Source organism: Pseudomonas sp. PsB (genome assembly GCF_043658375.1).
In the GTDB taxonomy this organism is placed as follows: domain Bacteria; phylum Pseudomonadota; class Gammaproteobacteria; order Pseudomonadales; family Pseudomonadaceae; genus Aquipseudomonas; species Aquipseudomonas putida_Z.
Genome location: NZ_JBIGLU010000034.1, coordinates 1 through 44,765, shown reverse-complemented (window position 1 = coordinate 44,765; position 44,765 = coordinate 1). Strand labels below are relative to the sequence as shown.

At 59.3% G+C, this 44,765-nt stretch carries 32 protein-coding genes; 23 read left to right on the top strand and 9 right to left on the bottom strand.

What is annotated here, in order from left to right:
- Nucleotides 1–219 precede the first annotated feature (219 nt).
- Nucleotides 220–1,545 carry an MFS transporter gene (locus ACGLHT_RS25615; RefSeq protein WP_137164316.1) on the bottom strand — a complete coding sequence of 442 codons (1,326 nt, stop codon included), beginning with the start codon at nucleotides 1,543–1,545 and terminating at the stop codon, nucleotides 220–222.
- Nucleotides 1,546–2,340: 795 nt separating this feature from the next.
- Here ACGLHT_RS25615 and tssB point away from each other — a divergent pair.
- The 19 genes from tssB (at nucleotide 2,341) to ACGLHT_RS25520 (ending at nucleotide 28,708) form a co-directional block, all read left to right on the top strand.
- On the top strand, nucleotides 2,341–2,844 hold the full coding sequence (gene tssB, locus ACGLHT_RS25610; RefSeq protein WP_137164315.1) for a type VI secretion system contractile sheath small subunit: 504 nt from the start codon (nucleotides 2,341–2,343) through the stop codon (nucleotides 2,842–2,844).
- A 34-nt stretch (nucleotides 2,845–2,878) separates the two neighbouring features.
- Nucleotides 2,879–4,417, top strand: coding sequence for a type VI secretion system contractile sheath large subunit (gene tssC / locus ACGLHT_RS25605; protein WP_274120991.1), 1,539 nt, complete (start codon nucleotides 2,879–2,881; stop codon nucleotides 4,415–4,417).
- A gap of 23 nt (nucleotides 4,418–4,440) precedes the next feature.
- Nucleotides 4,441–5,796 (top strand): type VI secretion system baseplate subunit TssK, encoded by a 1,356-nt coding sequence (gene tssK, locus ACGLHT_RS25600; RefSeq protein WP_274120992.1) that lies wholly within the window; start codon nucleotides 4,441–4,443, stop codon nucleotides 5,794–5,796.
- Entirely contained in the window at nucleotides 5,793–6,473 is a 681-nt protein-coding gene (tssL, locus tag ACGLHT_RS25595; protein WP_274120994.1) for a type VI secretion system protein TssL, short form, read from the top strand. The genes tssK and tssL overlap by 4 nt, the downstream gene beginning before the upstream one ends.
- A 5-nt stretch (nucleotides 6,474–6,478) precedes the next feature.
- On the top strand, nucleotides 6,479–8,209 hold the full coding sequence (locus tag ACGLHT_RS25590; protein ID WP_274079771.1) for an OmpA family protein: 1,731 nt from the start codon (nucleotides 6,479–6,481) through the stop codon (nucleotides 8,207–8,209).
- Nucleotides 8,210–8,225: 16 nt separating this feature from the next.
- Nucleotides 8,226–8,729 carry an Hcp family type VI secretion system effector gene (locus ACGLHT_RS25585; RefSeq protein ID WP_274079770.1) on the top strand — a complete coding sequence of 168 codons (504 nt, stop codon included), beginning with the start codon at nucleotides 8,226–8,228 and terminating at the stop codon, nucleotides 8,727–8,729.
- 149 nt (nucleotides 8,730–8,878) lie between these two features.
- The gene (gene tssH / locus ACGLHT_RS25580; RefSeq protein WP_274120995.1) at nucleotides 8,879–11,533 is read left to right on the top strand and encodes a type VI secretion system ATPase TssH; all 2,655 of its coding nucleotides are present in this window, start codon (nucleotides 8,879–8,881) and stop codon (nucleotides 11,531–11,533) included.
- Nucleotides 11,534–11,535: 2 nt separating this feature from the next.
- The gene (locus tag ACGLHT_RS25575; protein ID WP_274120996.1) at nucleotides 11,536–13,899 is read left to right on the top strand and encodes a type VI secretion system Vgr family protein; all 2,364 of its coding nucleotides are present in this window, start codon (nucleotides 11,536–11,538) and stop codon (nucleotides 13,897–13,899) included.
- A 30-nt stretch (nucleotides 13,900–13,929) separates the two neighbouring features.
- Entirely contained in the window at nucleotides 13,930–16,587 is a 2,658-nt protein-coding gene (locus tag ACGLHT_RS25570) for an N-acetylmuramidase family protein (RefSeq protein WP_274120997.1), read from the top strand.
- Nucleotides 16,568–17,086: a hypothetical protein gene (locus tag ACGLHT_RS25565; protein WP_274120998.1), complete on the top strand. Its 519-nt coding sequence runs from the start codon at nucleotides 16,568–16,570 to the stop codon at nucleotides 17,084–17,086. Before ACGLHT_RS25570 ends, ACGLHT_RS25565 begins: the two co-directional genes overlap by 20 nt.
- 188 nt (nucleotides 17,087–17,274) lie before the next feature.
- Nucleotides 17,275–17,538, top strand: coding sequence for a PAAR domain-containing protein (locus ACGLHT_RS25560; RefSeq protein WP_274120999.1), 264 nt, complete (start codon nucleotides 17,275–17,277; stop codon nucleotides 17,536–17,538).
- A gap of 80 nt (nucleotides 17,539–17,618) precedes the next feature.
- Nucleotides 17,619–18,773 carry a hypothetical protein gene (locus tag ACGLHT_RS25555; RefSeq protein ID WP_394520605.1) on the top strand — a complete coding sequence of 385 codons (1,155 nt, stop codon included), beginning with the start codon at nucleotides 17,619–17,621 and terminating at the stop codon, nucleotides 18,771–18,773.
- A 9-nt stretch (nucleotides 18,774–18,782) separates the two neighbouring features.
- Nucleotides 18,783–22,121 (top strand): ImcF-related family protein, encoded by a 3,339-nt coding sequence (locus ACGLHT_RS25550; RefSeq protein WP_274121002.1) that lies wholly within the window; start codon nucleotides 18,783–18,785, stop codon nucleotides 22,119–22,121.
- Nucleotides 22,118–23,704 carry a type VI secretion system protein TssA gene (gene tssA, locus ACGLHT_RS25545; protein ID WP_274121004.1) on the top strand — a complete coding sequence of 529 codons (1,587 nt, stop codon included), beginning with the start codon at nucleotides 22,118–22,120 and terminating at the stop codon, nucleotides 23,702–23,704. The genes ACGLHT_RS25550 and tssA overlap by 4 nt, the downstream gene beginning before the upstream one ends.
- Before the next feature lie 23 nt (nucleotides 23,705–23,727).
- Nucleotides 23,728–25,497 carry a type VI secretion system baseplate subunit TssF gene (tssF, locus tag ACGLHT_RS25540; protein ID WP_274121005.1) on the top strand — a complete coding sequence of 590 codons (1,770 nt, stop codon included), beginning with the start codon at nucleotides 23,728–23,730 and terminating at the stop codon, nucleotides 25,495–25,497.
- Nucleotides 25,461–26,558 carry a type VI secretion system baseplate subunit TssG gene (tssG, locus tag ACGLHT_RS25535; RefSeq protein WP_274121007.1) on the top strand — a complete coding sequence of 366 codons (1,098 nt, stop codon included), beginning with the start codon at nucleotides 25,461–25,463 and terminating at the stop codon, nucleotides 26,556–26,558. Before tssF ends, tssG begins: the two co-directional genes overlap by 37 nt.
- The gene (tssJ, locus tag ACGLHT_RS25530; RefSeq protein WP_274121008.1) at nucleotides 26,539–27,075 is read left to right on the top strand and encodes a type VI secretion system lipoprotein TssJ; all 537 of its coding nucleotides are present in this window, start codon (nucleotides 26,539–26,541) and stop codon (nucleotides 27,073–27,075) included. The genes tssG and tssJ overlap by 20 nt, the downstream gene beginning before the upstream one ends.
- Before the next feature lie 4 nt (nucleotides 27,076–27,079).
- Complete coding sequence (gene tssE / locus ACGLHT_RS25525; RefSeq protein WP_137164309.1) at nucleotides 27,080–27,520, top strand: type VI secretion system baseplate subunit TssE; 441 nt, start codon at nucleotides 27,080–27,082, stop codon at nucleotides 27,518–27,520.
- 21 nt (nucleotides 27,521–27,541) lie between these two features.
- Nucleotides 27,542–28,708 carry an OmpA family protein gene (locus ACGLHT_RS25520; protein ID WP_274121009.1) on the top strand — a complete coding sequence of 389 codons (1,167 nt, stop codon included), beginning with the start codon at nucleotides 27,542–27,544 and terminating at the stop codon, nucleotides 28,706–28,708.
- A gap of 68 nt (nucleotides 28,709–28,776) precedes the next feature.
- On the opposite strand, the gene ACGLHT_RS25515 is transcribed toward ACGLHT_RS25520, so the two are convergent.
- From ACGLHT_RS25515 to ACGLHT_RS25500, 4 genes are read right to left on the bottom strand one after another with little or no spacing between them, the layout of a single operon-like run.
- Nucleotides 28,777–30,450 carry an FAD-dependent oxidoreductase gene (locus tag ACGLHT_RS25515; RefSeq protein WP_274121010.1) on the bottom strand — a complete coding sequence of 558 codons (1,674 nt, stop codon included), beginning with the start codon at nucleotides 30,448–30,450 and terminating at the stop codon, nucleotides 28,777–28,779.
- Nucleotides 30,451–30,483: 33 nt separating this feature from the next.
- Nucleotides 30,484–30,804 (bottom strand): NIPSNAP family protein, encoded by a 321-nt coding sequence (locus ACGLHT_RS25510; protein ID WP_025339629.1) that lies wholly within the window; start codon nucleotides 30,802–30,804, stop codon nucleotides 30,484–30,486.
- Nucleotides 30,789–32,522 carry an FAD-dependent oxidoreductase gene (locus tag ACGLHT_RS25505; RefSeq protein WP_274121011.1) on the bottom strand — a complete coding sequence of 578 codons (1,734 nt, stop codon included), beginning with the start codon at nucleotides 32,520–32,522 and terminating at the stop codon, nucleotides 30,789–30,791. The genes ACGLHT_RS25510 and ACGLHT_RS25505 overlap by 16 nt, the downstream gene beginning before the upstream one ends.
- A gap of 4 nt (nucleotides 32,523–32,526) precedes the next feature.
- Nucleotides 32,527–33,336: a shikimate dehydrogenase gene (locus tag ACGLHT_RS25500; RefSeq protein ID WP_085706405.1), complete on the bottom strand. Its 810-nt coding sequence runs from the start codon at nucleotides 33,334–33,336 to the stop codon at nucleotides 32,527–32,529.
- A 154-nt stretch (nucleotides 33,337–33,490) separates the two neighbouring features.
- Here ACGLHT_RS25500 and ACGLHT_RS25495 point away from each other — a divergent pair, with 154 nt between their 5' ends.
- Entirely contained in the window at nucleotides 33,491–34,261 is a 771-nt protein-coding gene (locus ACGLHT_RS25495; protein ID WP_025339626.1) for an IclR family transcriptional regulator, read from the top strand.
- Between the two features lie 175 nt (nucleotides 34,262–34,436).
- Here ACGLHT_RS25495 and ACGLHT_RS25490 read toward each other — a convergent pair whose 3' ends face one another.
- Nucleotides 34,437–36,290, bottom strand: a complete 1,854-nt coding sequence (locus ACGLHT_RS25490; protein WP_274121012.1) for an ABC transporter ATP-binding protein — start codon at nucleotides 36,288–36,290, stop codon at nucleotides 34,437–34,439.
- A gap of 220 nt (nucleotides 36,291–36,510) precedes the next feature.
- On the opposite strand from ACGLHT_RS25490, the gene ACGLHT_RS25485 reads away from it, so the two are divergent.
- From ACGLHT_RS25485 to ACGLHT_RS25475, 3 genes are all read left to right on the top strand, one after another.
- Nucleotides 36,511–37,404, top strand: coding sequence for a dihydrodipicolinate synthase family protein (locus ACGLHT_RS25485; protein ID WP_085693359.1), 894 nt, complete (start codon nucleotides 36,511–36,513; stop codon nucleotides 37,402–37,404).
- 19 nt (nucleotides 37,405–37,423) lie between these two features.
- Nucleotides 37,424–38,749 carry an FAD-binding oxidoreductase gene (locus ACGLHT_RS25480; RefSeq protein WP_274121013.1) on the top strand — a complete coding sequence of 442 codons (1,326 nt, stop codon included), beginning with the start codon at nucleotides 37,424–37,426 and terminating at the stop codon, nucleotides 38,747–38,749.
- Between the two features lie 110 nt (nucleotides 38,750–38,859).
- Complete coding sequence (locus ACGLHT_RS25475) at nucleotides 38,860–39,810, top strand: LysR family transcriptional regulator (protein WP_137164303.1); 951 nt, start codon at nucleotides 38,860–38,862, stop codon at nucleotides 39,808–39,810.
- 211 nt (nucleotides 39,811–40,021) lie between these two features.
- On the opposite strand, the gene ACGLHT_RS25470 is transcribed toward ACGLHT_RS25475, so the two are convergent.
- From ACGLHT_RS25470 to ACGLHT_RS25460, 3 genes are all read right to left on the bottom strand, one after another.
- Nucleotides 40,022–41,512 (bottom strand): aldehyde dehydrogenase, encoded by a 1,491-nt coding sequence (locus tag ACGLHT_RS25470; protein WP_137164302.1) that lies wholly within the window; start codon nucleotides 41,510–41,512, stop codon nucleotides 40,022–40,024.
- 31 nt (nucleotides 41,513–41,543) lie between these two features.
- Entirely contained in the window at nucleotides 41,544–42,872 is a 1,329-nt protein-coding gene (locus tag ACGLHT_RS25465) for an MFS transporter (RefSeq protein WP_025339613.1), read from the bottom strand.
- Nucleotides 42,873–43,172: 300 nt separating this feature from the next.
- Nucleotides 43,173–44,405: an SRPBCC family protein gene (locus tag ACGLHT_RS25460; RefSeq protein ID WP_137164301.1), complete on the bottom strand. Its 1,233-nt coding sequence runs from the start codon at nucleotides 44,403–44,405 to the stop codon at nucleotides 43,173–43,175.
- Nucleotides 44,406–44,765 lie beyond the last annotated feature (360 nt).

The following is a 44,765-nucleotide window of genomic DNA, read 5'->3' as shown; positions in this document are numbered from 1 at the left end:
CCAGGATTGATGCGCAACAGTTGAAATTGCTGGGGCTGCTTTGCAGCCCTTTCGCGACACAAGGCCGCTCCCACAGGTACAGCGACAAACTCGAGAGCAACGCTGTACCTGTGGGAGCTGGCTTGCCGGCGATGAGGCCGGGCAGGCAAGAATTACTGATTGCTGACTGGCCAAAAAAAGGGCCCGCAAGGGCCCCGTAGAGGTAAGTGGCTAGCGCGTTCAGGCGCTCTCGATCTTGCGTGGCGCCATGAAGTACATCCACACAAGCGCCAGGAAGTACATCGCCGGGATCATGGTGAACAACACGGCATAGTTGTTATTGGTAGCGGTCAGCACGCTACCGACGATCTGCGTCATGAACATCCCGCCAATCGCAGCGCACATGCTGCCGAAACCGAACACGGTACTCACCAGGTGCTTGGGCGTGTAGTCCATCACCAGGCTCCAGATATTCGCCGTCCATGCCTGGTGTGCGCCCACCGCCAGCGAGATGGCCGCCACCGCGACCCACAGGCCACTGGCGTTGGCGGCAAAGATGACGCTGACCATCGTGCAGGCGAAGATCAGCATCGACACCAGCCGCGCCGTGGTAGCGCGCACGCCACGGCCGATCAGCCAGGAAGACAGGATGCCGCCGCCGATGCTGCCGAAGTCTGCCGTCAGCCAGATGATGATCAGCGGGATACCCATCTGGGTCACGTTGATGCCCAGGCTGTATTGCTGGTTGAGGAACGGTGGCAGCCAGTACAGGTAGAACCAGAACACCGGTGCGGTAATCGCGTAGGCCACCGCGAAGGCCCAGGTGCCACGCAGGCGCAGGATGCGGCTGAACGGCACGCGGGTTGGCTCGGGCTCGTCATCCTGCTGGATGTACTCCACCTCGCTCTGGCGCACGCGCGGGTGATCTTCAGGGTTGTAGTACTTCAGCACCCACAGCACCACCCACACCAGGCCCAGGCTGCCCATGGCGATGAATGCGGCCTGCCAGCCCCACACGGCCAGAATCAGCGGCAGCAGGGCCGGCGTGACCATGGCGCCGACGTTGGTGCCGGCGTTGAACAGGCCGGTGGCGATGGCCCGCTCGCCAGCCGGGAACCACAGGCGTACGGTCTTCACGCAGGCCGGGTAGTTGGCGGCCTCGGTCAGGCCGAGGATGAAGCGGCAGACCATGAAACCAGCGGCAGAGGTGGCCAGGCCGTGAGCGCCGGTAGCCAGGCTCCACAGCAGCACGGCGAAGAAGAACGCGCGTTTTACCCCGACCTTGTCGATCAGCCGGCCCTGCAGCAGGAAGCCGACCGCATAACCGACCTGGAACCAGAAGTTGATGTTGGCGTAGTCCATCGCCGTCCAGCTCATTTCCTTGGCCAGGACGGGCTGCATGATGCCGAGCGCAGCACGGTCGATGTAGTTCAGGGTGGTGGCGAAGAACACCAGGGCGAGCATGCCCCAACGGGTCTTGCCGACGCCGAAGGCGCCGCGAAGCTTGTCGCCGATCGAACCCTGGGGCATCCGGGGGGCGGCGGGGGTGATCTTGGAGTGGTTCATAAACTGCTCGATTCTTGAAATTGTATTCAGCTGCGGTGCTACGAGTACGTGACCGATTCCCAGGCAGGGGGACACGCAAGGCCGGTGCATGGTGAGCAGTGAAGGCAGCAGCGTCAATTCAAGGGAAGGGCTAGTGTTCGGTTACCGAACGGTTGCGTTGGGCCTGCGGGCGAGGCAAGGGGCAACGCATATTCAGGGTAGACGGCGTTGCCCTTCGTTGCTCGCTACCGCAGGCCGGTGAGGTGCTGGAGGGAAGCGTGGTGTTGCGCGCTGGGCATGAACTGTCTCTGGAGCAACCAGAATCATACAGTTGCCCAGCGTTCGACCTCCGCGCGGCAGCATTGCTGAATCCACATTGGAAGGGTTTTGTGCAGGTTGCTTTTCGCTTCTACCATCTCGCCGATGTACACGTTCATGTAGTTCTTGTTTTTGCGAACTGTGCACGTCCTGCCTTTGCAGCATTTGTTTGGCTTTCAGTGCATTTTGTAAGTCATGTCCTACGCGAAAGTTACATTGAAATAAACACCGAGTGTATTCATGCATTTTTTGTCGGCGGGATCGATGTCCCAAGGAGCAAAGAGCACCTGAATAATGTATCGAGTTGAAAGAACATGTAGGACGTTTCCTAGTTCTCGATGAGGGGTGGCGAAAGATAACGATGTGCGTCATTGTTGATGGGCACGCACGGAAAGGGCGCTCAGCTTAATGCATGTGTGCAGCCGGTTCCAACCTCCGGCAATGTGGGTCTACGTTACGGGGCGAGTATTGCTCGGTACTCTTGTTTCAGGAGGGATCATGGCGTCAAACAGTTTTCAGAATGAAGTGCCTAAGGCGAGGGTCAATATCAAGCTCGACTTGCATACAGGCGGTGCTCAACGCAAGGTGGAGCTTCCGCTCAAACTCATGTTGATGGGCGACTACAGCAATGGCAAGGAGCAGCGTCCACTATCAGAGCGGCCGAAGGTAAATATCAACAAGAATAATTTTGACAGTGTGTTGGCTGATCTCTCTCCGAGTATCAAGCTTATTGTTGAAGATACGCTGTCGGGCGAGGGTGGTGAGACGCCTGTCGAGCTGAGTATTCAGCGCATGAAGGACTTCGAGCCAGAACAAGTTGCACGGCAGATACCGCAACTGCGCGCTTTGCTGGCGATGCGAAATCTACTGCGTGAGTTGAAGGCCAATCTTTTGGATAACGCAACGTTCCGCGCTGAATTGGAGCGGATACTCAAAGACGAGGCTCTGAGTGACGAGTTGCGTAAGGAACTGGCGGCCCTTGCACCTCAACACGAGCGCTAGAAAACCATCTTCTCGACTTACAGGAAACTAACCAATGCCCGAAGAGCTATCTTCTGCGCAATCGCGTGGCGCCACCGTGCCGGTGGAAGAAAATCAAAGTGTCTACCACGCGCTATTTGAAAGAATTGACCTCGAGCCGCTTGACCGCATGGGAGGCATTGAGGCATTCCAAAGTGTGGATGCTTTGTCAGAAGCAACGGCTAATGAGCGTGTTACTGCGTCGGTGAGCGTTTTCCTGGACAGGCTCAAGCAAGTCTCCCCGAAGGTGGAGCGGCTGGACAGGGCGTTGCTGGATGAACACATTGCCTCGATTGACGCCCAGATCAGCAGTCAGTTGGACGCGGTAATGCATCATCCGGATTTTCAGCGGGTCGAGTCGATCTGGCGCGGCGCCAAATCGTTGATTGACCAGACGGATTTTCGTCAGAACGTCCGAATCGAACTGCTGGATATCAGTAAGGAGCATCTGGCGCAGGACTTTGAAGACGCACCGGAGATCTCTCAAAGCGGTATGTATCTGCATACCTATACCCAGGAGTACGACACGCCTGGCGGTGAGCCCATCGCGGCGGTGGTTTCGAATTACGAGTTTGGGCGAGGGCCGCAAGATATAGCGCTGTTGCGGAATATTTCGAAGGTGGCTGCCGCAGCCCATATGCCCTTCTTGTGCTCAGTGGGTCCTGCATTCTTCGGGAAGAACACCATGGAGGAAGTGGCTGCTATCAAGGATATCGGCAACTACATGGATCGTGCGGAGTACATCAAATGGCACGCTTTTGCTCAGAGCGATGACGCTCGTTACGTGGGCGCAACGACGCCCTGTACCCTGGGTCGTTTACCTTACGGGCCCGACACCAACCCGGTTCGGTTGTTTAATTATGTAGAGCGAGTCAAGGGGCCGGACCATAGCAAGTATTTGTGGGTAAGCTCGACATTCGCGTTCGCGGCGAACATGGTTAAAAGCTTTATCGCCAATGGCTGGTGTGTGCAAATTCGAGGCCCGCAGTCGGGAGGAGCTGTTACTAACCTGCCGATCCATTTGTACGACATGGGGACAGGTAGTCAAGTCAAAATTCCTTCGGAAGTGATGATTCCAGAAACTCGCGAATTTGAGTTCGCCAATTTGGGCTTGATTCCGCTCTCCTACTATAAGAATCGTGACTACGCTTGCTTCTTCTCGGCCAACTCGGCCCACAAGCCTGCTATTTATGATACAGCAGAGGCAACGGCGAATAGTCGCATCAACGCGCGGTTGCCCTATGTGTTCCTGCTTTCTCGCATTGCGCACTATTTGAAGCTGATCCAGCGGGAGAATATCGGTACAACCAAAGACCGTCGCCTGTTGGAGTTGGAGCTCAATAGGTGGATAAGCGGCCTGGTCACCGAAATGACCGATCCAGGAGATGACCTGCAGGCCTCTCATCCATTGAGGGAAGCAAAAGTGGTTGTCGAAGACATTGACGACAATCCAGGCTTCTTCAGGGTCAAATTGTTTGCTGTGCCTCATTTCCAGGTTGAGGGTATGGACATCAACTTGTCATTGGTTTCGCAGATGCCAAAAGCGAAATCTTAAGTGCGGTCACAGGAGTACATGACGTGAAAATCGACCGGCCTTTGTGGGCGCACGGCGTGGTGTTATCTGCTCAGCAGTTTCAGCAGCAGGCCCGCTTCGAGTCCTGGACTAATCAAAGTATCGCCTCTCGGGTCTTGGTCCATCCCTGGGGTATCCAGCATGTAGCGTTTGATGCGGATGCACTGCAGTTGGGCAAACTTGTGGCCACCCGGCTTCAGTTGTGCCTGCCCGATAGTACTTTGATTGACACAGATCGGTTGGATCGACTTCCTGGTGCTCTTGAGCTGTCTCGGGTATTGCCCGGTGATATCCAGACTGCCACGGTCGTGCTCGCTTTGCCGCTGGAACAGGCCAATGGTAACAACTGCCTGTTCGAAGACGGCAGAGCTGAGCGCCCCGTCAGGTACCGCCAAGTCTGGCGGGATACCCAAGATCTCTACTCAGACGAAATGCAGTCAATCAGCGTACTCGAACATGCGTTGAGCCTGCGTCTGGATGAAGACGATAACTCAGATTACCTCACGTGCCCGGTGGCTCGCTTGGTACGCGCCGGCGCAGATGGGTGGGAGATTGATGATAGCTACATCCCGCCGCTGCTGAGCTTTGATGCGCATGCAGGTTTATTGCTTCAACTCGACAACTTGCTGACTCAGCTGTCAGCCAAACGTGAGCGGTTGATGGGGATGCGCCGAGAGAGCAACCAGCGCATGGCAGACTTTGCTGTGGCAGATGTCACGTTGTTTTGGCTGCTCCATGCATTGAATACCTACCAGCCTGTGTTGGCTGATCTTAAAGCTCATCCTGCGCGGCATCCGGAGCAGGTATATCAGCAGTTGGTGAAGCTCGCAGGTGGCCTGCTCACCTTCTCGTTGGACCATGGCATCGAGGGTATCCCTGCCTACCAGCATGAAGACCTGGAGGCCGTTTTCCCTCCGTTGATGCGCACCCTTTCCACGTTGCTGGAGGCAAGCCTGCCGTCGCGCGTTCTGGCGCTGGTGCTGGAGGCGCGTAGTGCCAACCGTTGGCAGGTTTCCCTAAGTGATCCACGCCTGCTCGAACCTGAAGGAGCTGATTTCTACCTTTCTGTTCGCTGCCGGCTTCCAGCAGTCCAGGTGCAAAGCCAGTTCCCGCGACTGTGCAAGATTGGTTCCCCCGACGATGTGGACCATCTTGTAAATGCGGCACTCGATGGCGTTCCTCTGAAGCCTCTGGGTCACGTCCCGGCAGCGATACCGCTACGCCTGGAGAATCAGTACTTTGCCCTCGACCTCAGTCATGAAAAGGGCCGTGGCATGTTGGCTGGCGGGGTCTGTGCGCTTTATGTCCCGAGTGTGTTTCAGGAGGTCAAGCTTGAACTATTCGCGGTGCTTCGCTCATGAGTCGTACGGCACAGAAGAGCGCCCCAGCCAAGGTGGATATCGATGCGTTGCTGCAGGACACCTATCTGCTGGTCGTCGAACTGCGACACGGTACCGAGGCGCACAGTAGTCCGGAACTCTGGTCACGTTGCGTTGCTGATGTCGAGCATGTACGCGCCACGCTTCATGAGGATGGTCTGGATGGTCGTAGCATCGACCTGATCAGTCATGCGCAATGTGCGTTGCTGGATGAAACGGTTCTCGCTTGCGCCGAAGGTCGGGCTCATGAGGACTGGGCGATGGAAACACTGCAGGCAAAGTTTTTCAGTAGCCATCAAGCAGGTGAGTCGCTCTACGAAGATATGCGCACTGTGCTGCGTGAAGCCTCCGTGCACCCTTACGTGCTCACTGTCTTTCAGCGGGTGCTGATGCTTGGCTTCCTGGGGCGCTACCGAGAGGTCAATCACCCGGAGCGGCAGCAGTTGTTGGCTGCAATATCCGCACAGGTGGCGCCTCTCGATACAAGCCAGTCGCTGGTCATCCAGGTAGGCAATGGTCCACGGATACCGATGTGGGGTTGGTTGCAGTCGCCTTTGCTCCACGTCGTGATGGCGGCAGTCCTGTTGGGGGGGGCCTGGTGGTGGCTAGATCACGCGTTAGGTCAGGCAGTGGCCTCACTCTTGCCGGTGCAGGAGTGAGCGTCGTGCCGCAGATACAGAAGCAAGGGCTTTGGCTATGGGCCGGTGCTTTGTCCTTGCTGCTGATTGCCACGTTGCCGTTGGCTATCGAGGGGCAGGCAGTGGCTGTTCTGGTAGTTATTGCCGTGATGGTGATGCATTGGCGCCGCAGCCAGCATGCTGGCGATAAAAGTACAGAGATGCAGCGGGTTAGTGGCGTCACCCTCCCTGTCGCGTCCTACCGTCATCCCGTTGTTCTGGTGGTCGGCGATTGCCTGGCTGAGCTGTTTGACACCTCGCCTACTGAGCCATTGATGCTTCGGGTAACAGCGCAGGGGTGCTATGTACCAGTACCCGACCTTCTGAAGTTGCCCGCAACGGTCGCTGATCTGTTGTTGGAGCGTCCAGAGTGGGACGGGCAGCTTAGTGTGATGTGGGTTGTAAACCCGAGAGCCCATACTGATCGCGCAGTGCTTGCGAACCAGCTACACAGCGTATGCAACCAGATTGCGATGTTGGGAAGGCGAGGCACACCGCTGTCGCTGCTGATTGTGGGCTATTTCCAGAGCGCAACCGGAGCTTCCCCCTGGTTTAGTTGGGAGCCTGATGAGTCGGGTGTGCGAGTGCGAGATTCGGGGGAGTGCCTGGTTCTCTCCGAATGGCAGCGAAGGAACACAGATCAGGGGGAAGAAGCCGCGCGGATGCGAGCGACGGTGCAGTTGAATGCTGCTGTGGGTTGGCTGAATGAAGTGTGCTCGCCGGAAATGAGCGTACGCGTTCCCCGTCAGAGGATGGTAACGGCTGTCGCCGTTGCGGTTGCGCTCATACCTGAGGCAGGGCGATCTCGAGAAGGCAACCTGTGGCGCCGTTGGTTGCAGGAGCATACCGGGCTCTCCTTCATTTGTAGTGGGGCTGATCGTGCAAACGCGCCGTTACCGTTTCCGGACCCTTTGCTCAACTTGCTGCCCGGTAGGGCTCTGAACAGTCCGCGAAGCAGGGCAGTGCTGATTGGGATCTGGTTGTTTGCATTGACGGCCTCCATCGCCCTGATCAGCTCTGCCAGGCAGAACACACTGCTGATACGTCAGGTTACCGACGACTTGCGACGCTATAGCACTGCTTCGCTCAGTACTGAGGCACACAACATATCGCAGCGCGAGGAGGCATTGGTTGTGCTTCGCCAGGATGCGCAGCGTTTGGATTACTACTATCGCCAAGGTGAGCCGTGGTCGCTGGGTATCGGGCTGTATCAGGGCGAAAGACTACGACTGCCACTGTTGGCTGCGATCAACGGCCACCGCATCCCGACGATGCCCCGGGGTGTACCGGACAAGCCTCGCACGATTCGCCTGGACAGCCTGTCGCTCTTCAGCAGCGGCAGCGCGCAGTTGAAACCAGCGTCGACCAAGTTCCTGGTAAATGCGTTGGCGGGCATCAAGGCCCAGCCGGGCTGGTTGATCGTGATTACGGGCCATACGGATGCGACAGGTAGCGACGAACAGAACCTGCGCTTGTCGCGAGCGCGCGCTTCCGCGGTGCACGACTGGATTCGCCACATGGGTGACATCCCCGACAACTGCTTCGCAGTGCAGGGCTTGGGGGCAAGCCAGCCCATCGCGAGCAATGATACGGAACAAGGACGGTCGGCCAATCGCCGAGTTGAAATTCGCCTGGTACCGGAGGTGGGGGCTTGTCAGCCCTCGGCTACGGCCTCGGGTCTGCAACCCCTGTCGCACTCCGCGACGCCCAATACTTGAAATGAGGAACTTCTACATGGCTATTCCTGTTTATCTGTGGCTGAAAGACGATGGTGGTGCTGATATCAAAGGTTCGGTGGACGTGAAGGATCGTGAGGGCAGTATTGAAGTTGTCGGTCAGGACCACGATCTGTATATCCCTACCGATAACAATACTGGAAAGTTAACCGGCACGCGCATTCATACGCCTTTTGTTTTCACTAAGGAGATAGACGCTTCGTCCCCCTATCTCTACAAGGCCGTGACCACCGGGCAGACGCTTAAAGTGGCCGAGTTCAAATGGTACAAAATCAACGATGCCGGGCAGGAAGTTGAGTATTTCAACACAAAGTTGGAAAACGTCAAGGTCGTGAAAGTCGCACCAAAAATGCACGACGTCAAAGACCCAGCGAAAGAAAAACACAACCATCTGGAATTGGTCGAGCTGCGATACGAAAAGATTACTTGGGCATTCAAGGACGGAAACATCATTCATTCGGATTCCTGGAATGAACGACCTAGTGCTGCCGCCGCTGGATGAAATTTGGTTGTCAGCCTTGGTGGGTTGACGGCCTCCAGTGTCTTGGGTTGAGCGTCCGTGCGCGGGCGTTCAGCCAAATACACCTCATATATTCAGGTACGGTCGAATGCGTGGCGACACGTTGACCATTGACGACAAGGATGCCCTGTATGGCACACGATCCTACTCGCTTGCTTCGCCGCCTCAACTCATATTGCGCTCAGGCACTCACGGCGGCGGCATCTCTTTGCCAGGCACGTGGGCATAGTCATGTCACTATTGAACATTGGTTGTTGAAGCTTTTTGAGCAGGGACAAGGTGATCTGGCGGTTATCGCCCGCCGATACGATTGGGATATGGACGCCATATGGCAAGGGTTGCTTGAGCACTTCGATTTGTTGCCGCGCAGCGTAGTCAGCAAACCTCAGTTGAGCGGTGAGGTGCAACAGCTGATTACCAATGCCTGGTTGCTAGCGTCGCTGGATCGCGACTGTGAGCAATTGCGATCCCTTCACTTGCTGGGGGCGTTATTTGAAACGCCAAACTTGCTCAGGTGTTCAGCCGCTTGGCCTCTATCGAGCATCGGCCCAACGCAATTAAGGCAAATGGAAGCGCTGCTTGAATTCGATTCGGAAGAACGTCAACCGGAGCATTCATCACTGTTCAAGCCACAAGTGTCAGGAGAGGCCAAGGCAGCAGTCGCCTTGAGGGATGACGAAGCGTTGGTCGCTGTCTTGGACCAGTTTAGCCATGACGTTACCGCCAAGGCAGCAGCGGGGCAGATTGACCCGGTGTTCGGCCGTGACGATGAAATCCGCCAGGTGGTCGATGTACTGAGCCGTCGGCGCAAGAACAACCCTATTCTGGTGGGCGACCCAGGCGTTGGAAAAACAGCCTTGGTCGAAGGGCTTGCTCTGCGCATCGCCAACGGAGACGTCCCTGACAGTTTGAAACCGGTGAGCATCCGTACGCTGGATTTGGGGTTGCTGCAGGCGGGTGCAGGGGTCAAAGGCGAGTTCGAGCAACGGCTGAAAAACGTCATCGATGCCGTCCAGCGGTCAGAGACACCGGTGCTGTTGTTCATTGACGAAGCACATACCTTGATCGGCGCTGGCAACCAGGCAGGGGGGGCAGATGCCGCGAATCTGTTGAAGCCCGCCTTGGCGCGTGGGGAACTGCGCACCATCGCTGCCACTACCTGGAGTGAATACAAGCAGTACTTCGAGCGCGATGCGGCGCTCGAACGGCGCTTCCAGATGATCAAGGTCGATGAGCCGGATGATGCGACTGCATGCTTGATGCTCCGAGGGCTCAAGGCCCGCTATGCCAGCTACCACGGTGTTCACGTTCAGGACGCCGCAGTGCAGGCAGCCGTCAGCTTGTCCAGGCGGTTTCTGACCGGGCGCCGTTTGCCCGATAAAGCTGTAGATCTGATCGACACTGCCTGTGCGCGTGTTCGCATGAGTTTGGATTGCGAGCCTCATGCTCTGGTCCTTCTGAAGTCTCAGAAGGCGGCGCTGACCGCAGAGCGAACGGCGCTCGAAGAGGATGCCCAGCTTACCGGCGACGCGTGCGAGCCTCGCCTTGCGAAAATCAAGGCCCAACTGGTTCAACTTGAAAGTCAGCAGTCCGCGTTGGAGCTGCAGTACCAGCAAGAGCTCGACCTCACCCACCAGTTGCTCAATGCTCGTCAGGCCGAGCAGGTCGATACAGCCGCCTGCACTCAGCTTCAACAAGACCTCAGCTACGTGCAGGGGAGTCGACCACTGCTGTCGCTCGACGTATGTACCCGCAGTGTGGCCGAAGTGATCGCAGACTGGACGGGCGTGCCTCTCGGCAATTTGCTGAAGGACGAACATGCAAGCTTGTTGAACCTGGAGGACCAGTTGGCCGCGCGTGTTGTCGGGCAAGAGCCAGCCCTGCTTGCACTTGCCCAACGGCTACGTGCCGCTCGAACGGGCCTCACTGACGACAAGGCACCGATGGGCGTCTTCCTGTTGGTGGGCACCAGTGGCATCGGCAAGACGGAGACGGCGCATGCATTGGCCCACAGCCTGTTTGGTGGCGAAAAGTCGTTGATCACGCTCAACATGTCTGAGTACCAGGAGGCGCATACCGTCAGCCAACTCAAGGGCTCGCCGCCTGGCTATGTGGGTTACGGCCAGGGGGGTGTACTCACCGAGGCCGTGCGTCAACGCCCCTATAGCGTCGTGTTGCTGGATGAAGTCGAGAAGGCCCACTGTGATGTGGTCAACCTGTTTTATCAGGTGTTCGACCGCGGCTTCATGCGCGATGGCGAAGGCAGGGAGATCGATTTTCGCAACACCGTCATCCTGATGACTTCCAACCTGGGCAGTGACCTGCTGCAAGGTTGTATCGAGCAGCAGCCAGACGCTTCGGAAGCGACACTGCATGAACTATTGCGCCCGGTATTACGCGAGCATTTCCAGCCTGCGTTGCTGGCGCGTTTCCAGACATTGATCTTCCGGCCACTGGGAGCTGATGCGCTTAAGCGCATTGTTGCGATCAAGCTCGATCAAGTGGCCAGACGCCTGTTACGGCATTACGGCCTGCAATGTGAAATTGAGGACTCGCTTTATGACGCGCTGGTCGCCGCCTGCCTTTTGCCGGATACCGGTGCCCGCAACATCGATAGCTTGCTGAACCAGCAGATTCTGCCGGTGCTCAGCCAGCAGTTGCTGAAGCGTCAGGCCCTTTGCCAGCCGACTCAATCCGTGACGCTTGGGTATTGCGAAGATGCTGGGATCAGCTTGAGCTTTTCGGATGAACACGATCCAGCGCTGCTGGCTGTCGAGAGGGCCTGAGCATGGCATCTCCGATAGTTGGCTCCATCCACAATCATTACCAGCTTGAAGTCGAGGGGCTTGCCGTTGAACTCGACGTGCTTTCGTTCAAAGGCGAGGAGTGGCTGAGCCAGCCGTTCAAGTACACCGTTGCGTTTACCTCCACGGAGCAGGATATCGACGCTGCGCAGATCCTCGGGAAGGATGCCAGCTTCCATCTGGGCGCTTCACGACTGACTGCGCAGCTTCCGATCTCGGAGGGGGGAGCACGCACACTGCATGGCGTCATTACGGGGCTCAAGCGCGTGTCCGGCTCCAGGGATGAAGCCCGCTACGAGGTAACGCTCGAAGCGCGGCTGGCATTGCTCGGGCGTGGCAAGCAGTACCGGATCTACCAACATCAGTCGGTACCGGAAATCGTCGAAAGCATCTTGCGTAGTCGCCACCAGTTCGAAGGGCAGCACTTCTTGTTTGAACTGTTGCGCGAATACCCCAAGCGCGAGCAGGTCATGCAGTACGGTGAGAGCGATCTCGCCTTCATCAGCCGTCTGCTGGCGGAGGTCGGGATCTGGTATCGCTTCACCCACGATGATCGCCTTTCCCTTGATGTGGTCGAGTTTCATGACCATCAACGTCATTACCAGTTCGGCGTAAAGCTGCCGCATCGTCCCCTGTCGGGATTGACCAGTAACGGGCAGGAAGGCGTATGGGCATTGCAGGTTCAGCATCAAGTGGTGGAGCAACATATCAACGTGCGTGCCTACCACCACCGGGATGCGGCTGCCTTTCTGGATGGCGAGGTGGATCACAGCCGGGGGGCAACCACCACTTACGGCGAAGGCTATCACTACGGCGAACCCTATACCGCGCTGGGTGACGCAATTGACCAGGACGAGGACCTGCTCAGCGAAAGTGGCTACTTCTTCGCACGCTTGAATCATGAACGCTTTCTCAATGACCAGACCCGTTGCAACGGTGCCAGCAGCAGCGTGACGCTGGCCCCAGGCCAAGTGCTGACGGTCACTGACGGGGCGCCGCAGGTCTTCGAGCCCGGGGTGGTCATCACCCATTTGACCGTCGAGGCAGCACGCGACCGTAGCCTGGAAGCCAGGTTCGAGGCGATTCCCTACTCGGAGTCAGTAGGTTTTCGGCCAAGATTGCTGGGCAAGCCACAGATCGCCGGTACGGTGCCGGCGCGGGTCACCAGTACGCAAAAGAACGATCCTTACGGCCATATAGACATGGAGGGGCGCTACCGGGTCAATTTCCTGTTCGACCGGGACACCTGGCGAGCAGGCGAGGAGAGCGTCTGGCTACGACTGGCACGCCCCTATGCGGGTGACACCCATGGTCTGCATCTGCCGCTGATCTGCGGTACTGAAGTGGCGGTAGCATTCGAACAAGGCGACCCGGACCGTCCTTACATCGCCCATGCCTTACACGACAGTGAACATCGCGACCACGTGACCCTGCGCAACTACAAACGCAATGTGCTGCGGACCCCGGCTAACAACAAGTTGCGCATGGACGATACGCGTGGTCAGGAGCACATCAAGCTCAGTACCGAGCACAGCGGCAAGAGCCAGCTCAATCTGGGGCATGTAGTCGACGCGGAGCGCAATCGCCGAGGAGAGGGGGCAGAGCTGCGCAGTGATGGACATGTCTCCATACGCGGTGGCAGCGGCATCTTCATCAGCGCCGATGCGCAGCCCGGGGCCAAGGGAAGCATGCTCGAAATGGCTGCGGCCCTGGAGCGACTTGACCAAGCCAACGAGCAATTGGAAGGGTTGTCGGATGATGCCCAAGCGTGCAAGGCGGATCCTGCGGATGTCCAAGCCCAACTGGACCTGCTTAAGCAAGACTTGGAGCAACTCAAATCCTCGGTACTGCTGCTCAGCGCACCTCAGGGGATCTCACTGACCAGTGGTAGTCATCTCCAGCTGGCTGCCGAGAAGAACCTAATGCTCAACGCTGGTGGTGAGGCGGATGTGAGTGTGGTCAAGCGCTTGTTTGTTGGGATAGGGCAGGGACTGAGTCTATTCGTGCGCAAATTGGGCATCGAGCTCATTGTCAACCAAGGGCCAGTCAGTATCCAGGCGCAAAACGATACCTTGTCGCTAATCGCACGGCATGGTCTAGAAATTTCTAGTACCGAAGATGAAATCCGGATCACGGCGAAGAAGAAGATTACGCTCAATGCGGGTGGCAGCTACATCGCCATAGATGCCTGCAGTATTGAATCTGGCACTGAGGGAGACTACCTCGTCAAGTCTGCATGCTTCGAACATGTAGAAGAGCCCACCAAACACGCTGTGGAAGCTTCTTCCCTTCCGCCACTGGCTGACCATGATCCCGAAAGGTTGTCACTTACGGTTTTCTCGGGTTAAACCCTCTGCACAACCAGGAGTAAATAGGCCATGGCAGTTAGTGCTTTCAAAAGATTAATTGATATGTTCAAAGAATCGGAAGAGCCGGAAGCGGCGAAGCCCCGGGAGGCATTCTATCCAACACCTGATGGGAAGCCTATCAGTGCCGCATCTGATGAAAATCTGCCTGTAGTGGATATTCAAGGGCTTCAGCCTGTTAAGAACTGGAGTCACCCATTCAGGGTAAAGGAGAAGAGCAATCCATTGCTGCAACTCACGAGTTTGGCCAATGCCACCGCGGGATTTTTCCCGTTGGGCGCAGGTGGCCTTTGGCATGGTGGAGTTCACTTCGACAGCGGCACCGCTGGAGTTCTCGAACAGACAAGCGTGCATTGTCTGGCCGACGGTGAAGTGGTGGCTTATCGAACTGATAAACACTCAGCGAAAACCGTCTATCGCGTCAATAAAGTTCCGGTAATGAAACCTTTCTCCCGAAATTTCGTGTTGGTCCGCCATCGTTTGGAACCACCGAGGATTGAGGGTAGTGAGAAAAAGCCGCCTTCGTTAGTATTCTATAGCCTCTACATGCACTTGCAGGATGGCTCGGCTTATGAGGAAAAGCCCACCGTGGAGCGTCCGCCTTTCTGGCAACAGAAGGCTACCTATGTTGTTCCAATGACTGCAAAAGATAAAAACACCGTATCGCCAGAGGCAATTGGTCTGAATGTGCGTCACCAAGTGAAGAAAGGCGAAGTCATGGGCCTTTTGCCACGAGGAACGGCAGTTGTGGTGAGTGGCGAGGGTGACTATCGCAGGTTGGAGAACATTCCGGGCCCTTTCCATCTACTCAGCGATACTAGGACACTGCTTGGCTACGTCCGAATGGATCAACTGGAGCTGGCAGAAGACCATTACCGAGCTAAGGTCAGTCTAAGTATTTATGCCGAAGCAGTTGCGACAAGCAAGACGCTGGGGCCAAAGCTACCGAAGGGGACGCAGGTAAAAGTCAGCGGTGAGGGTGAATTCCGTAAGCTGGAGTTTGTTGCGCAATTTGTTCATTTTAAATCGTTGCAAGCTCTGCGCGAACCTCAGGTGTTTGATGAAGTGGTTGTTCTCGAAAAGCCGGAGTCTATCCGGGCCGGTGATTTGATTGGGCATATTGGAAAGTACCAAGACTACACTGCGGAACACCCAGAGGAGAAGCTCCATCTGGAGATTTTCAGTGGCGAAGATGTGGAAGCTTTCATTGCGGAATGTCGAGCCTGGGAGCGGGAGCTCCCGAGCAAAGAAAGAACATGGCTGAAGTTGGTCAAAGGCACTGTGGTTGTGTCACATCAGGATCGCTTTAGTGATAAGCACCCGCCTACAGCGAGCAGCGCGCATGCGTTAAGTGATGCAAATTTATTGGTTCCAAAAGTCGTTCTCGATGGCTTACCGCCTACGCACAAAATTGTAGTGCCTGCGAGTGATGGGGACAAAGCATGTAACTGGTACCGCCTTGACGTGCTGCTCAATGATGCAGCCAATAATCTGTTGAATGGCTGGATAAAGGAAGAAGTCGGTGTTACGCCGTGGGTTAGCCCTTGGGCCTGGGACGGTTACGAAGTCATTACGGATTACACGTCACCGCCAGAGTTCATGGCTTCATTCCTGCGGTCTCTTAAGCGTCTCACGGACGAGCAATTGGAGCACTACAGTCCAATGGCGGATGTCGGTGACAAGGGGCCGGTTAAGGCACGCCTGCTCGATATTGTCGATCGCGATGGTGATAATAAAATCACCGCAGAGGAACTGCGAGCTGTAATCCGAGTTCCCGCTCTTGCGCAAGCAATGTCTCAGTTGATTGTTTGCTATGAGAGTGAATGGCTTTACAAACCACAAAAGTGGGACGGTCTAGACGGAATTTTTGGTCATGGTGGTTCGACGCCGCATCTTAATTGGTTGGCGGAGAAAGAGCGGATCAAGCAGTTGAGTTGGTGGGCTGAAGTGGCTGGCAAGGTGGGGTTGCCTAAGGATGGCAAGGTCCATCATCTGCATCCGATAGGACTTGTAGGGAAGTTCAACTATTTAAAGAAGCATCCGGAAATATTTATAGATGGGGTAAAAATAGAGCTTGGGTTCTTGGATTTGTATGATGGAACAGTAATTGAGGAAAGTGACTATGTTGCCGCGGCGGATGTGCTTGGGTGTGAGGTTGAGGCAATAAAAGCTGTCGCAATAACAGAAACTGGGTCCATTGGTAGTTATTTTGCGCGGGCGGGTGATGATAAGGTTGCGGCTATATTGTTTGAGCGACACTACTTCCATCAGTTGACAGGTGGGCGATTCGATGGTTCAAATCCTGATATATCATCCCCCGTAAGGGGAGGGTATGGAGTCCACTCGGCACAATACAGAAAAATGGTTAAGGCCTATCGTTTAAGTGCTAGTGACGCTCTGAAGTCGGCGTCATGGGGAAGGTTTCAAATTATGGGGAGATATTTTTCCAATGCTGGGTACTCCTCTGTTGAAGATTTTGTACGGGATATTAACCGCTCTGAGAAAAATCATCTAAAGGCGTTTGTGAGTTTTATAAGGGCTGACTCAGTTTTGTCTTCGGCAATCGTGAAGAAAGACTGGCTAAGGTTTGCTCTTAGGTATAATGGCCCTGCTCAAGATGGTTGTGATGAAAAGATGAGGTTGAACTATAATGAGCTTAAGGGTATCTGAATTTAGTATTGTGGGTGCGGTCTGTTCCTTTGTGGTGTTCTGGGCTGGTCCGATTGAATCAGCGCCAGGGCGAATTTGCGGCGGTGAGCACACACTGTTTCAGTGTAGTGTCCGAGGGGGGGAGGTGGCGCTATGCTCAAACTATATTGACGGGGAGTTGAGCGGGGTTCAATTCCGTTTTGTTCGGGAAGGAGGTGAGGGATTTATGTTTCCCGATTCTGGTTTTTCTTTTGATGGCTTCAAGTCGAATCATTTTTTTAGATATCAGGTTGATTATAAGCTCGTCAAGTTTTCTGTTGGTTCACATATTTACAGTCTTTACAGTAATTATGATGGAGGTGATGGTGAAGGGGGGCAGAAAAATGCAGGGGTGCTGATTTCTGACTCGTCTGGGAAGGCAGTTGATGAAATGCCTTGTTTGCAAATAGTTGCAGATAATCTTGGGGAGGCGATTCTCCGTATGAAGTGCGATATGGATGATGCATTGGGTTGTAAATAGGTAGGTGCGGCGCTAATTGTTGAGACTTCTGGCTTGGCAGAGACGTCGGCGGTATTGAAAGCCGTAAGTGATGTTGGTGAATAGTGCTTTAACCGGCGCTGTCGTGTGAGGTATTGCGTTATTGGCGAGGGGGCGAATTCTGTGGTTCGCGAAATTGATGTAAGGGGCAGGCTGATGAGGTACGTGAGATGAAGTGCGTTATCCGTATTGGCGATAGAACGACAGGGGGCGGTACCGTTCTTTCAGGCTCCACCGCCATGTACTTCGACGGTATTGGAGTGGCTCGTGAGGGTGATCCCGTAGATTGCCCCGTCTTGGGACATGGGCGCACCGTCATCGCCGAAGGACACGCGGCCTTCAAGGACAATGGTGTGCCCGTCGCGTTCGATGGGCACCGCTGTGCGTGCGGATGTGCGTTAATTTCGTCGATGCCCAGTGCGGGCGTGAACTAATCATGGCCGTAGACCTTGATCAAGTCCCTTCTCTGGCGGAGCGACCGAAGCCTCCTAGGATATGGCTTTGGCTCTGTCTGATGTTGCTCTCCCCACTCCTGGGCCTGTTTGCGCTACTCGTGTTTTCCAGTGAGCCGTTACGCCACCAACCGACGGAAATTTTGGGCGCAACGTTGGTGGTGCCGCTTCTCGGCTTGTGCATAGTGTGCGTTGTACGGGGGCTGCACTACGTTGGCCAACAACACACCGCTGACGGTTGGGATGACGCGCGCGCGAATGACCTCGCTCACAGAATTCGCCGAGGCCAACGTTATCAGCAACTGTTGGCAATCGGTCTCTATACAGGGCTGCGCACAGATCAAGCGGGCGCGGAGGCTCAGTTAGATGCCATTTTGAACGGTACTAAAGTACTGAAGGCGCAACCGTCTAGATTGGGAAAATCAACGGTGCGCCATAGTCGATTGTCTGGCGATGTGAATGAAGACCCCGAGCGTGCACTTCTGTGTGTCATGAAACGAGTGCTGATGGACTTGGCATGTCCGCTCTCGCAAGTCTCCGATGATGTGCCACTCGCATTGTTGTTGGAGTTCGATAGTCAGCTGCAAAGTAACCAACTGCATCGGGTTTGGCAGAGGGCATGGCTTGAGTCCGGGATCCGGCAACCCTTGGTACCCATCGCCTGGAGTGGGCTTGATGCAGTGGATCAGTGGCTCGATCAGCGCAGTGACGATCAGGCTCTGCTCTTGGTTGTCGCAGTTCAGTTTGCACCGGAGCGGCCTGAGGGTACAGCGGAAGCGGCTGTAGGACTGTTGCTGGGCAATCCGGTAACTCAAACCTCGTTGCCGTTGATCGCTAACCTGCATAGACCTGAGCAAGTGCGTGGCGATACTGCGGACGCGGTGCTCCATGCTGTCCGTCAGGCACTGAATTGGGTTCCTCTAGAAGCGAATGCTGTGGAGCATGTCTGGCAGGTAGGCATTGGGCAAAAGCATAAGATGGCGGTCACCAGTGTTTTGAATGACCCCATGCTGCAATTGGATGGTAGTAGGCAGCTTCACAATCTAGACGGTTTGCTGGGACACCCTTGCAGGGCGGCGGCGTGGGTAGCTATTGCCGCCGCGGCGCAGACGATCCAACACGGCGCCGGCCCGCAGTTCATTTTTAGCGGTGAAAGCTCCGCCAAAGCAGCGCTTTGGGGCACGGTGTTGACGCCTGTGTCAGTCACTTCGAAGTAGGGTTTTCGAATGCAGTTTAGACGGACGTTGGTGCTGGGTGTTTTGGCTGCGTTTTTGTTGCTTGCAGCTTTGTTGATCGGTGTACTGGTTTGGCGTCATCCCCAGATGCTCAGTGTACGTCTCGGTAGTGAATTGCAGACTGATCTACTGATGGCGTTGAGTGTTTTTGCTGCCCTAACGGTTCTGGTAGGGGGCGGCTACGTGCTGTTTGCCCGTCGCTTCGGCAATTTGGCGTATCGCCGTTTGAATACGGATAGTTCGACTCAACCGTCTAACGCATTCGAGGCCAGTTCCCGCAGTGACGTTACCGGGAAAGGCGCGAGCTCCGTTCGCGCGCTCCTTCGCCAGCAGTACGGTTGGTTGTGGCGGCGTAAGGTAAGGCTGTTGTTGATGGTTGGAGAATCCGCCCAGATCAAGGCTATCGCACCAAAGTTGAACGATCAGCACTGGTTGGAGCGGTCTGAGGCGGTGTTGCTGTACGGCGGTAGCGTAAAAGTCGTACGGGATACGGTGCTGCCCGCTGAATGGCAGCGGCTGATTCGTTGGCGTGGGCTTGATGGTGTCGTATGGGTGCTGAGTGAACGCGAGAGCGTTGATACCGCCTCGATGGGAGTGGGTGTTCACCGATTACGGAAAATGAGTTCTGACCTGGGATGGGAGCTTCCGCTGCATGTGTGGCAGGTCCGCGAGAGTGGCGGGGTTCAGCCTGCACGTGATGTAAAGTCGGCAGGTTGCTTGCTGTCATCCCGGTTCACCGCAGCTCAACTGAACGAAGGTCTGTGTACGCTGCGGCGGAAACTACGTGAACAGGGACTGGTACAAGTACAACATCAATTCTCCCATGACTCCTTGTTGCGTCTTGCGCGTGATTTGCAAGTAGAAGGGGCCGCTCGATGGTATCGCCTGATTGAGTCCCTTTCGGGAAGGGCGACACGTGGCATCCAGGTCCGTGGTTTGTGGTTCAGTTTGCCAGTTCAGAGGGCAGAGTCTGCGGCGGCAGGTGACCACGATTGGCCCGAAGACCCTGCCTGGTCAGGAATACTCAACGATCCGCCTGTCCGAGCACGAAGGTTGGGTTGGCACCCCGGCAGAGTCGCATACGTTTCAGCGCTTGGCCTCGCTGCACTCTGGGGTATCGGCTTGCTGATGTCGTACGCTAGCAACCGTGCCGAGGTCAGTCAAATAGCGGCGGCGTACAGAGCGCTGCAGCAGCCTGTGGCAGGCGCCGACACCAAGCAGGCATTGGGTGAGCTTGTGCGCGAACTCTCCCGCTTGGATTACCGCGGTGAACATGGGGCGCCGTGGTATCAGCGTTTTGGTCTGAACCGCTCGAACGACCTTGGCAAGGCGGTGTGGCCACTCTACGAACAGGCCAATAATCGGTTGCTTCGTGACCCGGCAGTGTTTGAGCTGGAAAAACGGCTTAATGCATTGGTCAAGTTGCCTCCAGCAAGCACTCAGCGCGCCGAGCAAGCGCGGGAAACTTACGGTTATCTCAAAGCGTATCTGATGCTGGCGCGCCCGGAAAAGGCGGATCCCGCCTTCTTGACCGAGACTCTGGGCAAAACTGAGCCGGCACTGTGGACGTTCTTCGGCCAGCATCTGCCCTATCACCCTGACTGGGCGATCAAGCCCGACCTCAGATTGATCGCCCAAACACGCCAGGTGCTGCTGCGTGAACTGGGTCAGCGAAACGCGGAAAGCAGCCTGTACCAGCAGGTGCTCGACAACGCGGCAAATCACTACCCCGCGTTGGGTCTGCAAGAGATGGTCGGTGACACGGATGCGAGCGCCCTGTTCTCCAGTGCTGAACAGGTCCCCGGTGTATTCACCCGCCAAGCGTGGGAAGGGCAGGTCCAGGCAGCCATCGAAGACGCGGCGCAGGCGCGGCGCGAAGAGATCGACTGGGTACTCAGCGACAACCCCAACGACATTGCCAAGGAGTTGAGCCCCGACGAACTCAGGGACCGGTTGACCACACGTTACTTCCAGGATTACAGCAGTGCCTGGCTGGGCTTCCTCAATAGCCTGCGTTGGCGTCAGGGCCATGGCCTGAGCGATGTGATTGCACAGTTGACGCTAATGAGCGATGTGCGTCAGTCACCTCTGATCGCCTTGATGAACACGTTGAGTTACCAAGGCCAGGCCGGCGTCCGCGGCCAGGCCCTGGCCGATTCCCTGATCGAATCAGCACAGAAGTTGGTAGGGCAGAAAGCAGCGCCGATAGTCGATCAACTTCCCCAAACACCCAGCGGTCCGCTCGACAGTACCTTTGGCCCGTTGATGGCGTTGCTGGGAAAGGAGACTGAAGGCCGAACGGGTGATGACCGCCTGAGCCTGCAGACCTTCCTCACACGGGTCACTGCCGTGCGCTTGAAGCTTCAGCAGGTGGCCAGTGCGCCCGATCCTGAGGCAATGATCCAGACCTTGGCCCAGACCGTATTCCAAGGTAAAGGAGCGGACCTGACCGATACCCAGGCCTATGGCAACCTGATCGCCGCCAGCCTGGGTGCCGACTGGGGCACAGCGGCCAACACACTGTTCGTGCAGCCGCTGGATCAGGCATGGCAACAGATTCTGCAGCCGTCGTCGGCGGGCCTCAACAGGGCGTGGCAGCGTTCGATCGTCGATGAGTGGCAGGGGGCATTCAGCGGCCGCTATCCCTTCGCCGCCACCAGCAGTGACGCCTCGTTGCCCATGTTGGGGCAGATGATTCGGGCCGACTCCGGGCGGATCGAGCAGTTTCTGGCACAGCAACTCACAGGGCTTCTGCGCAAGGAGGGCAGCCGCTGGGTGGCCGACTCGCGTCAGAGCCAGGGCCTACGTTTCAACCCGGATTTCTTGAAGGCGATCAATCAGCTCAGCCACCTGGCCGATGTGTTGTACACCGATGGCGGCATGGGTTTGAGCTTCGAGCTGCAAGGCAAGCCTGTGCGGGATGTGGTGCAGACCACCTTTGTGCTCAACGGCGAAAAGCATCACTACTTCAACCAGCGGGAGAGCTGGCAACGCTTTCGGTGGCCTGGGCAGGGCGACTACCCGGGTATCAGCCTGACCTGGAGCAGTGTCTACACCGGGGAACGCCTGTTCGCAGACTACCAGGGCACCTGGGGGCTGATTCGACTGCTCGAGCAGGCAACTGTCAGCGCTTTGGACGACGGCGACAGCCGTTTTCGGGTCGTGTTGAGCGCGCCGGATGGTCTAAGCCTGACATGGCACTTGCGCACGGAGTTGGGAGAAGGCCCGCTTGCGCTGCTCAAGTTGCGAGATTTCAACTTGCCTCGGGAGATTTTTCTGGTGGGTGACCGTGACTCGCAGCGCTACACCCAGAACGGGAGCTTTGAATGAGTCTGAAAAGCCTGATCGAAAGCTGTTTGCCCGGTGTCGAACCAGTGGCCTTGGCGCGTAAGCACAGTGGCAGCTGGGACTCATGGTTGAGGCCCATCCGCGATGACCTGCCCGTCGGAGAAGATCCGGGGTATGACGACGATTTCCAGCGCATGCGCGAAGAGGTCAACAAGCTCTCCGGGGCGGATGTGGACCTGGTGGCGCAACTGGCGCAGAAGCTGCTAGAGCAGTCCTGCAAAGACCTTCGTGTTGCTACCTACTACCTATGGGCACGTTTGCACAGGGATGGTGAGGCAGGCTTGGCAGAGGGGTTGAACTTGCTGGCTGCGCTGATGGAGCGTTACGCCTGCGATATCCTGCCGGTGCGTGCCAATAGCCGCAAGATGGCCTTGGAGTGGCTTGCTGGCAGCAGAGTGTTGGCAAGCTTGTCGCTGTACCCTCAGGTGGTCAAGGCAGAAGCCGAGCGGACGGTAGCTGCCCTGGTATGGTTGGAGCACGGTTTCAGCAATTGGCCGGAAGACCAGCGCCCGCGACTGGAGGCCTTGTACAGTGCTCTCATTGCTCGCCTCGCTGTGTCGGGTGGCGTTGATGCAATCGTCCCGCAGGTCAGTACTGATGCACCCGTGGGCGGTAACGCCACAGGCCCGAGCCCATCGCCCATCAAGTCCGGACGAGATTTGCTGGACAGTGGCCGGGGGCTGGCAAGCTACCTGCGTAAACAACCAGAGGGGTGGCTGGCAGCGCATCGGCTGATGAAGAGCTTGCGTTGGGACACCGTGCATCAGGTGCCGCCGCACGATGCACAAGGGATTACCCGGCTGGCACCGCCTCGCGGCGAGTATCGCGCGCAGCTCAAACGCCTGCACCTGCAGCAAAACTGGACCGAGCTGATTGACCAGGTGGAGGGGATGTACGCCGAAGGCGTGAACCACTTCTGGTTGGATCTGCAATGGTATCTCCACCAGGCCCTGAGCAAATCAGCAGAGCCCCAGAACAGCTGGGCGAATGTCCTCAAACATGATCTGGGCATGCTTCTGCTGCGTCTGCCAGGGCTGGAAATGCTCCATTGGAATGACGGCTCGGCATTCGCCGATGAAGCCACGCGTGAGTGGATCAACCAGCAAGTCAGTGGTAACCGCCCGGAACAGTGGCTGCCCGCAGCTGCGCCTGCCACCTCGACGGGGGCATGCGAAATACTCGCCTTGGAGCCCGAAGCACTGGCGCAAGCGGATGCCGACGGCGTGGAGCAGGCGCTGGCCTGGTTGGCGAGCCGGCCGGATGTACAGACCGGGCGGCAGCGCTGGCTCCTGCGTTTGCTGATGGCGCGAGTGGCGGAGCAGTGCGGCAAGGCTGAGCTGGCCATCCATCTGTTCACGGAGCTGGATACTGCTGCGCAACGCCACACCTTTGCCGACTGGGAGCCGGACCTGCTCTTCGAAGTCAAGGCGCGTTTACTCAAATTGCTGCGTTTGAAAGCCCAGCGCAACGACGCCGACAGGCCCGCCTTAACGCGACAAATGGAACACCAGCTCGCTGCGCTCGTATCCATCGACCCAGTACGTGCTGCGGTGCTGTGCAGCTGACCCACTTTGATCAGGAATCTGTTTTGAGTACGGACAACCCAACCCTGCGTTACTTCGACGCTGAAATGCGCTATTTGCGAGAAGCGGGCAAAGAGTTTGCCCAGGCATTTCCAGACCGTGCGGCACAACTCAATCTGGACAAACCCGGCGCTGAAGACTCCTATGTGGAGCGCTTGTTCGAGGGCTTCGCATTCTTGATGGGGCGTCTACGCGAAAAACTGGACGACGACTTGCCTGAGCTGACAGAGGGGTTGGTGAGCCTGTTGTGGCCGCATTATTTGCGCACCATACCCTCGCTGGCCATCGTTGAACTCATGCCTGATGTCAGCCAGATGAAAGGCAGTGAGGTGGTCGCAAGTGGCTTTCAGGTGTTGTCACAGCCGGTAGGGCAGCATCGCACCCGTTGCCGCTACTCCACCACGCAGGATTTGACCCTGCGGCCACTTCAGCTCGATACCGTGCGCCTTGATCATGAGCCTGACGGACGTGCGGTGCTACGCCTACGATTTGCGTGTGGAGCGTTGATCGATGGGAGTCAGCTGGACCTTGCGCAGATACCGTTGTATCTGAATGCGGATGCCGCGCTTGCCAGTGTGTTGCACCAAGCACTGACATTGAACGTGCAATCGCTCTACATACGCGTGCCGGGCAGGGCGCAGCGCCAAGCATTTGTGGGGCATTTCAAGCCAAAGGGCTTTGCTGACGATGATCGGCTTTGGCCTAAGGGCGAGAGTGCCTTCAGCGGTTATCAATTGCTACTTGAGTACTTCACGTTCCGCGAAAAATTCATGTTCGTGACGCTCTGCGGCCTGGAAGCGGTAACGTTGCCTGCGGGCACGCCGTGGTTCGAGCTTGAAGTCGTGCTCGGCGAGTCCTGGTCACATGCTGCTACGCCCACAGCCGAGCACATTCGTTTGCATGCGGTCCCGGTGATCAACCTGTTTGCACTGGAAGCGGATCCCCTCACCTTGGATCCCCTGCAGAATGAATACCTGCTCAGGCCAATGCGGCTGCAGGACGGCCATACCGAGATCTACTCGGTTGACAGAGTTTCAGGGGCAAAAGATAGCGTGCGTCAGGACTACGTGCCTTTCAGCAGCTTTCGCCACAAAGGGGGGATGCTTCGCGACGAGGCCCCCGAGCGCTACTTTCATACACGCCTGAGGCGTGGAGCCAATGGCCTTCATGACACCTGGCTGATTCTTGGCGGGGAGGGCTTTGACAAGGATGTGTTGCTCAAGCGCAAAAGTCTGTCGCTGCGCCTGACCGGTACCAATGGTCAGCTGCCGCGCAAAGCGCTGCGCAGTACGTTGCTCGATTCAGCGGCGCAGTCCACACAGGCAGGCTTGCGCGTACGCAATCTGACTGCGCCGACCCTGCCGTGTTACCCGCCAAACCGTGATCGTTTCCACTGGCGTGTGCTCAGTCACCTTGGATCGAATTTTCTGCCGATGCTCAACAGTGCTGAAGTACTGCGCGGCACCCTGGCCTTGTACGAGTGGACAGGTAGCGAAACGAATCGACGGCGCCTGGAGGCGATTGTCGACGTCAAGCATCACCTGATTCAGCGATTCGAAAAGGGCTTTTTGCTACGAGGCGTGGATATCGAGGTGACTGTCGATAGCAATGGTTTTTCAGGGGAGGGGGACATTTACCTGTTCGGTGAAATGCTCAGCCGGTTCTTCGCCCTGTATGCGGATATTCACTTGTGCACGCAACTGACCATGATTCTGCAACCAACGGGGAGGTGCCTGCGATGGAGCGAACATCACAGTCAGCGTATTCCCGGTTGAAGGCGGAGGGCATTCTGCAGGTACTGGCGGAGCAGGCGTCAACGGCGAACGTCTACCGCTTCTGCCAAGTACTGGAGCAGGTGCTGGACGAACAGCCACCGTTGGGGAGTACAGCGCACCCGGGCGATGACCGGGTTCGGTTCCGGCCGGACCCTGGAATGGGATTCCCGGCAGGTGAGTTGAAGGGCCTCGAAATCGATGAGGCGTTTCCTGACCAACCCTTGACGGTGCGTACTCGGCTGCTGGGTTTGTATGGGGTCGACTCCCCTTTGCCAACGGCCTATCTGGACGATATCGCCCAGCGGCGCGAAGGCCACGAGGCGTTGGAGCACTTCCTCGACATCTTCAACCATCGGATATTCACCCAGTTCTACCGAATCTGGCGCAAGTACTCCTACCCGGCAACGTTCGAGCCGGGCGGGCGCGATGTTACGTCACAGTGCTTGTTGGGTTTGATCGGGCTGGGAATTCCCGGTACGGCCGAGCGTATCGCCACGCCCATGTCACGTTTCCTGGCCTTGCTCAGTGTGATGCGGCTTCCCACGCGCAACGCGGAGGGGATTTGCGCACTGGTGAAGTTGCTGGCGCCGCAGACAGAAGTGCATGTAACTGGGCATTGGCCGCAGAGGGTACTGCTTGCGCAGCCTGCCAGCCTTTCACCCGAACGCCCGGTAACGCTGGGCCAAGGCATGCCGTTAGGTGCTGTCGGGCACGATGCGAACAGCCAGCTGCGCCTGCGGCTGTGTACCGCGGACCAGGACGAGGCGCGTGAGTGGCTTCCTGGTGGTCGGCTGATCGCCGATTTGCGCGTGTTGCTGGAGGTGTACTTGGGGTGGCGATGTACAGCACTGCTGCAACTCATTATTCCGCGAGAAATGGTGCCGGTTCCGGTATTGGGGCGTACCCAGTCGATGCTGGGAATGACCGCTGTATTGAAACGGGCAACGGGCCCTCACGCACTGGCTCAAGAAGACATGATCACGATCAACCTGGGCCGATACCAAGGCCTGCAACTACACCCTTGCAGCAGAGAGGTAGAGCATGTGGCGTACTGGTTTTAAGGCCTTCACCGCATCCACTCTGATCGGTGTATTGGGAGGGTGTGGCCTTGCACAGAAAGTGGCGGATGGCACGGCATCCACTGCACATGCAATTTTTTACAAGCAAGTCAGAACGCTGCATCTGGACCTCAATGGCCGGTCAGCGATGAACACCAATGTCGAAGAGATGAGCGGATTGTCGGTGCCAGTTCTGGTGCGGGTCTACCAGTTAAGGGGCAGCCAGGCACTGGAGAACGCCACCTATGACAATCTGGTGAGCCAAGGTGAGCGAGTGCTTCGCGATGATCTGCTTGATGAGCGCGTCGTGGTGATCAAGCCCGGTGAAGCGGCGCAGCTGAGTACACCACTGCAAGGCGAAGCCCAGTATGTCGGTGTAGTCGCTTTGTTCAGAAGTCCGGATGTTCTGCAAGATACGTGGCGGCTTGTGCTGGACCGTGACGACCTCGACCCGGATCAGGCTCGCGTGATTGAGTTGGGCGATAACCGATTGACGCTTCGACCGCGTGCGGAGGACTGAGAGCATGTTCCCGACCAGTCCCTCTCTCTACGAGATCCTGTTGCAGAACTTCAGCGGTGAGTTGGAGCTGGACCAGGTCAGTGAAGAAGACCAGTTGACCCTCTCGGTGCTGGACAATGTCCAGCGCATTCTCAACAGCCGTGCGGGTTCGCTCTCGCATCTGCCGGATTACGGCTTGCCGGACATGGGCACGGTACTGCAAGGGTTACCTGCCTCGGCCCATGGTTTAATGAATGACATCGCACGAACATTGCGTCGTCATGAGCCACGCCTGGCCGAGGTGAGCATCGCGCTGCTACCTCAGTCTCGCCCTGGGCACCTTGAGTACGCCCTTCAGGTAATCATCAAGGGCGGCGGCCGGGTGACCTTTGGAACCACACTGGGTGCTGAGGGCCGGGCTGTGGTGCGTCACCTCAAGCAGGAAGGCTACCTGCCCAAGTACTAGACAGACAACCGAGGGGGTCGGATGACGGCGCTTTTTGAAATGCGTGTTCGCCTGGGCGGGGATCCGGGCAATCTTGATGAGTTCAAGCTGCTGCACGGTGAGTTGGCGAAGCTCAATCACCCTGCCTGCCCAGACGTGGATTGGGCAAAGGTCGAGGGGTTGTCCTTGCGGCTTTTCGAGCTGAACGGGGTTGAGCTGCAGACGGCGGTGGCGTTCGTGCTTGCGCGTAGCTACCGCACGGGACTGACGGGCTTGACGGAAGGGTTGGCACTGCTCTCTACGCTGACCGATGAGTGGCCACGCTTGTGGCCGGTGCAGGCGTTAGCTCGTATCGATCTTATGGCATGGCTGTTTGCTCAGTTGCATCCCTTGGTTCGCAGGGTGGAATGGGGCAGGTCAAGTTCGGCGGCGTTGAGCGGGCTGGTTGTTGAGTTGAACTGTCTGGAGCACCGTTTGGAACGCCTTGGTCATGCGCCATTGGCTTCGCTACAGGTCTTCCGAAACCAGATACTCAGCCTGCTGCAACGCATATCTGGAAGCATGGCGGCGCCGGTGCCGCTTCTGTCACAGCCATCGATATTGTTTGCTGAACCATCGGTCAGTCCTCATATCGCCTCCGTTGTGCCTGCGCCGTCGACCTACACATTTGTAGTCGAGCATCCTGCGCAGAAGCGCGCTGTACTGCCGTGGCTGCTGACTTTGACGGTCACGTGCGCATTCGTGGGTTGGCTAGGCTGGCAGGAGTGGGTGTCCAGGCAAATCAAAGAACCCTCTACGCCCAAGCCAATCCAGCTCGACAGCTTGAACCTGTTCGACCCTGGCAGTTCCGAGCTCAAACCCGGCTCAACCAAGCTATTGATCAATGCACTGGTCGGTATCAAAGCCCAACCTGGGTGGTTGATCGTTATTTCCGGTCATGCGGATGCGCAGGGCGATGCTACCAAGAACCTTGATCTCTCTCGTGCCCGCGCCTCTGCTGTCCGCGACTGGATGCAGCGTATGGGAGATATCCCGGATGGTTGTTTTGCTGTTCAGGGGGTCGCGGCCGGTCAACCGATTGGCAGCAACCATACGCAGTCTGGTCGAGCAGCAAATCGGCGTGTGGACATTCGTTTAGTGCCGGAGTCTGGTGCATGCGCAGAACTGGAAGCAACAGGGCGTCTGATTGGAAGCGGCGAGGGCGTGTAAGGAGCAAGGTGAACGCTTACCAATAGGCGGCGCTCACCTTATCCTCGGGAAAAACTAACCGCATTCTCCTAGAAGCTGCTCAATACCCTGCCGGCCAGATAACCGAATGTCATCCCCGGCCCCAAGGTAATACCGCCACTTGGGTAATATCCGCCCATCACACTGTCCATGTCGTTGCCCACCGCATACAACCCGGGGATCGGCCGCGCCTCGCGGTCCAGTACCCGGGCCGAGGCATCCGTGCCCAGGCCGGCGAACGTACCCAGGCTGCCCGGCAACAGTTTCACTGCGTGGAACGGCCCGTGCAGCAGTGGCCGCAGCGATGGATTGGGGGCTTGCAACGGCTCGCCCTGCGCCCGGTTGTAGGCCGATACACCGCGCCGGAAAAGCGGATCTTCACCCTGGGCTGCATGTTGGTTGAAACCGTCCACCGTGCGCTGCAACTGCGCGGCGTCGATCCCGCAGCGCTGTGCCAGTTGCGCCAGCGTGCGACCGCTGTGCAGGTAACCGCAGCGTTGATAGTGGCGAGTGGGGAAAGGGAAGGGCTTGGCCCAGCCGATGCCATAGCGCCGTTGCGCAGCATGGTCGCAGATCAGCCAGGCTTCCGGCGCTTCACCCTGCGGCGTGGCGGCGAACAGCGCGTTCATGAAATCGTGGTAGCAATCGGCCTCATTGACGAAGCGCCGGCCATCGCGGCGCACGGCGAGGAAACCGGGTTTGGCGCGATCGATCAAGTGCGGGAAATGGCCGAAACTGCCATCGCTGCGCGGCACCCGCGACACAGGTGCCCAGGCCCCCGCATGGGTCGCAGTCGTCTGGACCAGGCCACCGGCCTGTTCGCCCAAGCGCAGGCCGTCGCCGCTGTTTTCCCATGGCGCGGCGGAGTAGTGCTGGTCACCGTCCGGCGCATGCGGCATCAGTTGCGCGATGCGCTGGCGATCATGCGCAAAGCCACCGCAGGCCAGCACCACACCGCGGTGGGCATGGATCAGCTGGCCGTCGGCAAACTGTGCGCCGCTGACCCGGCCTTCGCCCAGCAGGCGATTGGCCGGCTTGTCGGTCAGCAGCGTCACGCCAAGGTTCAGGGCGCTGCGCAGCAGCCGTGCCACCAGGGCGTTGCCATTGACCAGTTGCAGGCCGCGCCGGTGCAGCAGCAGGTCGCGGCCATGGCGCAGCAGGCGTTTGCCCACATGCAGCGCTGCCGTGGGCGAGCGCGTGGCGTTGAAGAAGGCGGCCATGTCGGCGCCGCCGGCAATGCCCATGCCGGCCAGGCTGACGATGTCCAGCGGTGGGCGCAGCTTGTGCAGCCAGGGCCCGAGTAGGCGCCCGTCGTATGGCAGTGCGCACAGTGAACGGCCACCGCACGCGCTGCCGTCGCCTTCGCGCATGTCGGGCATGCGGCTGCCGCACTGGAACTGTACGGCAGTGTGTTGCTGGAAGAACGCCACCATCTCCGGGCCATGGTGCAGGAAGGCGCGCTGGCGCGGGTCCAGTTCGCTGACCTGGGTTTGCGCGCGCAGGTAGCGCTCCGGCGCATCGTCGGTCTCGACGATGCCTTCGGCAATGGCCAGCGGGTTGCGCGGTATCCACAGCCAGCCCCCCGACCAGGCGGTGGTGCCGCCCAGTTGGCTGGCTTTTTCCGCGACGATCACCTGCAGGCCGTGATGGGCGGCAGTAACGGCGGCAGCCAGGCCAGAGGCACCGGAGCCGATGACGAGTACGTCACATTCGAGGGGTTGCATCGTGGGGTCCCGCTCAGGCGTTGGAGGAAGGTTTTACTGCAGCGGCGAAAAACCGGTGGGCCGCAGCATTCGCGACTGCAAGTGCAGTACCGCGCCCAGCTCGCGGTTGCGCCGTGAGAACTCGGCCCAACGCGGGTCCGCTGCCATGGCTGCGCGGCGTGCCATGCGCTCGTCGAGGCTGGCATAACCCCAGATATGCACCACTTGGTTGACCTCGCCGAACTCGCTGGTGAAAAAGCCGACCAGGTTACCGAGATGCTCGCTTTGCACCTCCAGCGCGTGGCTTTGGTACAGGCTCAGCCAGTCGGCCATTTTCAGTGGGTCGAGGGTGTAGGTTCTCAGTTCGTAGTACATGCTGGATTCTCCATGTGGGTGGTTGGCGCCTGCAGGCGCGCGGCGATGTGGTTGGCAGCGAGCCAGCCGAAGGTGAGGGCAGGGCCCAGGGTGATACCGGGGCCGGGGTAGGTGCCTTTCATCAGCGAGTTCATGTCGTTGCCGACTGCATACAGCCCGGCAATCGGCTGGCCATCGCGGTTCAGCACGTTGGCCTGGGCGTCGGTCACCAGGCCGCGGGCCGAGCCGAGGTCGCCGGTGTGGATGCGGATGGCGTAGAACGGGCCGCTGGTCAGTGGCGCCAGGCATGGGTTGGGCGTGTGTTGCGGGTCGCCCATGTAGCGGTTGTAGCTGTTGCCGCCTTTGCCGAACGCACGGTCGATGCCGTTGCGGGCGTCGACGTTGAACTGCTCCAGGGTCTGCATGAACACCTGTCGGTCGACGCCAATAGCCTCGGCCAGGGCTTGCGCTGTTGCGGCGCGGTGCAGGTAGCCGGCATCGATCAATGCCTGGTTGTCCACCGGCTTTGGCCGCGCCAGGCCCAGGCCGTAGCGGTTCATCGCCTCGGCATCGCAGACCAGCCAGCAGCTGGCAATGCCTTTGGCGAACATGGTTTGCACGAAGTGGTGGTAGGAATCGGACTCGTTGACGAAGCGTCGCCCGTCCGGGCCCACCGCGATCACACCCGGTTTGGCGCGGTCGGTGACCAGGTGCGGGAAGCGCTCATGCTCGCCACTGGCATGGCGCAGTTCAGAAACCGGTGCCCAGAAGAAGTTGGCCACCAGGCCCTCACCCTGGGCTGCGGCCACGGCTTGGCCAAGGCGCAGGGCAGCGCCGTCATTGCTGGGCGGTGACATGGTCAGGTGCGGCGCTTGCCGGGTCGGCCGGTAGCTGTCGGCCAGCGCGCCTGCAGCGAACCCGCCCATGGCGCACACCACACCGCCCCGGGCCAGCACCCGTTCACGGCGCCCTTCGCGTTGCACCACCACGCCGGTGACCACGCCGCGTTCGACGATCAGCTCCAGGGCTTCGCTGCGTAACCACAGCTGCGTGCCATGGGCGAAGGCGCTGCTGGCCAGGCGGGCGATCAAGGCGTTGCCGGTGGTAAGCCGCGTGCCGCGCGGGTGATGCAGACGGTCCCGCGCATAACGCGCCATCAGCTTGAGGCAATGCCACAGCGACCGGGGCGAGCGGCGGATACTGAGGAAATGCTGGATATCCACGCGGTTGACCATCATGCCGCCGAACAGCAACATGCCGGGCGGCGGCATCTGCAGGTCCTTGAAGTACGGGCCGAGCTGCTTGCCATCGTACTCGACCATCTCCAGCGCCCGGCCAAACTGGGTGGCACCGGGGGCATCCGGGTAGTAGTCCGGCGAGTGCGGGCGCAGGGCGTAGCGCAGTTCGGTATTCTGCTCCAGCCAGCGCAGCGCCTGGTGGCCATGCTCGATGAAGGCGTCGACCAGGGCGGGGTCGTAGCCGTCGCCGATGACCTGCCTGAGGTAGGTACGGATGGCTTCGGGGGAGTCCACCGCACCAGCGGCGCGGGCTTGATCGGTACCGTAGAGCCACACCGCCCCGCCGGAAATCGCCGAGGTGCCGCCAAAGTGTTCGGCCTTTTCCACCACCAACACTTTCAACCCATGGCGCGCGGCCGTGGCGGCAGCGGTAAAACCACCGGCGCCGCTGCCCAGCACGACCAGGTCAAAGTTGTGTTGCGCGTGTTCATGCGTCGGCATGGCTTCAGATCTCCAGCGGCGTGACGCCCATGAAGGCGCCTAGGTGGCCGAGTTGGGCGAAGGCCATTTCCGGGCCGGTCTGGACCGCGCAGCCAACCTGGCGTGCCCGCTTCAGCAGCGGGGTGATCTCGGGCGAGGTGACCACGTCGGCGACCAGGGTTTCGGCTTGCAAGGTGGCGAGCAGGGCGGCAGGCAGCGGCAGTTCCGCGCTGCCGCCCATGCCGACAGGGGAGGCGTTGACCAGCAGGTCGAAGCCTTCCAGCCCGTCGACCCGGGTGGCGAGTTCGACCGCGGGGAAGGCATTGCCGAGCAACTCGCACACAGCGCCCATGCGCGCGGTGCTGGGGTCGCTGAGGGTGATGCTGGCGATGCCGGCCTCGCCCAGCGCATAGGCAATGGCACTGCCGACCCCGCCACAACCGATCACCAACGCACGCTTGCCCGCCGGCTCGAAGCCATGTTTGCGCGCAGCACCGAGGAAGCCGGCGCCGTCCACGTTGTCGCCCAGCAGGCGACCGTCTTGCTCACGGCGCACTACATTGACCGAGCCCAGCGCGGCTGCGCGCTCGCTCAGGCCGTCCAGGCGGCTGGCCAGGGCCTGCTTGTACGGCACGGTGACCACGCAACCGCGCAGGTTCTGCCAGCCGCGCAGGGTGCCGGCGAAGGTATCCAGTGCGGCCTCATGCAGGTCGATGGGCAGCATGGCGAGGTCGCAGTTGTTGTTGGCGAACCAGGTGTTGAAGTTTTCGGGGGACTTCACCTGGGCAATGGGCGAACCGACGATGGCGACCAGTTCAGTGGAACCACGAATCATGCTGACCTCCTTATTGGCGTTGTTATGCAGGCCAAGGGTGAGGCAAGGGGGCGTGGGTAACAATGCGCTGATCGGCCGTTTGATGCGATAATCGCATCACTGATCCGGTTATCGCGGTAATCGGCTGTATTTGCCCTGCTTGCGAGTCGAATAGATGAACACCCCCGCTATCCACCCCCGTGACCTGATTGCCGGCTTGCAGAAGGGCCTGGCGCTCATGCAGCTGTTCAGCGCCGAGCAGCCGCGCCTTAGTGTGCCGCAGGCGGCCAGGTTGTCCGGCCTTACCCCCAGTGCCGCGCGGCGGTTTCTGTTGACCTTGGTGCACGAAGGGTTTGCCGAAACCGACAGCCGTGAGTACTGGCTTACGCCCAAGGCGCTGCGCCTTGGCCAGGCGTATGTGGACTCGGCGCAACTGCCGCGCATGCTGCGGCCGATCGTCGAGCAGGTGGCGCGGCAGACCCAGGAACATGTGTCGGTAGGTACCCGTGATGGTGACGAGATCATCCACCTGGTACGTAGCCGCTACAGCCATGTGGCCTCATTGTCGATCCGGCCGGGTTCGCGGGTGCCGATGTATTGCACCGCCGGCGGGCGCGTCTGGCTGGCCTGGCTGGATGAGGGGGAGCGGGATGCCTACTTTGCGCGTAACCCGCTGCGAGGGTTGACGCCTTATACGCAGACGGACCGGTTACAGCTGGAGGCGGAGTTGCTGCGGGTGAAGGAGCAGGGGTTCTGTATCGTGGACCAAGAGTATGAAATCGGCATGCGCGTGCTGGGTGTGCCACTGCTGGACCGGGCTGGCCGGCTGAAAGCGACGTTGACCATCACCACCCATGCTTCGCGGTTGAGTGTGGATGAAATACGCTTGCGGTATCTGCCGACCCTGTACGAGGCCCAGGCGTTGTTGCGGCCGGTGCTGGATTGAAGCGGTATGGTCCGGGAATCGTGCTGCCGTCTTCGCGGGTAAACCCGCTCCCACAGGGATCGCGCCAGGGCAGTTGATTCTGCAGGAGTGCAGAAGTCCCTGCCCTGGCGCGATCCCTGTGGGAGCGGGCGTGCCCGCGAAAGCAGGCGACGCGGTACCTGATCCCACCTCCTGCCTACTCCATCGCCTCGGCCACGCCCTGGTCCTCACCCAGGAACCCGCCGCTCTGGTGCTGCCACAACCGCGCATAAGTACCATTCTTCGCCAGCAGTTGCGCATGGGTGCCTTGTTCGATGATGCGCCCTTCATCCATCACGATCAGCCGGTCCATGGCGGCAATCGTCGACAACCGGTGGGCGATGGCGATGACGGTCTTGCCTTTCATCATTTCATCCAGGCTTTCCTGAATGGCCACTTCCACTTCCGAGTCCAGCGCACTGGTGGCTTCGTCCAGCAGCAGGATCGGCGCGTTCTTCAGCATCACCCGGGCAATGGCGATGCGCTGGCGCTGGCCACCAGACAGCTTGATGCCGCGCTCTCCCACCAAAGTGTCGTAACCGGTGTTGCCCTGGCGGTCGCTGAGCTGGCTGATAAAACCATCGGCCTGGGCATTGGCCGCAGCGGCGCGGATCTGCGCTTCGGTCGCATCGGGGCGGCCATAGGCGATGTTGTCGCGAATCGAGCGGTGCAGCAGCGAGGTGTCCTGGGTGACCATGCCGATGGCGCTGCGCAGGCTGTCCTGGGTGACCTTGGCCACGTTCTGCCCGTCGATGCGGATTTCCCCACGGTCCACGTCGTAGAAGCGCAGCAACAGGTTGATCAAGGTCGACTTGCCAGCGCCGGAGCGGCCGACCAAACCGACTTTTTCGCCCGGGCGGATGTGCAGGCTCAGGTCGTCGAGTACCTGGCGCTCGCCGTTGTAGTTGAAGCCGACCTTGTCGAAACTCACCGCGCCCCCCTTGGTTACCAGCTCGGCAGCGCCGGGCGCATCCGTTACCTTGGGGCCGCGGGTGAGGGTGGCCATGCCGTCCTGCACGGTGCCGATGTTTTCGAACAGCGAGGTTATCTCCCACATGATCCAGTGCGACATGCCGTTGATACGCAAGGCCATGGCGGTGATCGCCGCCACCGCGCCGGTGCCGACCTGGCCCTGGTGCCACAGCCACAGCGCATAGCCACCGGCAGCAATGATCAAGCCCACCACCAGCGCCTGGTTGACGATTTCGAACTGGCTCACCAGACGCATCTGGCGAAAACCGGTCTGCTTGAAGTCCTCCATGGCTGCGCGCGCGAAGTGCGCTTCGCGGTTGGCGTGCGAGAACAGTTTCACCGTGGTGATGTTTGTGTAGGCGTCAGAAACCCGCCCGGTCATCGATGATCGGGCGTTGGCCTGCTCCTGGCCGACCTTGCCCAGGCGTGGCACGAAATACAGCATGGCCAGGCCGAACAGCACGACCCAGGCAATGAATGGCAGCATCAGTTTCAGGGCAAAGCCACCGGCCAGGGCAATGATCGCGATGAAGTACACACCGATCCCGGGCAGGATCTCGATGAGGGTGAACAACACATCGCGAACCGCCAGCGCCGTCTGCATCACCTTGGTGGTGACCCGGCCGGAAAACTCGTCAGAAAAGAACGACAGGCTCTGGCGCAGCATCAGCCGGTGAAAGTCCCAACGCAGGCGCAGCGGCAAATTGATCGCCAGTACCTGGTGCTGAAGCATGGTGCGCAGCGCCACCAACCCGATGCTGACCAGCAGGACGATACCGATGCCCCACAGCACCCGGGTTTCTTCGGGGCCGACGGCACCGCCGGCCTGCCAGTCCGAGAGCAGGTCCACGACCTGGCCGAGGAAGGCGAACAGCCAGGCTTCGTAGATCGATACCCCGGCACTGAGCAGCGCAAGCGCCAGGATGTAGCCGCGCGCGCCCCGGGTGCAGGCCCACATGAAGCGCAACAGGCCAACCGGTGGCGGTGGTATCTCGTCAGGGGGGAAGGGGTCGAGCCATCGTTCAAAAATACGCAGCATGCTTGTCTCCGAAAATCAGCTTTTGCCTGGCGCTAACCATACAGATCACTCAGGTCTGCGGGGGTTCGTGCAGTGTGCGGCATAACCTTTTCTCATCAAGTCGTCGCCCGAAATGTCGCTGTATGCACAGTGGATGAGACTTTAGCCTTTTGCATGGAGCCGCAGCACGCTCAATGCCTTGGCTGGACCGTCCAGCTGAAAACAATAAGGAGTTACCCCAATGTCTGCATTCAAGTTTTCCGGCGTAAACCTGGCCATCACCACCCCGTTCGATGCACAGGGCAAGATCGACTACGCGCGTTTCGAGAGCCTGATCGAGCGCTACATCGCTGCAGGTGTGCATGGTTTCGTACTCAGCTCCGGAACCGGGATGCACGTTTACCTGAGCAAGGATGAATCGAAGGAGCTGGTGGCCTTTGGCGCCAAGGTCATCAACGGCCGCGCCCGCGTCATCGCGCAGACTTCGGCGCTGCTGGTCGAGGAAGTGGTCGAGCGCACCCGCCACGCCAAGGACTGCGGTGCCGACGGTGTGATGGTGCTGCCGCCCTTCTTCGAAGGCCCCACCGACGACCAGGGCATTGTCGACTTCTACTCGAGCGTGTCCGAGGCCGGCCTGCCGATCATCGGCTACAACGTGCCACAGGCCGTCGGTGTCGAAGTGACACCGTCGCTGTTCAAGCAACTGAGCGAGATCCCCAACTTTGTCTCGGTCAAGGACAGCAGCGGCGATCTGGCAGCCCAGGCGTCGTTGTCGCGCACCGGCCTGCCGACCATGAACGGCGCGGACCCGCTGGTACCCTACGCGCTGTTCGCCGGCGCGGCAGGGCTGATCTGGGGTGGCGCGAACATGGCGCCGAAGACCTGCGTTGCCGTGGCCAATGCTGCCAGCGAAGGCAATTGGGCCCAGGTGCAGCAGATCTGGAAGAGCCTGGCCCCGGTGATGTCGCTGATCTGGCAGGGTGACTATGTGCAGTCGGTGTACGCCGGCGCGCAGATCATGGGGTATGACGCAGGCAACCCGCGCCGTCCGTTGGCCCGCCTGGCCGAAAGCAAGCTGGGTGCGTTGCGTGAGGCACTGGCTCCGTTGATCGAACGCGAAGCATCGGCTTCCTGATTTCGCAGGGGCGCTCACTATGTACACTGCTTCGAAATTGCCCAGCAACAATGGCAGCTCGGGTTGGGTGGAGATGCTGCCACGCCGCCAGGCCAAGGCCGTGCTCAACCGTGCGGTCACGGCGGATGTCGCCATCATCGGGGGTGGCTTTGCCGGTTTGTCGGCGGCCCGCCAACTGGTCCGGCGTGACCCAACGCTGAAGGTCGTGGTGCTCGAGGCCGGGCTGGTCGGCGAGGGGGCCTCCGGGCGCAACTCCGGCTTCATCATCGACCTGCCGCATGAAGTGTCCGCCGAGGGCTTGGGTGGTGGTTCGCTCGAGCGCGCCCGGCGTGACATCAAGCTGTACCGCACGGCCATCGACCTGGCCAGGGAGCTGGCCGACCTGCATGGCTGGGGCAAGGAAGTCTTCGACCCCTGTGGGCGCTTCAGCGTGGCCCGGGGCACCCAGGGGGACGAGCACATCCTGTCCTACGGCAAGCAACTCGACGCGCTGGGTGAGCGGTATGAGCTGCTGGACACCCGGCAGATTGGCGAGGTAACGGGCAGCCCGGCCTACACCTCGGGCATGTTCATGCCGGGCACGGTGATGATCCAGCCGGCGGCCTACGTCAGGCGTTTTGCCGATGCCCTGGCTGACCCGGTGCAGGTGTATGAACAGACGCCGGCCCTGTCCTTCAAGCAGGTGGGGGGCGCGTGGGTGATCAAGACGCCAAATGGCATGGTCTCCGCGGGCAAGATTATCCTTGCCAACAACGGCCATGCGCAGAGCTTCGGCTTCTTCAAGGGCAAGCTGCTGCATGTGTTCACCTACGCTTCGCTGACCGAGCGCTTCGACCCCAGACTTCTACCGGGCCAGCGTACCTGGGCGGCCACCCCGGCGTTGCCCATGGGCACCACGGTGCGGCGGATCAGCGATGGTGACAGTGACCGGATTCTGGTGCGCTGGCGCTACAGCTACAACCCGAGCCTGACCATTGGCGATGGCCAGGTGAACAGTGCGGGCCGTGTGCATGACGGCAAGTTCGCGACGCGTTTCCCGACGCTCAAGGGGTTGCGCATGGAGTACCGCTGGGGCGGCCCCATGGCACTGACCTGGAACAGCGTGCCAGCGTTCGGTGAAGTCGATACCGGAGTGATCGCTGCCTGTGGTTGCAACGGGCTGGGTGCTTCCAAGTCGAGTGCGGCAGGCATCGCTGCGGCGGACCTGGCAGTGGGCATCGACAGTGAACTGGTGCAGATACTCAGCGCCTATGACAAGCCCAAGCCGTTGCCGCCACAGCCGTTCCTGACCATCGGCGCCAAGGCCAATATGAAGTTCAAGGAGCTGCGTGCAGGCGATGAATAGCGCGCGCCAGTCGTGTCGATGAAGTACCGAAGGGCCTCGATCGAGGCCCTTTTTTTGTATGATGGGCCAGCGGCGACTGCCCCCTGTTTCCTGATAACTGGTAGAGGTCAATGGTCAAGCACACAGAGCCCGATCAGGCGCTTATACAAATGCCTTCGCTGCGCGCCGTAAAGGCGTTCGTCGCGGCGGCTAAGTACCTCAATTTCACCCGCGCGGCAGAGTCGCTGTGCGTCACCCAGGCGGCCATCAGCAAACAGATACGTGAGCTGGAAGGTTTCATGGGCGCCGAACTGTTCATCCGCAACGGGCGGGCGGTGGCGCTTACGCCCGAAGGCGCGATCTTTTTCGATGCCGTACAGCTGTCGCTCAGCAACATCGCCCAGGTCTCGAGCCGCATACGTCGGCAGAACAAGGGCAAACGGGTGGTGACACTGTGCTGTACACCGGCGTTTTCCGGCTTGTGGTTGACGCCGCGGTTGCCGGAGTTTCTGGCAGCGAACCCGGACATCGACCTGAACCTGGTCATCACCCAGAATTTCGTGAACATGGAACCTGGGGTCCAGCCTGACATGTTCATCAACAAGCTGTCGAAGATCAGGGAAGGCTACAGCAGCCACCCTTTGGCCTATGACGTGATCTACCCGATCTGCAGCCCGGGCTACCTGGCACAGCACCCGGAAGTGGCAACGCTGGACGGTATCAGCCAGGGCTCACTGCTGAACCTCAGCCCTTACGGCCGCTCGCAGATTGCCGAGCACATCGACTGGTACATGTGGTTCGAGTACCACAATGTCGACTTGAGTGCACGGGTGGCGGCAGGTGCGCAATTGCTGCATTCCAACGATTACGGCTCGCTGGTTCAGTTGGCGATCAAGGGCCAGGGGGTCGCCTTGGGCTGGCATTACCTGATCGAGCCGCTGATCGAGGAGGGGGTGCTGGTACGGCCGGTGGCGCAGGAGTTGGTGCACAAGGACAGCCAGCACTTCCTGACCTTCAACGAGCAGAAGAAGGACGACAGCGCGTGTTGCCGCGTGCGGGACTGGATCTTGTCGAAGTTCTGAGCAGGCCCCGGCAATTCGTGCATCTGCATTAAAATCCTGGGGCTGCTTCGCAGCCCTTTCGCGATACAAGGCCGCTCCTACAGGTACTGCACAGGCCGTGAAGACTGTGGGGTCCCTGTGGGAGCTGGCTTGCCGGCGATAGGGCCAGCAAAGCCACCACAAAAGCGGCCAGGTGCCGAACTCCGTCAGAACAGCACCGGTCTTGCTCAGGTCACGAAGCGTTGATCCAGATGGTCTTCAGCTCCGTGTACTGGTCATGGGCCCAGATGGACTTGTCGCGCCCACCGAAGCCGGACTCCTTGTAGCCACCGAACGGCGTGGTGACATCCCCTTCGCCGAAGCAGTTGACCGTAACCACGCCCGCGCGGATTTCACGCGAAAGGCGCAGCGCATTGCGCAGGCTGCCGGTGTAGGCCGAGGCCGCCAGGCCGTAGACGGTGTCGTTGGCCAGCTCGATCGCCTCGTCGATGGTCTCGAAGCTGGTCACGCTCAGCACCGGGCCGAAGATTTCCTCGACGAACAGCTTGTTGTCGCGGCCAACGTTGTCGACGATGGTCGGCTGCACGAACACGCCGTCCTCGGTCTCGCCACCCTGGACGATACTGAGCTTGTGCTCGGCGGCGTATTCCAGGTACGACTTGACCTTTTCGAAGTGCGACTTGCTGACCATGGCGCCCAGGCGGTTGTCCGGGTCCAGCGGATCGCCCAACTTCCAGTCCTTCAGGTGCTTGGCGATCAGGCCCAGCAGCTGGTCCTTCACGTCCTTGTGCACGATCAGGCGCGAGGAAGCGGAGCAGTTTTCGCCCATGTTCCAGAACGCACCGGCGGTGACGAACTGGGCCACTTCGTCCAGGTCCTCGCAGTCGTTCATGACCACGGCCGGGTTCTTGCCACCCAGCTCCAGGACGATGCGCTTGAGGTTGGACTCGGCGGCGTACTTCAGGAACAGGCGGCCGGTGTCGGTGGAGCCGGTGAAGCTGACCATCGGGATGTCCATGTGGCGGCCAATGGCCTCGCCCACTTCACGGCCACCGCCAGGCACCAGGTTGAACACGCCTGCAGGAATGCCCGCCTCATGGGCCAGTTCGGCCACGCGCAGGGCGCTGAGGGTGGTTTCCTTGGCCGGCTTGACCACGATCGAGCAACCGGCGGCCAGCGACGGGGCAATCTTCCAGGCCAGCATCAGCAGCGGGAAGTTCCACGGCAGCACCAGGCCGACCACGCCGATGGCCTCGCGCACCACCATGGTCACGGCGGCATTGCCGGTCGGCGCCGTGGCGTCGTAGATCTTGTCGATCAGCTCGGCGTGCCAGCGGATGGTGTGGATGGTTTCCGGCACGTCGACGTTCTGGCACTCGCTGACCGGCTTGCCGCTGTCCAGCGCTTCCAGCACGGCAAGTTCGTGGGCGTTGTCTTCCAGCAGCTGGGCGAACTTCAGCAGCACGTGCTTGCGGTCGTTCGGCTGCATCTTCGACCAGGTGCCCTGTTCGAACACGCGCTTGGCGGCGGCCACGGCCACGTTCACGTCGTTGACGTCGCAGGCGGCGACTTCGGCCAGCTGCTTGCCGGTGGCCGGGTTGGTGGTGACGAAGGTTTTGCCCGAGATGGCATCGCGGAACTCACCGTCGATGAACGCCTGGGTACGCAGTTGCAGTTCGGCGGCGAGGGCCGCGTATTGTTGCTTGCTCAGCAAATCAGCCATTGTGTGTTCCCTTTGACAGTGTTGTTTCAGATCAGCCCAGCGATGCCGCCTGCTGCAAGTTCAGCGAGCGTGTTTCCGGTGCCAGGGCCCAGGACATGAACAGGCCGACGAACGAGACCAGTGCGGCGATGTACATGGTTTGCGCGATCCCCAGCGAATCCAGCGACAGGGGCACCAGGTAGGTGCCGACTGCCGCACCGATGCGTGACACGGAGGTACCGACGCCCACGGCGAAAGTACGGATTTCGGTCGGGAAGATTTCGTTGGGGTAGACCAGCACCAGTACCTGGGCGCCGCCGATGAACAGCGCGTAGGCGGCAAACAGCATGAGAATGACCAGGCCTGGGCTCGCATGGAAAATGCCCAGGCACAGCAGGGCCAGGCCTGAGAGCAGGAAGCTGCAGTTGAGCATGGTACGACGGTCGATCAGGTTGATGATGCGTGTGGCTATCATGCAGCCGAAGACAAAGAACAGGGTGATCAGTGCCGAGCCCAGGGAGGCGATATCACCTTTCAGGTTGAGTGCGCCGAGTACCTTGGGGGCGAACGAGTACACCGCAAAGACCGGAATGATGGAGCATGTCCAGAAGCTGACGATGAACAGCATCCGCTTGCCGTAGCCCGAGTGCAGCAGGTTGGCGAAGGTCAGGCTGCGGGTGTTTTGCTCCTCGGGCAGGTTGTGCAGGCCGAAATCGCTGCCATACACCGCCTTGATCACGGCCTCGGCTTCGGCATCGCGGCCTTTGCTCAGCAGCCAGCGAGGTGATTCCGGGGTGCCCAGGCGCACCACGAACAGGAACACCCCCACCAGCGCGGAGCTGGCCAGCACCAACGGCCAGGCATCGGCACCCAGAGTGCGCAGCAGCAACTCCCCGAACAGGTAGGCCGACGCAGCCCCGGCGAACCATAACAGGGTCAGCATGGCCAGGCGTGAGCCGCGGTACTTGCGCGGCATGAATTCGACGAGCATGGACGTGGCCACCGGGTATTCGATGCCTACGCCAATGCCGATCAGCAACCGCAGCAGGAACATGCCCATTGCCGTATCGACCCACAAGTGGGCGAGCGAGGCACCGATGAACAGCAGCGGACCGATGAAATACACCTTGCGCCGGCCCAGGTGGTTGGTAAGCCAGCCACCGAGAAACCCACCGAAGAACACGCCAATCAGGGACGCAGCGGCGATCAGGCCTTCCCAGAACGTACTCAACTGCAACGTCGCCGATATATGCGCCAGGGCGACGCCAATCACGCACAGCACATAACCGTCGGCAAAACCGCCACCGCCTGAACGGACAGTCAGCGACTTGTGAAACTTGTTGAGGGGTACATCTTCAACCGTGAGTACAGGACTTATCATTCTTGTCTCCTTTGAAATTCATGGCAGTTGCAATGTTCGGGGTGCCCGGGTTGCACGCGACAGATGTTGTGGTCTTGTTTCTGTCTTGCCCGGGGAAAAGGCTTGGCTCCCATACAGCGGGTCAAGTTGAAAAGTGGGGGCGAAGTGTGGGCAACGGCCGTTGCGCCATTACGGCGTCAAATTTCGTAGCCAACTTCTGAAATGGTTGGCGGCCAGTGCCGAGGGGATGCGCCAGGAAGCTACCGTCGATCCGGTAGACCGGCTGGGGCCGGCGGAGGGCAGCACCCTCCGCCGTGGGCGTCAGAGGATCCTGTTCGACGCCGCTTCGGTCAGCCGCCTGGTCATCAGGTCGCAGTACCAGTCGACGAACTGGCACACGCCACTTTCGATGATCGAAGAGAACGGGCCGGGGATGTAGGCGGGGGAGGTCACGCCCACCTGGGTACCTTCGACCAACCGCCGGTCCTGGTCGTTGGTCGCCATCCAGACCTTGGTCAACCGGTCAATGTCGTAGTCGACACCTTCCTGTGCGTCCTTCGGCACCAGCCATTTGGTGGTGACGACGGTTTCACCGGGGCCTACCGGCAGCACGCGGAAACTCAAGGCGTGGTCGCCGAGGAAGTGGTTCCAGGTAGAGGGGTAGTTGAAGTAGAGCAGGGCGCCAATGTTCTCCACGCCACTGCGGTCCAGGCGCCGGGCCACGGCCGGCTTGCCGTCCATGGTGTAGCTGCTGGCACCTGGGTTGAGCGGGATGCGGGTCATGCGGAACTGGCCATTGGGGTCCATGACCAGGCGGCTGGCGAGGCCGGCTGCCTCGAGCGTATTGCAGTACTCGGCAAATACCGGGTCTTCTGCATTGCCGTCGCCGCGTACGGAGGCCAGCTCCGTATAGCTGCACAGCAGTTCGGGGTGGGTGCCGTCGCAGTGATAACACTCGCGGTTGTTTTCGAAGACCAGCTTCCAGTTGCCCTTTTCCACCAGGTGGGATTCGAACGCGACCTTGCAGTCTTCAAGGTAGTGAGGGCCAATGAACGGTGAAACGGCACTGCGGAACTTCTCGAAGTCCGGTGCTTGCCTGGCGACGCAGACATAGATGTAACTGTGCACGATCTCGCAGTGCACAGGAGCAAGCTCATGCTCGGACGGGTCGAAGTCGGTACCCATGTTGCCGGCATACAGCAACTTGCCGTCCAGTTCGAATGTCCACTTATGGTATGGGCATACCAGCTTGGCCACTTTGCCCTTGGCTTCGGTACAGACTTTGGAGCCCCGGTGGCGGCAGGCGTTATGGAAGGCACGTATTACACCGTCCTTGCCGCGCACTACGAGAACCGGGTATTCACCGATTTGCAGCGTCAGGTATTCGCCCGGCTTTTCCATTTCGAAAGTGTGGCCGGCGAAGATCCATTCCTTGTACCAGATGTGCTCGAGGTCCTGCTGATAGAGCACCGGGTCCATATAGGCGGCGCCCGGCAAACCGTGTTGCGGCTTGCGTTGTTTGATCAAGTCTAATCCAGCGGTGTGATTGTGCATTTTTATATGTACTCCTTAAACAACAACGCTTTGCAACAAGCCTTATCCACGACGCGCACGAGCACGCCAGCGAATGAACTACCGGGGCGGTTGAACATGCGCTGAAAACGTTGAGTTTTATCGTTGCCTTTATTCAGTCTAGAGAGCAGGTCATGACAGCGAAATCAATTTTTAGTGGGGCGCTTTGATAACCAAATCTCATGGTGCCTGTGAGATTGAGCACCGCGTCGCCTGCTTCGCGGGCATGCCCGCTCCCACAGGTCCGGCGCAGGCTTCGGGCTCGCGCTGTACCTGTGGGAGCGGCCGTGGCCGCGAACACCGGCGCAGCCGGTGCCATCCACCGCGTCGCCTGCTTCGCGG

What these genes read in the sequence shown, in the direction of transcription:
- ACGLHT_RS25585 (WP_274079770.1), top strand. Translation starts at nt 8,226, where the DNA reads ATGGCTATTCCTGTTTATCTGTGGCTGAAAGACGATGGTGGTGCTGAT.
- ACGLHT_RS25565 (WP_274120998.1), top strand. Translation starts at nt 16,568, where the DNA reads ATGAGCTTAAGGGTATCTGAATTTAGTATTGTGGGTGCGGTCTGTTCC.
- tssH (WP_274120995.1), top strand. Translation starts at nt 8,879, where the DNA reads ATGGCACACGATCCTACTCGCTTGCTTCGCCGCCTCAACTCATATTGC.
- ACGLHT_RS25510 (WP_025339629.1), bottom strand. Translation starts at nt 30,804, where the DNA reads ATGTACTACGAACTGAGAACCTACACCCTCGACCCACTGAAAATGGCC.
- tssC (WP_274120991.1), top strand. Translation starts at nt 2,879, where the DNA reads ATGCCCGAAGAGCTATCTTCTGCGCAATCGCGTGGCGCCACCGTGCCG.
- ACGLHT_RS25615 (WP_137164316.1), bottom strand. Translation starts at nt 1,545, where the DNA reads ATGAACCACTCCAAGATCACCCCCGCCGCCCCCCGGATGCCCCAGGGT.
- ACGLHT_RS25515 (WP_274121010.1), bottom strand. Translation starts at nt 30,450, where the DNA reads ATGCAACCCCTCGAATGTGACGTACTCGTCATCGGCTCCGGTGCCTCT.
- tssB (WP_137164315.1), top strand. Translation starts at nt 2,341, where the DNA reads ATGGCGTCAAACAGTTTTCAGAATGAAGTGCCTAAGGCGAGGGTCAAT.
- tssE (WP_137164309.1), top strand. Translation starts at nt 27,080, where the DNA reads ATGTTCCCGACCAGTCCCTCTCTCTACGAGATCCTGTTGCAGAACTTC.
- tssJ (WP_274121008.1), top strand. Translation starts at nt 26,539, where the DNA reads ATGTGGCGTACTGGTTTTAAGGCCTTCACCGCATCCACTCTGATCGGT.
- ACGLHT_RS25475 (WP_137164303.1), top strand. Translation starts at nt 38,860, where the DNA reads ATGGTCAAGCACACAGAGCCCGATCAGGCGCTTATACAAATGCCTTCG.
- ACGLHT_RS25560 (WP_274120999.1), top strand. Translation starts at nt 17,275, where the DNA reads ATGAAGTGCGTTATCCGTATTGGCGATAGAACGACAGGGGGCGGTACC.
- ACGLHT_RS25520 (WP_274121009.1), top strand. Translation starts at nt 27,542, where the DNA reads ATGACGGCGCTTTTTGAAATGCGTGTTCGCCTGGGCGGGGATCCGGGC.
- ACGLHT_RS25495 (WP_025339626.1), top strand. Translation starts at nt 33,491, where the DNA reads ATGAACACCCCCGCTATCCACCCCCGTGACCTGATTGCCGGCTTGCAG.
- ACGLHT_RS25575 (WP_274120996.1), top strand. Translation starts at nt 11,536, where the DNA reads ATGGCATCTCCGATAGTTGGCTCCATCCACAATCATTACCAGCTTGAA.
- ACGLHT_RS25465 (WP_025339613.1), bottom strand. Translation starts at nt 42,872, where the DNA reads ATGATAAGTCCTGTACTCACGGTTGAAGATGTACCCCTCAACAAGTTT.
- tssL (WP_274120994.1), top strand. Translation starts at nt 5,793, where the DNA reads ATGAGTCGTACGGCACAGAAGAGCGCCCCAGCCAAGGTGGATATCGAT.
- ACGLHT_RS25550 (WP_274121002.1), top strand. Translation starts at nt 18,783, where the DNA reads ATGCAGTTTAGACGGACGTTGGTGCTGGGTGTTTTGGCTGCGTTTTTG.
- ACGLHT_RS25485 (WP_085693359.1), top strand. Translation starts at nt 36,511, where the DNA reads ATGTCTGCATTCAAGTTTTCCGGCGTAAACCTGGCCATCACCACCCCG.
- ACGLHT_RS25460 (WP_137164301.1), bottom strand. Translation starts at nt 44,405, where the DNA reads ATGCACAATCACACCGCTGGATTAGACTTGATCAAACAACGCAAGCCG.
- ACGLHT_RS25505 (WP_274121011.1), bottom strand. Translation starts at nt 32,522, where the DNA reads ATGCCGACGCATGAACACGCGCAACACAACTTTGACCTGGTCGTGCTG.
- tssG (WP_274121007.1), top strand. Translation starts at nt 25,461, where the DNA reads ATGGAGCGAACATCACAGTCAGCGTATTCCCGGTTGAAGGCGGAGGGC.
- ACGLHT_RS25490 (WP_274121012.1), bottom strand. Translation starts at nt 36,290, where the DNA reads ATGCTGCGTATTTTTGAACGATGGCTCGACCCCTTCCCCCCTGACGAG.
- ACGLHT_RS25470 (WP_137164302.1), bottom strand. Translation starts at nt 41,512, where the DNA reads ATGGCTGATTTGCTGAGCAAGCAACAATACGCGGCCCTCGCCGCCGAA.
- ACGLHT_RS25555 (WP_394520605.1), top strand. Translation starts at nt 17,619, where the DNA reads ATGTTGCTCTCCCCACTCCTGGGCCTGTTTGCGCTACTCGTGTTTTCC.
- ACGLHT_RS25570 (WP_274120997.1), top strand. Translation starts at nt 13,930, where the DNA reads ATGGCAGTTAGTGCTTTCAAAAGATTAATTGATATGTTCAAAGAATCG.
- tssA (WP_274121004.1), top strand. Translation starts at nt 22,118, where the DNA reads ATGAGTCTGAAAAGCCTGATCGAAAGCTGTTTGCCCGGTGTCGAACCA.
- ACGLHT_RS25500 (WP_085706405.1), bottom strand. Translation starts at nt 33,336, where the DNA reads ATGATTCGTGGTTCCACTGAACTGGTCGCCATCGTCGGTTCGCCCATT.
- ACGLHT_RS25480 (WP_274121013.1), top strand. Translation starts at nt 37,424, where the DNA reads ATGTACACTGCTTCGAAATTGCCCAGCAACAATGGCAGCTCGGGTTGG.